The organism is Aeromonas piscicola (assembly GCF_000820005.1).
Lineage (GTDB): Bacteria > Pseudomonadota > Gammaproteobacteria > Enterobacterales > Aeromonadaceae > Aeromonas > Aeromonas piscicola.
In genome coordinates this window covers 1-57,671 of the sequence record NZ_CDBL01000056.1, presented here as the reverse complement: position 1 = coordinate 57,671, position 57,671 = coordinate 1, and the positions used below count along the sequence as shown (strand labels likewise).

The window sequence follows — 57,671 nt, the reverse complement described above, 5'->3', positions numbered from 1 at the left end:
TTGACTGCATAGACGCAGATACCCACAACAAAACAGAGACCCATTATTATGCCAATCAGCTTAGGCCAAGCCTTTGCCAAGAACTTCCTGGGCAATGCGCCCCAGTGGTACAAGGCCGCCATTCTGCTATTTCTGCTGATCAACCCGATCGCCTTCCATCTCGACCCTTTCGCCGCCGGCTGGCTGCTGGTGGTTGAATTCATCTTCACCCTGGCCATGGCGCTCAAGTGCTATCCACTGCAACCCGGTGGTTTGCTGGCCATCGAGGCCGTGCTGATCGGCATGACCTCGGCAGAGCAGGTCAAGCATGAGCTGGTGGCCAACATAGAGGTGCTGCTGCTGCTGGTGTTCATGGTGGCCGGCATCTACTTCATGAAGCAGTTGCTGCTCTACGTGTTTACCAAGCTGCTGATCCGGATCCACTCCAAGACCCTGCTCTCCCTGGCGTTTTGCTTGGTATCGGCTTTCCTGTCGGCCTTCCTCGACGCCCTGACCGTGATCGCCGTGGTGATCAGCGTCGCGACGGGCTTCTACGCCATCTACCACAAAGTCTCCTCCGGCAAGGATTTCGGCAATCCACACGACCACACCAATGACAATTCCGTCAACGAACTCAATCGCCAGCATCTGGACGACTTCCGTGCCTTCTTGCGCAGCCTGATGATGCACGCCGCCATAGGGACGGCCCTCGGTGGCGTCTGTACCCTGGTGGGAGAGCCGCAAAACCTGATCATAGGTGAGCAGGCTGGCTGGCATTTTGGCGAATTCGCCATCCGCATGGCACCGGTCACGGTCCCCGTGTTTCTCTGCGGCCTGCTCACCTGCATCCTGGTCGAGAAGTGCCGCTGGTTTGGCTATGGTGCCCAGTTGCCGGATGCGGTGCGTCGCATCATGGAAGATTACAACCGGTACGAAGAGGCCGAGCGCACCCCACAAGACAAGGCCAAGCTGATAGTACAGGCGCTGATCGCCCTCTGGCTGATCACTGGGCTGGCCATGCATCTGGCGGCCGTCGGGCTGATCGGGCTGTCTGTCATAGTGCTGGCGACCTCACTGACCGGCATCACGGAGGAGCATTCGCTCGGCAAGGCGTTTCAGGAGGCCCTGCCCTTCACCGCCCTGCTCGCCGTCTTCTTCAGCGTGGTAGCCGTCATCATAGATCAGCAGCTGTTCAAACCCGTGATCCAGTGGGTGCTGGCCGCCGAGCCGGACGATCAGCTCGCACTCTTCTATCTGGCCAACGGTCTGCTCTCCATGGTCAGTGACAACGTCTTCGTAGGCACCGTCTACATCAACGAGGTGAAGACGGCACTGCTCAACAACGCCATCAGCCGTGAGCAGTTCGATCTGCTGGCCGTCGCCATCAACACCGGCACCAACCTGCCGTCGGTCGCCACCCCCAACGGCCAGGCCGCCTTCCTGTTCATGCTGACCTCGGCACTGGCCCCCTTGTTGCGCCTCTCCTATGGCCGCATGGTATGGATGGCTCTGCCCTACACCCTGGTGCTGGGGCTGGTGGGTTTCATCTCGGTGGAGATGCTGCTCGGCCCGGTAACCGAGTGGTTCTATCAGGCTGGCTGGCTGGTGCTCGACAAGGTCACACCTACGGTTCTGCCTGCGCTGCATTGATCCCATAAGGGCCCGCCTGGGCCCTTTCTTTTTAGCCCTTGCTCTGCTCTAATTCAGCCACTGTTTTTTCTGTGAGATCAACCAGATGATTGAGTTTCTGCGACGTATCGCCGCCCATAGACTGGCATGGGGCCTGCTTGCCGCCTCCGCCCTGTTCCTCGAGTTGAGCGCCCTCTTCTTCCAGCACGTGCTGGGCCTGCATCCCTGCGTCATGTGCGTCTATGAGCGGATCGCCACGCTGGGGGTCATATCGGCAGGCCTGCTCGGCATGGTGGCACCGCAGAAGTGGTATGTGCGCTGGAGCGCTCTGCTGCTATGGGGCTACAGTGCCTTCCGCGGCCTCCAGCTGGCGCTCAAGCATGTGGATTATCAGATGAACCCCTCCCCGTTCAACGTCTGCAGCCCCTTTGCCGACTTCCCGAGCTGGGCGCCGCTGGATCAGTGGGTCCCCTGGCTGTTCTTCCCGGATGGGGATTGCAGCGAGATCAGCTGGCAGTTTCTGAGCTTCTCCATGCCCCAGTGGCTGGTGGCCATCTTCGCGGCCTACCTGCTGGTCTTCGTGGTGGTAGCCATCGGCAACTTGGTCAAGGGCCGCTGCTGCAGCTAAGCACTTACAGAGCCACATAGAAAGGGGGAGCCAATGGCTCCCCCTTTTTCAATACATTTCCATCACCAGACCCAGCGCTAACCCGCTTCTAGCACATACTCGCCATGCCGCCACCATGGCGCTGGTGGCCCCTACCTACGAGTCTATGTGGTGGTCGCCATCGGCAATCTGGTCAAGGGCCGCAGCTGCAGTTGAAGCTGACTGTGCCACATAAAAAGGGGAGCCAATGGCTCCCCCTTTTCTCATGCTGATCTCTCACCCATACAAGATATGGATCAGGATGCCGCCTTGCTGGCGTTCATCCTGGCCTTCACCATGCCGATCACCATGGGCAGCAGCGAGATGCCGATGATGCCAAAGATGAGCAGCGTAAAGTTCTGACGTACCACAGGCAGATTGCCAAAGAAGTGGCCGGCGTAGACGAACGAGAGCACCCACAACAGGCCACCCACCAGGTTGAACACCAGGAAGCGCGGGTAGGTCATGGCGCCCATGCCTGCCACGAAGGGGGCAAAGGTACGCACAATCGGCAGAAAACGGGTGATGATGATAGTCTTGCCGCCATGACGCGCATAGAAGGCATGAGTCTTGTCCAGATAGTCCCGACGGAAGATCTTGGAGTCCGGATTACGGAACAGCTGCTCGCCGAAGAAGTGGCCTATGGTGTAGTTGACCACGTTGCCGAGCACGGCGGCGATGATCAGCACGGCAGCCAGGGTGTGCACGTCCAGCACACTGCCGACGGTAAGCGCACCGGCGGCAAACAGCAGGGAGTCACCCGGCAGGAAGGGGGTAACCACCAGCCCAGTCTCGCAGAAGATGATCAGAAACAGGATGGCATAAACCCAGATGCCATAGTTTTCAAACAGCTCTTTCAAATGCACGTCGACGTGCAGAATAAAATCAATCGCAAACAGGATCAGATCCATTTTCTCATACCCATAAAGTGAACGGCGTGGAGTCTACGCCAATGCATTCCGAGCCACAATCCTCCCACAATCCTCTTTTTTATCCCGGCTAAAAGCAACCCGCACGACGCTATCTTCGCCGTGACAAGGCCATCAAAGAGGAAAAGGCATCCTACCAAACGTGATTCAGTCACGTTCACCCAATGCCGCTCTGACCGGCTCCGGCAGGCATTTCTCCCAGCCCCATAGCAACACCAGCAGCAGAGTCACATCATCGAGCCAGCCGAGCAGAGGCACCACATCTGGGATGAGATCCACCGGGCTGATGCCATAGAGCAAAATGAGGATCACCAGCCCTTTGGCCCACCAGGGGGTGGCCGGGTGGCGAAAGCCCAGATAGAGGCGACGCACGCGCCGCCAGATGAGCCAGCGTCTGCCCATCAACTTTCGATCAACTCGTGGCGCAGCCGCTGGATCTGGTCTCGCAGCGCGGCCGCCTGTTCGAACTCCAGATCCCGCGCGTGCTGGAACATCTGCTCTTCCATCCGCTTGATCTCTTTGGCGATCTCGCTGGCGGAGCGGGCATGGTACTCCCCTTGCGGCTCGGCAGCCTTGCGACCGCCCCTGCCCGCCTTGCCCGCCTTGCCCGCGCTGCGGCTGCCCCCCATGTCCATCACGTCTCCCACCGACTTGTTGAGCCCCTTGGGGGTGATGCCGTGTTCGAGGTTGTGGGCATGCTGCAGGGCGCGGCGGCGCTCCGTCTCCTCGATGGCCACCCTCATGGAGTTGGTGATGGTATCCCCATAGAGAATGACCTTGCCGTTGAGGTTGCGGGCGGCGCGACCAATGGTCTGGATCAGCGACCGGGTGGAGCGCAGGAAGCCCTCCTTGTCCGCATCCAGGATGGCCACCAGCGACACCTCGGGCATGTCGAGCCCTTCGCGCAACAGGTTGATGCCCACCAGCACGTCGAACTTGCCAAGGCGCAGATCGCGAATGATCTCCACCCGCTCGACGGTATCGATGTCGGAGTGCAGATAGCGCACCCGCACGTCATGATCCGCCAGATACTCGGTCAAGTCCTCCGACATCCGTTTGGTGAGCGTGGTCACCAGCACCCGCTCCTCCACCGCGACCCGCAGCCGGATCTCGGAGAGCAGATCGTCCACCTGGGTGGTGACAGGACGCACCTCGATTTCGGGATCGAGCAAACCGGTGGGACGCACCACCTGCTGCACCACATCGCCACCGGACTTGTCCAGCTCGTAGGGGCCCGGGGTCGCCGAGACAAACACCGTCTGCGGCATCAGGGCCTCGAATTCATCGAACTTCAGCGGCCGGTTGTCGAGCGCCGAAGGCAGCCGGAAGCCGTACTCCACCAGGGTCTCCTTGCGGGACCTGTCCCCTTTGAACATGGCGCCGATCTGCGGCACCGTCACGTGGGACTCGTCGATGATGAGCAAGCCATCCCCCGGCAGGTAGTCAAACAGAGTAGGCGGCGGCTCCCCTGGCGCCCGGCCCGACAGGTAGCGGCTGTAGTTCTCGATGCCGGAGCAGTAACCCAGCTCCTGCATCATCTCCATGTCGAACTGGGTGCGCTGGCTGATGCGCTGCTCCTCCACCAGCTTGTTGAGCGACAACAGCTGCTCCCGGCGGCTCCTGAGCTCCTCCTTTATATGTTCTATGGCGCCCAGTATGGTTTCGCGCGGGGTGGCGTAATGGGTCTTGGGGTAGATGGTGTAGCGCACTACCGTCTGCTCGATGGCGCCGGTCAGCGGATCAAACTGGGAGAGCCGCTCCACCTCCTCGTCAAACAGCTCCACCCGCAGCGCCAGCTTGTCCGATTCGGCGGGATAAATGTCGATCACCTCCCCCCGTACCCGGAAGGTACCGCGCTGAAATGCCATGTCGTTGCGGGTGTATTGCAGTTCGGCGAGGCGACGCAGTATGTCCCGCTGATTGATCACGTCCCCGACTTTGAGGTGCAACATCATGCTGAGATAGGCCTGAGGATCCCCCAGACCATAGATGGCCGACACAGACGCGACTATGATCACGTCCCGCCGCTCCAGCAGTGCCTTGGTGGCCGACAGCCGCATCTGTTCTATGTGATCATTGATGGAGGCATCCTTCTCGATGAAGGTGTCGGTGGTCGGCACATAGGCCTCAGGCTGGTAGTAGTCGTAGTAGGAGACGAAATACTCCACCGAGTTCTCGGGGAAGAACTCCTTCATCTCGCCATAGAGCTGTGCCGCCAGCGTCTTGTTGGGGGCCAGTATCATGGTGGGACGGTTCAGGGTCGCTATCACGTTGGCCATGGTGAAGGTCTTGCCCGAGCCAGTCACCCCGAGCAGGGTCTGGTGGGCGAGGCCGGACTCGATGCCATCAAGCAGGCGGGCGATCGCCTCTGGCTGATCGCCCGCGGGTTCAAACTGGCTGGCCAACTGGAATAACTTGCTCATGACGACTCCCGACAAAAAACGGCAAGGCAGAAGTGTACTCCGAGTTGGGGTGGCCTGGGTATCCACTCTCCTGCCCAAGCGGCTATTGACCTCGAAAAGCGAGCTCTGTATAGTGCCCCTCCTTGCCTGATGTTCCCCCGTAGTTCAGTCGGTAGAACGGCGGACTGTTAATCCGTATGTCACTGGTTCAAGTCCAGTCGGGGGAGCCAATTCCTCACCATCTCGGTGCAAGTTATCCACTTTAGTACTTTCCTCTGCCAATTTTAATGCACAAGCCGCGCCCTGCGGTGACAACCTCTCATTGCTCTCTCTCCCGCCCCGACAGCGTTTTGTTCTGTCACACCTAACTATTTGATTTTTATAGAAACATTTTTTTACCGGTATTTTTTGAACAGCCCTTGCGCCCCAGTGTTGGCGCGGCCTGCAGGCTGATCACCAAGTTTCACACACAGGGTTATCCACAGATTCTGTGGGTAAGTCAGCCAAAGCCAGTCACGGCCTAGCCTCGCAGGCCATCGCCATCAGCGAGGGCCCATTTTCCTTGCCGCCCCCATTTTCTGCTGTTTTTGAGCGCCCCCCCGAATGGGTCGAAAGGCCACCGATCAGATACTTTTTCCAGATATCTTTTCGCCATCCCGTACGCCATGGGTCACCCCCCACCCAGACCCCAAATGCCTATTTCCATTGCGGTCCATCGTCCCCAGTCAGATATGCTGAAAAAACGCGAAACCTGGCCGCCAAACAGCAGGGAATAAATTTTCAAGCGCCTTGTGCTGGCCGGGATCACAGATAGCAGGAATCACTCATTGACAGCGGTGCAGACAGAGGGAAATAGAGGTTATTTTCCTGCCAACCCCGAGGTTTCCCTCGACCATGGCGGCAGCGGGACGCTTTACTGCCGATTAATCCTCCTTTGACGCTTCTTTATTGGTGAAGGATCCGGCACAATATCGGCCCCACTTTTTTCCTCGGTTTTTCCGGGCATGACCATAGATTTCGTGACACTGCTACATCAAAGCGACTCCCTGCTGCTGTTCGTGGTACTGGCCTTCGGCCTGCTGCTGGGCAAAGTCAAACTTGGCAATTTCCAGATTGGCAACACCATAGGCGTGCTGTTTACCGCCCTGCTGTTCGGCCAGATGGGCTTCGAGTTCACCGCCACCACGGAGAACGTCGGCTTCATGCTGTTCATCTTCTGCGTGGGCATAGAGGCGGGACCGCACTTCTTCAGCGTCTTCCTGCGCGATGGCATCCACTACATCACCCTCACCCTGGTGATCCTGCTGACGGCGCTGCTGTTGACGGTGGGGCTGGCCAAGTTCTTCAACCTGGGGCCAGGCATGGCAGCTGGCATATTGGCCGGTTCGCTGACCTCGACCCCGGCCTTGGTGGGGGCACAGGATGCCCTGCGCAGCGGCCTGCTCAATCTGCCCCATGGCACCGACATGCAACCCGTGCTCGACAACATGGGGATCGGCTATGCCCTGACCTATCTGGTTGGTCTGGTGGGGCTGATGCTGGTGGTGCGCTACCTCCCCTCCCTGGCACGACTTGACCTCAACACCGAGGCCCAGAAGATAGCCCGCGAGCGGGGATTATCGGACAGCGAGAGCCGCAAGACCTATCTGCCCATCATCCGCGCCTACCGGGTCGGCCCCGAGCTGGCGGCCTGGATCGGGGGACGTACCCTGCGTGAGACCGGCATCTATCCCCACACTGGTTGCTATGTGGAGCGGATCCGCCGCAACGGTATACTGGCGAGCCCGGATGGTGATGCCGTCATCCAGGAGGGGGACGAGATCGCCCTGGTCGGTTATCCCGAGAGCCACGAGAAGCTCGACGTCAACTATCGCAACGGCAAGGAGGTATTCGACCGCAACCTGCTTGACCTGCAGATAGTCACCGAAGAGATAGTGGTGAAGAACGATGCCGTGGTGGGCCGCCATCTGGTGGAGCTTAACCTCACCGAGAAGGGCTGCTTCCTCAACCGGGTAGTGCGCTCCCAGATAGAGATGCCGTTCGATCGCAACATCATGCTGCAAAAGGGCGACGTGCTGCAGATCAGCGGCGAGAAGCAGCGGGTCAAGCTGCTGGCCAACAAGATAGGCTTTATCAGCATCCACAGCCAGACCACGGATCTGGTGGCCTTCACCACCTTCTTCGTGCTGGGCCTGCTGATAGGCTCCGTCTCCCTGGTGTTCGGCCAGCTCGAATTTGGGCTGGGCAACGCCGTCGGCCTGCTGCTGGCAGGGATCCTGATGGGCTACCTGAGAGCCAACCACCCCACGGTCGGCTATGTGCCGCCGGGCGCCCTGCGTCTGGCCAAGGATCTGGGTCTCGCCGTCTTCATGGTGAGCACAGGCCTCAAAGCGGGCGGCGGTATACTGGATCACCTGAGCCAGGTCGGTGCCGTGGTGCTCTTCTCCGGCATGCTGGTGACCACGCTGCCGGTGCTGGTGGGCTACCTGTTCGGGGTCTGGGTGCTGAAGATGAACCCGGCTCTGCTGCTGGGTGCCATCACGGGTGCCCGCACCTGTGCCCCGGCCATGGACGTGGTGAACGAGGCGGCCAACAGCTCCATCCCGGCGCTCGGCTATGCGGGCACCTATGCGGTGGCCAACGTCATGCTGACCCTGGCAGGCTCCTTCATCATCGGCTTCTGGTTCTAGCGCCGTATCGCACCGCAACAAGAAGGGAGCCATATTGGCTCCCTTCTTCATTTCCCCTCCACCACCCGCACACAGTCTCGACCACTGCCTCCCCCTTCTCACCCGGCCAATCCACAGAGAAGTAGCACAAGATAGGGCCTATTGTGCTATCCGGCTCGTTTTAGCAAACCCAATGAGCTAAGTGGCGCCTTGCACGCCGCTTACACTCAATGAAACGAGTGAGGTACTCATCATGAAACGGTTATGGATCATCCTGAGCTGCTTGCTGTGCACCCCGGCCACGGCGGCGGAGCAGAAAGTGGCAGCCGACGAGGAGCCCGCCTCGCTGGCATTCAGCACCGAAGAGCTGGCCAGACCCATGCTCGGCGACCTCGATGACATGCTGGCGCGGCGCACCCTGCGGGTGCTGACCACCTACAACAAAACCGGCTACTTTATCAACAAGGGGGTACAAAGGGGCGTTACCTACGACGCCTTCATGCAGCTGGAGAAACGGCTCAACGAACAGCTGCGCACGGAAAAAACCCTCAAGCGCCACCTCAAGCTGCACATCGTCTTCATCCCGGTAGCCAGGGAGTCCCTGCTCAAGGCCCTCGTCGAGGGCAAGGGTGACATCGCCGCCGCCAACCTCACCATCACGGATCAGCGCAAGAAGCAGGGGGTGGAATTTACCGCGCCCTTGCTGGAAAACGTGCGGGAGCTGCTGATCTCGGGACCGGCCTCCCCCAAGGTGGAGAGCGCCGCCGATTTGGGGGGCCAGACCCTCTATGTGCGCCCCTCTTCGAGCTACTTCGAGAGCTTGGTCGCCTACAATCAGGCGCGCAAGGCGGCAGGTGACCCCCTCATCGATATCCAGCCAGCCCCGGAGGCGCTGGAAGATGAGGATCTGGTGGAGATGGTCAATGCCGGCCTGCTGCCCTTCATCGTCATGGACGAACACAAGGCACGCTTCTGGCAGAAGATCTTCCCCGCCATCCGCATCCATGAAGACCCTGTGTTCCGGGAGGGAGGCATCATCGCCTGGGCGGTGCGCAAGGAGAGCCCCCAGCTGCTTGCCATGCTCAACGAGCAGATAGCCGCCCTGCGCGGCAAGGCGACGGGAGAGGCCATTCTGGCCCGCTATCTCAAGCAGAACAAATTCGTCAAGAGCGCCGCCGCCGAGGCCGAGCGCAAGAAATTCCTGCAGGTGGTGACGCTGTTTCGCCAGTATGGCGGTCGCTATGATGTGGACTGGCTGCTGATGGCAGCCCAGGGCTATCAGGAGTCGGCACTCAACCAGAAGGCACGCAGCCACGTCGGTGCCATCGGCATCATGCAGATCATGCCCGCTACCGGCAAGGGGTTGAAGGTGGGCGATATCCGCCAGATCGAGCCCAACATTCACGGCGGCGCCAAATACATGCGCTGGATGATAGATCACTACTATGCGGACGAACCCATGACAGCCCTCGACAAGGCACTGTTCTCGTTCGCCTCCTACAACGCCGGCCCAGCCCGGGTGGCGCGGCTGCGGAGCGAGGCGAAAAAGCGGGGGCTGGATCCCAACGTCTGGTTCCACAACGTCGAATACGTGGCGGCGGAGAAGATAGGCCCCGAAACCGTGACCTACGTGGGCAACATCTACAAGTACTACATCGCCTACAAGCTGGTGATGGAACAGCTGCAGCTCAAGCAGCAGGCAACCGAGGCCATCAAGCAGCAGGGAACCCGCGGCGACAAGGTGTCCGCCGCACAAAAATCACAGGGATAAACCAGCCCATCATCCGCGAGGCTCCCCGTCTGACGGGGAGCCTCGCGCCTTTTCAACCGACAGCACAATGTGAACCTGACCGCCCTCAACCCTGCCATAAGCCAGCCCCTCGCCCCATCGTGACCAGAATGAACACAATGACCACAACAGCCTTAATAGCCATTACGGCCAGATTGTTTTACAACCAATCGCGATTAATCAACCTTCCCGCAACAATCACAAGGAGTACATCATGTTGCAAGGAACCCTCAAACGCACGTTGCTCTGCTGCCTGCTGGGCGCCAGCCTAGGCGTGCAGGCCAAGATCGACGAAATTCACTTCCTCATTCCAGGTGGTGCCGGGGGTGGCTGGGACAACACGGCCCGGGGCACGGGCGAGGCGCTGACCAAGTCCGGCCTCATCACCACCGCTTCCTACCAGAACATCTCGGCCGGTGGCGGCGCCAAGGCCATCGCCCACCTGATCGAAACCTCGGCCCAGTCCGACAAGACGCTGATGGTCAACTCCACCCCCATCATCGTCAAATCCCTCTCCAAGGAGCTGCCCCAATCCTTCCGGGATCTCACCCCGGTCGCCGCCATCATCGCCGATTATCAGGCGCTGGCCGTGCCGCTGGACTCCCCCTACCAGAACTGGCCTCAGCTGCTGGCCGCCTATGAGGCCAACCCCGCCAAGGTGAAGATAGCCGGCGGCTCAGCCCGTGGCAGCCTGGATCATCTGGTGGCGGCCATGACCTTCAAGAATGCCGGGGCGGATGCCGGCAAGCTGCGTTACGTGGCCTATGACGCCGGCGGCAGCGCCATGGCGGCGGTGCTGTCAGGGGAAACCCAGGTGCTCTCCACCGGCTTTGGCGAGGCGATGGAGGCGGTCAAGTCCGGCCAGATGCGGATCCTCGGTGTCACGGCCCCCGAGCGCATGCCAGATGCCAGCGAGATCCTCACCTTCAGCGAGCAGGGTAACCCGACTGTCTTTGCCAACTGGCGCGGCTATTTTGCCTCCCCCGCCGTCAGCGCCGAAAAATCCGCCGAATTCGCCGCCCTGCTCAAGCAGATGTATGACAAGCCGGAGTGGGAAACAGTCCGGGCCCGCAACAACTGGACCAATCTCTACCAGTCAGGCCCCGAGTTCACCGCCTTCCTCAACCAGCAGGAGCAGCAGATTGGCGGCCTGATGCGCGAGCTCGGCTTCATCAAGTGATCCCTCAACCTGTGGCGGGCCAGCCCCGCCCAACGGAGTCATCGTCATGCACCTGACCAAGGAGCGACTCGGGGGGCTGCTGTTTTTGCTGCTCTCCCTCGCCTACGGCTATCACGCCACCCTGATCCCCGGCTATCCCGGGGACGAATATGAACCCTTTACCGCCAGCACCCTGCCCTATGCCCTGGCTGGCGTCGGCGCCCTGCTCTCCCTGCTGCTGATCTGCTTTCCGGGCGGGGAGCGGCTGCAGCGCGAAACGGGCAACTGGCGACTGGTCTTTGCCCTGCTGCTGTTGATGCTGGTCTATGGAGTGGCCCTCGGCTGGCTCGGCTTTGTCATCGCCACCACCCTGTTCCTCATCGGCGGGATCCGCTTGATGGGCGAGCAAAGCCTCGCCTTCGCCTGCAAGGTGAGCCTGCCCTTCACCCTCATCTTCTGGGCACTGCTGACCAAGGGGCTCAACGTTTACCTCGAGCCGGGTCGGCTATTCACGCAACTGCTGGGATAAGGAGAATCCATGTTAGACGGCATTCTGCAAGGACTGGGCACCGCCATGATGCCCATCAATATCTTCATGGTGATCGTCGGCTGTTTCGTCGGCACCTTCATCGGCATGCTGCCGGGCCTCGGGCCGGTCACCGCGATCGCCCTGATGATCCCCATCACCTACGGGCTGGACCCGGCCTCCGGCATCATCTTGATGGCCGGGGTCTACTACGGATCCATGTTTGGGGGCTCCACCTCCTCCATCCTGATCAATACGCCGGGCTGCTCGGCCAGCATGATCACCGCCATCGACGGCTATCCGCTGGCCTGCAAGGGCCAGGCGGGCAAGGCGCTGGCCATCGCCGCCTATGCCTCCTTCACCGGCGGTACCCTGTCTGCCATCTTCCTGATGGTGGCTGCACCCCTGCTCGCCAAGGTCTCCCTCTCCTTTCAGTCGGCAGACTACTTCGCCCTCATGGTGCTGGGGCTCTCCGCGGTGGCGGCGTTTGCCGGCAAGGGCCAGGTGCTCAAGGCGCTGATCATGGCACTGTTTGGCATCATGCTCTCCACCGTCGGCATCGACCGCAGCGTCGGGGTGGACAGGTTCACCTTCGGCCTGCCGGACTTGCGCGATGGCTTCTCCTTCCTGCTGCTGGCCATGGCCACCTTCGCCCTGGCGGAGATCCTGATGACGGTGCTGCGCCCGGGCAAGGACACCAGCAAGGAGGAGGCGAGCAAGATCCAGCAGCTCGGCTCCCTCAAGCTGAGCAAGGCCGAGGTAAAAGAGATAGCGCCGCCCATAGTGCGCTCATCGGTGCTGGGCTTTCTCATCGGGGTACTGCCGGGCGCCGGCGCTACCATCGCCTCCTTCATGGCCTATGGTGCCGAGCGCAACTTCGCCAGCAAGCGCAGGCAGGAGGAGTTCGGCAAGGGCAGCCTGACCGGCGTAGCCGCACCAGAAGCGGCCAACAACGCCGCATCCAGCGGTGCCTTCGTGCCCCTGCTGACTCTGGGGATCCCGGGCTCGGGCACCACGGCGCTGATGCTGGGGGCGCTCATCGCCTACGGCATCCAGCCGGGCCCGCGTTTGTTCATGGAGCACCCGGATGTGTTCTGGTCGGTGATCATCTCCATGTATCTGGGCAACGTGGTACTGCTGATCCTCAACCTGCCACTCATTCCCTATCTGGCCAAGATACTACAGGTACCGCGCCCCGTGCTCATTCCCATGGTATTGCTGTTCTCGCTGATCGGGGTCTACCTGGTCTCTTTCAATACCATGGACATCTATGTGATGGCGCTGGTGGCGCTGATCGCCATCGGGCTGCGCCTGCTGGACTTCCCCATGGCTCCCATGCTGCTCGGTTTCATTCTGGGGGGCATGCTGGAGGACAACCTGCGCCGGGCTCTGGTGATCAACGACGGTTCACTGAGCTTCCTGTGGGAGCGACCCATCACCCTCGGCTTCACACTGGTAACCCTGGTGATGCTGCTGTTGCCGGTCTGGCAGTGGTGGCAGGCCCGCCGCACACCGGCAGCCAGCTTGCAGTCCGATCCGACCTGAGTTCATGGGTCTCATGAAGCGAAAGAGCGCCAACAGGCGCTCTTTTTATGGGGCTATGCCCATGCTGCCGGCATATCGATACTGGCAGCTCTGTGTTGGCGCGTCAGTGTTGGCGCTTCAGTATTGACTGATAGCGCCGCTCCGGCCGTCCGACAGTGCCATATTCCAGCTCAGGGCTCGCCAGCTGCTGACCCACCAGAAACTCCAGATAGCGGCGCGCCGTGGTGCGGCTCACCCCCACCCGGTTGCCTATCTCCTCGGCGCTGGCCCCAACGCTGGTCAATGCCGCCAGCACCCGTTGCAGGGTGAGCGCGTCTATCCCTTTGGGCAGGCCAGCGGCCGCCACCTGCTGCAGCGGTGTCCCGAGCAGGGCATCCACCGCCTGCTGATCGATGTCTGCAAGGGCCGCCAGGGCGGCGCGGCTCTCGGCATAGTTGCCCAGGGTATCGCGCAGCCGCTCGAACACCACGGGTTTGAGGATGAAATCCACCACCCCGAGCCGCATCGCCTCCTGCAGGGCGCTCGCCTCCCGCGCGGCAGTGAGCAGTATCACATCCAGGCCGGCTCCGGCCTGGCGCAGTTCACGCAAGAGGGAAAAACCTTCACCATCCGGCAACCACACATCCAGCAACACCAGATCGGGTTTGAGGATGCCGATCTGCTCTCTGGCATCGAACAGGGTGAGCGCCACCCCCAGCACCTCGAACCCCGCCAGCCGCTGCACGAAGCGACGGTGGATCTCGGCGATGGCCGGATCATCTTCGACGATCAGGATCTTGATCACTCACACCTCCTTGGGAATGTAACAGACGACGCAACTTCCCTGCGTCGTGGCTTCGATGGTGATGGTCCCCTGCAGGACATCCAGGGTCTTGCGCACCAGGGAGAGGCCGATGCCGTGATCCGGCTCCGTCTTGCTGCTGACGCCGCGCTCGAACAACCTGTCCGCCAGAGCGGGATCTATGCCACCCGCCCCGTCTTCCACCTCCAGGATGAGATCCTGGCCGAGATCGCTCAACGAGACCCGGATCGGCTGATAAGGCGCGCCGTGACGACGGGTGGCCTCGAAGGCATTGTCGATGAGATTGCCCAGCACAGTCACCAGCTGGGAACCGCTGACGCGAAGGGGAATGTCGTGCAGATGAGCGTCGGCGTCGACCACCAGTACCAGCCCCAGCTCGTGGGCCCTGTGATACTTGCCAAGCAGCAGGCCCGCCACCTTGGGCTTGGCGATGGCCCCCATCAGGAAGCTGAGCAGGGTCTGCTCGGTGGCAGCCTCCCGTCCGATGAAGGCGAGCGCCTCCCGGGTGGCGCCAAGTTCGATCAGGCCGGCTATGGTGCCGAGCTGGTTGTTGTGTTCGTGGGTCTGTACCCGCAGCAGATCACTGTAGGCCTGCACCTGGGAGAGCTGGGCGCTGAGCTCCGCCAGCTCGTCCTTGCGCCGAAAGCTCGATACCGCGCCGATCAGCTTGCCGTCCCGCACCAGCGGCAGCCGGTTGACGATGAGCTGCTGGCCGTTGAGCACTATCTCTTCATCATACTGGGGGCGGGGATCCTGAATGAGGGAGAGCATGCGGCTCTCCGGCAGCAAGCGGGTGACGGGCTGGCCTATGGCCGCCCTCGCCGCCTGCTCGTCGAGACGCAGCAACCGGATGCCGTTGGGATTGAGGGAGGTAAGCCGCCCCTGCTCGTCTATGGTGAGGATCCCCTCGCGTACCGTGCGCAGGGTGCAATCCAGCTCCGCATAGAGGCGCCCTATCTGCTCGGGTTCGAACCCCAGCAGGGCGCGCTTGTAGCGCCGCGCCAGCCAAGCCGCCGCACCGCTGTTGAGCAAGACGATGAGCAGGGTCATGGCGAGGCCAAAACGCAGGAAGCCCTGCAGGTCCGCATCTATGTCGCGCACCAGATAACCGACCGACACCACGCCTATGACCTGTCCCATCTCGTTGCGGATCGGCCCCTTGCCGCGCACCGAGACCCCGAGCGATCCTTCGGCCCGGGAGATGTAGGCTTCTCCTTGCAGGGCACGCCTAGGATCGTCCCCCACCATGGGCTGGCCGATGCGATCCGCATTGGGGTGCACCAGCCGCCGTGCCGCGCTGTCACCGATGACGATGTAACTGGCGCCGACCTCGGCGCGGATCCGCTCCACCAGCAGGTTGAGCCGTGCGGCATCACCGCGCTTCACTCCGGCGATGACACCGGGTTCACGGGCCACCAGCCGCGCCACGTCGAGGGCCTGATCCCCTACCTCCTGATAGCGTTGCTCAGAGACGTAGTAGTAGCTGGCCCCGCTCAGCAACACCAGTTGCAGCAGACTGACCAGACAGAGCATGAGCAGGAAGCGTCCTTGCAACCCGAGTCTCATGCCTCCTTGTCACCTCGCAACAGGTCGAGCAGCAGGCTGCCGTCGCGCAGGGCCTTGTGCACCTGCACCGAGGTGGGCTTGGTGGGATCTTCGTAAAAGTGGGTGGATTCGATTTGCAGCCGCACCAGGTATTCGGCCGGCAACTGGCTGGCAAGGGATTGGTGCAGCATGGGGAACAGCAGCCGATCGGCGCGGGTTATCTCCCCCCCCAGCAGCAGCTTGCCCGGATTGAGCAGGCAGATGAGGTTGGAGAGCACTCGGGAGAGACGACCGGCCGCCTGATGGAGAATGTCCTGGCACAGGCTGTTGCCCGCCAGCGCCAGCTCGCACAACTCGCGGATGGTGACGCTCTCAGGCAGATCATGCTCCTGCATGCGCTCGCGCAGATCCCGGTACTGGGCTTCGAGCGCCTGGTTGGTCACTAGCGTGCAGGCGCAGCCAAAGCCGCCGCAGTAGCAGCGCTGGCCGTAGGGTTCGAGCTGCAGGTGGCTGAGATCGCCGAGCAGGGCCGACTCGCTCTCGATGAGCTGACCGTTGACCACCATGCCGACCCCTATATCGTTGTGCACGAACACCAGCACAGCATCGGCACAATTTTTGGCGGCGCCCCATTCGCGCTCGGCCTGGATCCAGGTGCGCACGTCGCCACTGACCAGCACGGGCACCTCGAACGCCTGCTGCAGGGTGGGGCCAAGGGGCCAGTTGCGCAGATCATAGAAGGGGAAGTGCTTGACCATGCCGGAGTGGCGCTCCACCTGCCCCGGCAGACAGAGGGCGATACAGGCAAGGCGCAACGCCTTCTTGGGCAAAAAACCCTCGATGGCGCGCACCAGACTGGCCAGCAGATCGGCACGTTCCACTTCGCTGAAAGTGTGACGATGACGGGCGAGAGAGCGACCGGCCAAATCGAACAGGGCCATGTCCACATAGCCACGCCCGAGGCGCATGGAGAGAAACTGGAAGCGGCGCTCGTTGATGCGCAGCAGGGTCTGACGGCGACCACGACCCACCGAGCTTTCGCCACAGGTCACCACCAGACCGCCATCGAGCAGTTCACGGGTGATCTTGGTTATGCTGGCCGGAGAGAGGCCGGTCAAACGGGACAGATCGGTACGGGACAGCTCCTTGTGCTCCTCCAGGCTGGCGTAGACCAGGCCATAGTTGAGCTGACGGATCAAATCGATACTGCCTTTCACGATCTCATTCATAGGGTATGGGTTAACGAAAAGAGCGGATGGTGACAATTTTCCCACATTCTCCGCCAATCCCCAAATTTGCCGTCTGGAAATCACGTCCAGACGGCAAAAATGCGATCAGTAGCGGAATTGGGAGACAAGTTTGCGCAATTTGTCGCCCGTGCTGGCCAGATCGCGGGTGGTGCTGTTGGACTCCACAGCCGCATCGGTCAGTTCGCTGACGATCTGCTGTATGGCCACCAGGTTTTTGTTGATCTCCTCGGAGACCGCATGCTGCTCCTCGGCCGCCGTCGCTATCTGGATGTTCATGTCGTTGATGGTGCTGACCGCCATCACCATGCTGTCGAGGGAGGTGGCGATGTGGCTCGCCTCCTGTACCGTCTCCTGGCTGCGCTCCTCGCTGGCCTGCATCACGTCCACCGCCTGTTTGACGCCGCTTTGCAGCCGCTGCAGCATCTCGTTGATCTGCTTGGTGCTTTGCTGGGTACGGCCCGCCAGGGAGCGCACCTCGTCCGCCACCACCGCAAAGCCACGCCCCTGCTCGCCGGCCCGGGCCGCCTCGATGGCAGCGTTGAGCGCCAGCAGGTTGGTCTGTTCGGCGATGCCGCGAATGACCTCCACCACGGATCCTATCTTGGCAGTCTCCTGCGCCAGCTGTTCGATGACGCCGGAGGCGGTGTGTACCTCGCCCACCAACCGGTTGATGCTGTTGATGGCGCTGCCCACCACGCCACGGGCGGCATCGGACTCGCGCGCCGCGTCGCTGGTGGCGGTGGCCGCGTTGGAGGCGCTGGCCGCCACCTCCTGGGCGGTGGAGCTCATCTCGGTCACGGCGGTGACCACCTGATCCGTCTCCCGGCTGTGGCCGTGCATCTGATGGTCATAGTGCTCGCTCAGGTGATGCAGCTTCTCAACCGCACTGAAGAGGTGATTGCTGGTCTCCCCCACCTGACTCACCACCGACTGGATCCGCTCGACGAAACGGTTGAAGGCGGTGGCTAGCTGGCCAATCTCGTCATGACTCTGCACTTTGAGGCGCTGGGTCAGATCCCCCTCCCCGTCGGCTATGTCGTTGAGGGCCGACACCGCATCCGCCAACGGCCGGGTGACCCGATTGCCGATCACCACAGTCACCGCCAGGGTGATCCCCAGGATCACCAGAATGAGCAGCACGCTGCTCTGCAGGGAGTCGTGCATGTTGCTCTCACGCTCGGTGCGCAGCGCCGCCAGCTCGTTGTCGATGTCATCGATGTAAAAGCCCGTGCCTATGATCCACTGATACTTGTCGAGCACCAGGTTGAAGGAGAGCTTGGGCGCATCCCGTCCGATGGAGGGCTTGGCGGTCCAGTACTCGGAAAAACCATCCCCTTGGCGCGCCGCCTTGACGATTTCCTGGATCAGCAGCTTGCCCTTGGCATCTTTGTCCTGCCAGCGGTTCTTGCCCTCCATCTCGGGGCGGGTCGGCAGCAATACCGTATTGCCCTGGAAGTCATAGACGAAGAAGTAGCCGTCGCTGCTGTAGCGCAATGGCCGCAGGATCTCGGTGACCTGCTTGCGCGCTTCCGGACTGTCTGGCTGGTTGTAGGCCGTGTCGACGGCCGTCTTGGCGAGCATCAGGTAGCTGCTGAGCAACGCCTTGCGATCCTTGATCGCATTCTCCCGCGCAGCCACCAGATCGGCCTCCAAATCGCTCTTGGAAATCATGTAGTTGCTGAAGTTGACCACCAGGGCCATCAGGAGCACGGGGATGGCTCCCAGCAACAGAATTTTCTGCTTTAGCGTCATCATTAACATCCTTGCAGCTGTTTTTATTGGTGTTCCGTTCCTACCCAACCAGTATAGGGCGCTGGTCGGCGGGGACCCGCTTTCGCTACAATCCCCGCACCTTTATCTATCGACCCTGATGGGCTGACACATGAACAAATGTCCTTGCGGTTCAACACTTTCTCTCGAACTGTGCTGTGGATCACTGCACCAGGGGGCCGAGGCACAGACCCCGGAGCAGCTGATGCGCTCCCGTTACAGCGCCTTCGTGCTGGGACTGGGCGATTATCTGGTGCATAGCTGGCACCCTGATCACCTGGGGGGATTGACGGCGGATCAGCTCTCCCAAACCGACACTCGCTGGGACGGGCTGGAGATCCTCGCCGCCCAGGGCGGCTCCTCGGACGAGACCGGCGTGGTGGAGTTCAAGGCCTGGTTCAAGGAGAGAGATGAGCGCCACTGCCTGCATGAGCGCTCCCGCTTCGTGCGCCATCAGGGACGCTGGGTCTACACAGATGGCGAGCAGGATCCGGCACCGCAGCAGGCGGGGCGCAACGACCCCTGCCCCTGTGGCAGCGGCAAGAAGTTCAAGAAATGCTGTGGCTGAGTGCCGCGAACCCCATGCAAAGGGGGCCCTGGTGGCCCCCTTTTCTGTTATAGGAGTGTGACCAGAGTCACGATTTGCTCATTACCTCGCGCTCACATGAGCGTTTACGAGCATTAATTTGGCCCATATCAAACATTTTCGGCCAGAGAGGCGCCACACTGGCGTCATCTGGAAGAGATGAGACGGGCAAGAATGAAAAGAATAACCACACAAGTCGTCATCATAGGGGGTGGCGCCACCGGAGCCGGCATCATGCGCGATTGCGCACTGCGCGGCATCGACTGCATCCTGCTGGAGCGGGATGACATCGCCGCCGGCACCACCGGCCGCAACCACGGCCTGCTCCACTCGGGCGCCCGCTATGCGGTGACGGATCCGGAATCCGCCCGCGAGTGCATTCAGGAGAACCGCATCCTCAAGCGGATCGCCAGCCACTGCGTCGAGGACACGGGCGGCCTCTTCGTCACCCTGCCGGAAGATGACATCAATTTTCAAAACACCTTTATGGACGCCTGCGCCCTGGCGGGCATAGATGCACGCCAGCTGGATCCGGCCGATGCGCTGCGCCTCGAGCCTAACGTCAACCCGGCGCTGATCGGCGCCATTCAAGTGCCGGACGGCACTGTCGATCCCTTCCGCCTCGCCGCCGCCAACGTGCTGGATGCGAAAGAACACGGCGCGCGCATCTTTACCCACAGCAAGGTGCTGGGGCTGCTCCGCACCCAGGACAGAGTCCATGGCGTCAAGGCCATCAACACCCGCACCGGCGAAGCGTTCGAGGTGGAGTGTCAGGAGGTGATCAATGCCGCCGGGATCTGGGGCCAGCAGATCTGCGAGTACGCCGATCTCGGCATCCGCATGTTCCCGGCCAAGGGGTCGCTGCTCATCATGGATTACCGCATCAACCAGATGGTGCTCAACCGCGCTCGCAAACCGGCGGATGCGGACATTCTGGTGCCGGGCGATACCATCTCCCTCATAGGCACCACCTCGAGCCGCATCGACTATCACAAGATTGACCAGCTCACCGTGGATCCGGATGAGGTGGAAGTGCTGCTGCGCGAGGGGATCAAGCTCGCCCCCATCATGGCCCGCACCCGTCTGCTGCGCGCTTACGCCGGGGTTCGCCCCCTGGTGGCGGTGGATGGCGACGAGTCCGGCCGCAATATCAGCCGCGGCATAGTGCTGCTCGATCACAGCGATCGTGACGGCCTGCAGGGCTTCAACACCATCACCGGCGGCAAGCTGATGACCTATCGGCTGATGGCCGAGTGGGCCACCGACCTCATCGCCAAGAAGATAGGCAACACCAAGCCATGCCGCACCGCCGAACTGAGCCTGCCAGGCTCGCGGGATCCAGAGAAGGTCTCCGCCCCCGGTCTGTCGGCACCGGCAGAAGGCTCGGCCCAGTATCGCCACGGCGAGCGGGTCATCGCCTTCTTTCGCGACAACCCCAAGGCCAACGCCCTCATCTGCGAATGCGAGATGGTGACGGCCGGCGAAATCGAGTACGCCCTGCGCGAGCTGGACGTGGACAACCTGGTGGATCTGCGCCGTCGCACGCGTTTGGGAATGGGCCCCTGTCAGGGTGAGCTCTGTGCCTACCGGGCCGCCGGTCTGATGCAGGAGTATGGCAAGGCCGATGGCCGCCAGGCCTGCGTCATGTTGCGCCAGTTCCTGGAGGAGCGCTACAAGGGCACCCGTCCCGTGCTGTGGGGCGATGCCCTGCGCGAGGCGGAGTTTACCTACTGGATCTACGAAGGGCTGTTTGGTCTGGGAGAGTGGACGGCGCCCCACCTGGTGGCCGAGCCCCCCTTTCCCCTCGACCCCGTCACCAGGACAGAAGACCACAGCCAGGCCCCATTGACTCAAGGAGTGCAGTCATGAAATTTGACAGTATCGTGATAGGTGGCGGCATGGCGGGCCTCTCGGCGGCGCTGCGCCTCGCCGAAGCGGGTCAGAAGACGCTGCTGATGGCCTCTGGCCAGAGTGCCCTGCACTTCTCCTCCGGCTCCATCGATCTGCTGGAGAGCGACGGCGATCCCCGCGCCGCCCTGCCCGCCTTCATGACCGAGCACCCGGATCACCCCTACAGCAAGGTGGGCCTGACCAACATAGAGGCGAGCCTCGCCGATCTGCAGCGCCACTGCCACGAGCAGGGGCTGCCCCTGTTTCGCCAAGAGACCAACCACCAGCGGCTGACCCCTATAGGCACCCTGAAATCCACCTGGCTGTCGCCCCATACCTGCGCCTGCCAGACAGATGCGCCCGCCCCCGATGCCATCCTGCTGGCTACCCTGGAAGGGTTTCGCGACTTTCACCCGGCGCTCGCGGCTGCCAACCTGGCGACCCATCCGCGCTTCGCCCACTGCCGCATCATGACGGGTGAAATTCGCCTGCCCCAGCTCGCCGAATTCAGCCGCAATCCCCACGAGTTTCGCTCCGCCGATATCGCCCGCCTGTTTGACAAGCAAAAGGGCGATCAGCCCGATCTGCTGGCCGATCTGGCCCGCGAGATCTGCCGCATGGTGCACGAGAGCAGCGATCCCGGTTGCCGCCATGTGGTGTTGCCCGCCTGCCTGTCGCTGGGGCTGGTCGGCCCCCGTCTGGCGGAGCTGGAAAAACGCACCGGCTGCACCATCAAGGAGGTGGCTACCATGCCGCCCTCACTCATCGGCATGCGGATGCAGGAGGCGCTCAAGCGCCGCTTCCTGGCCCTTGGTGGCACCTTCCTCACCAGCGAACGGGTGCTGGGCGCCCGCTATGAGGGGGACAGAGTGATAGGCGTGCACAGCCAGAACGGCGACGATCAGCTGTTCGAGGCGGACCACTTCGTGCTCGCCTCCGGCAGCTTCTTCAGCCGCGGCCTCGAATCCCGGCTGCGCGGCATTCGCGAACCCATCTTCAACGCCGACGTGCTGAGCCTGGAGGAGCGCGATGCCTGGGCCGGTCGCCGCCTGTTCGACCACCACCCCTTCATGGGCTTCGGGGTCAAGACGGACGACAAGCTGCGGGTGATGCGCGGTGGCAAGCCGCTCGCCAACCTCTATGGGGCGGGCAGTGTGCTGGCCCATTACGACCCCATCAAAGAGGGCTCAGGCTCCGGGGTGGCGGTTGCCACCGGCTGGCAAGCCGCCGGCCATATTCTGGCAGGGGTGTGAGATGCCCGCCCTGCATTTCCTGACTGCGGGCAGCCCGCTGCCCGCTCGACAATCCCATTGCCGCGTCCCTTGCGCTTTCAATCCGGCCCGGGAGGAGTAAATCATGCTACTGGATCACGCCAACCAAACCTTCGATCAGTGCATCAAATGCACCGTCTGCACCGCCTACTGCCCGGTGGCCAAGGCCAATCCCGCCTACCCAGGCCCGAAACAGGCCGGTCCCGATGGCGAGCGGCTGCGCATCAAGAGCCCCGAGCTGTTCGACAGCGCCCTCAAGTACTGCACCAACTGCAAGCGCTGCGAAGTGGCCTGCCCGAGCGGGGTGCGCATCGGCGACATCATCGCCAAGGCCAAGCACAAATACAGCGACTTCAAGCCCGGGATCCGCGAATTCGTGCTCTCCCATACAGACCTCATGGGCGGCATGTCCACCCTGATGGCGCCCGTGGTCAACTTCACCACGGGGCTCAAGCCAATGAAAATGGTGCTGGACAAGGCGCTGGGGGTCTCCTCCCACCGCGATCTGCCCAAATACTCTCAGGGCACCTTCCGCGGCTGGTACAAGAAGCAGAAAGCCAGCCAGGCCCAGTATGAGCGCCAGATAGCCTATTTCCACGGCTGCTACGTCAACTACAACCACCCGCAGCTCGGCAAGGAGCTGATGCAGGTGCTCAACGCCATGAATATAGGCATGCAACTGCTGGAGCGGGAGAAGTGCTGCGGCGTGCCGCTGATTGCCAACGGCTTCATGGACAAGGCCAAGCAGCAGGCGGCCTTCAACATCCAGCAGATGGAGAACTCCCTGCTCGGCAACGAGATGCCGCTCTTGGCCACTTCCTCCACCTGCGGCTTTACCCTGCGGGACGAATACCCCCACCTGCTGGAGCAGGACAATCACAAGGTGCGGGATCGCATCTCGCTGGTGACCCGCTTCCTGTGGAACGAGTTTTACAAGGGCAACAAACCGGCCATGAAGCCGCTCAATCTGCACATCGCCTACCATACCCCCTGCCACATGGAGAAGATGGGGGGCGTCATCTATACCCTCGAATTGCTGCGCGCCATTCCCGGGGTCAAGGTGACGGTACTGGAGTCCCAGTGCTGTGGCATCGCCGGCACCTACGGTTTCAAGTCCGAGAACTACGAGACCAGCCAGGCCATCGGCGAAGGGTTGTTTGATCAGATAAACCGCCTCAAGCCTGATCTGGTCATCACGGACTGCGAGACCTGCAAGTGGCAGATCGAGATGAGCACGGCGTTTCGCTGTGAACACCCCATCCACCTGCTGGCCCAGGCGCTGGCCTGATGACACAATCTCCCACGAATGGATAAACAAAGAGCCGGCAATTGCCGGCTCTGTTTGTTCCACTCCTCTAATAAAGGTGCTCCGATCACCCTGCATGGAAACGGGTGATGACAAGGGCGCTCAACATGATTGAATCCGCTGGTTCAGCCCTTGTTTTGCCTCTCTTTGGCGCCATCAATATTGAGTATTTATGCAAATTTACTTTTATATCCCGAAATGGATAGACCACCCCCTACCCCGCAGCACATTTCATGTAGGACAAGGCTTGCCGCCCCCACTTACCGGCAAATGACAATAGTGTCGGTTAACTGTGGTCCAATAAGTTGAGTTTCCTCATAATTTAACCGGGATCTCATTTCCGGCACTTGCCTCCCCCGGCAATTGATCTAGCGCAAGCCCCGCCTCGATAAATCATCATTCATTTTACCCATTTGATAATATCCAGCCCGAGCAATCGCATAATTACATGGGTTTTATTCACTAATAACAATTAATCGGCCTGCCTGCTCCTGCCTAGTGCGGGGGCTGATGCCCACATCCAGGATGGAACGGTCAGGTCTGGCAATGAGATCGATTTGGGAGTGATGATCGTGAGTTCACACAACAGACAGACCAGACTGGGCCTCGCCGCCCTGCTGCTTACCACCTGCCTTGGCGCCAGCGGCTTGGCACAGGCGGCCGACGAGGCACAGCCCAAGGGCAAGATAGAGGCGCGCAGCGAGCTGTTCGCCAAGGATCACGCCGATCAGTTCAGCAGCTGGAAAGGCACCAGCGAGAGCAAGGAGCGCACCGACGCCCTGGCGGACGATCCCCAGATGGTGGTGCTCTGGGCCGGCTACCCCTTCTCCAAGGATTACAACAAGCCGCGCGGCCACTTCTATGCGCTGACCGACGTGCGGGAAACCCTGCGCACCGGCGCCCCCAAGACCGCCGAGGATGGCCCCCTGCCCATGGCCTGCTGGAGCTGCAAGGGCCCGGACGTGGCCCGCGTCATCAATGAAAAAGGCGAGGATGGCTACTTCAAGGGGATGTGGGCAAAAGGCGGACCCGAGATAGTCAACACCATAGGCTGCGCCGACTGCCACGACACCGCCTCGAAAGAGTTCAAGGAAGGGAAACCTGCCCTGCACCTCTCCCGTCCCTATGCCGACCGCGCCATGACCGCCATCGGCAAGCCGTTCAAGGAGCAGGGGCGTTTCGATCAGCAATCCCAGGTGTGCGGCCAGTGCCACGTGGAGTACTACTTCAGCGGCCCCACCAAGGCGGTGAAATTCCCCTGGGACAAGGGCACGACTGTTGAGCAGATGGAAGACTACTACGACGAGATCGGTTTCGCCGACTGGACGCACGCCCTCTCCAAGACCCCCATGCTCAAAGCCCAGCATCCGGAATACGAGACCTGGCGCGCCGGCATCCACGGCCAGAACAACGTCGCCTGCGTCGACTGCCACATGCCCAAAGTGCAGAACGAGCAGAACGAGCAGGGCAAGGTCTACACGGATCACAAGGTGGGCAACCCCTTCGATCGCTTCGATCAGACCTGCCGCAACTGCCACACCCAGAGCAAGGAGATGCTGCAAGGCATAGTCCAGCAGCGCAAGGATGCGGTGACCGAGATCAAGCTCAAAGTCGAGAAGCAGCTGGTGCACGCCCACTTCGAGGCCAAGGCGGCCTGGGATGCCGGCGCCACCGAAGCCGAGATGAAGGACATTCAGCAGGACATCCGTCACGCCCAATGGCGCTGGGACTTCTCCATCGCCTCCCACGGGGTGCAGATGCACGCACCGGAAGTGGCGCTGCGCATGCTGGGAACTGCCCTGGACAAGGCCGCCGACGCCCGCACCAAGCTGGCTCGCCTGCTGGCGGCCAAGGGGATCAGCCACGAGATCGCCATTCCTGACATCTCCAGCAAGGAGAAGGCCCAGGCCGCCCTTGGCATGGACATGAAACAGATGAACAGCGACAAGGCCCAGTTCCTCAAGACCACAGTCCCCGCCTGGGATGCCGAGGCCAAAGCGGCCGGACGGCTCGCACAATGACGAGATTTGCGGGCCCGCCGAGTCGGGCCTGCAATCGAATGGAGGCTTCCTATGGGTGATTTAACAATGGATTTCTTACGACTGATGCTGATGGCAGCCATGCTGCTCACCAGCCTGCAAGGCCAGGCCGCCGATGCGGCGAGCGCGCCTGCAGCAACCCCCGCCACCCACCAGGTGGAGTTTTTGCGCAATCCCGATGCGGCCTGTACCGACTGCCACAAGGAGCAGGCGTATGGCATGCACGGCAAGCATGGCCAGGCGACCAACCCCAACAACCTGGCGCCGGTCACCTGCACCAACTGCCATGGCCAGCCCTCTCCCCAACACAGGGAAGGGGTCAAGGACGTGATGCGCTTCAGCGACAGCTTCAATGACAAACAAAGTACCGAGAGCTACCCCATCGCCGAGCAGAACGGGGTCTGCATGAGCTGTCACGAGCCCAAACCCCTGCGCGAGGCGCTCTGGGCCCACGACGTGCACGCCACCAAGCTCACCTGTACCAGCTGCCACCAGCTGCATCCGGCCAGGGAACCCATGGTGGAGATCCCGGAAAAGTCCCGCATCAAGCTCTGCGTCGACTGCCACAGCAAGCAGCATGAGGCCATCAAGGCGGCCAAGGCGAACGCCACCCCGGACAAGGAGGCACAATGAGCTGCTCTCGCCGTCACTTCATGGCGGGGATGAGCGCGGGGGCCCTCATCATGATGACGGGGCCTGTTCGCGCGACTGCCCTCGCCCACAGCCAGACCATAGACGGGGTCCGCTATGGCATGATCCACGACGAGACGGCCTGCATCGGCTGTACCGCCTGCATGGATGCCTGCCGGGAGGTGAATCAGGTGCCGGAAGGGGTCTCGCGGCTCGAGATCATCCGCTCAGGCCCCATAGGCACCTTCCCCGATGCCGAGTACCACTTCTTTCGCAAGTCCTGCCAGCACTGCGACAACGCCCCCTGCGTTCACGTCTGCTCGACCGGCGCCTCCCATATCCGCAAGGAAGATGGCATCGTCGACGTGGACCCGGACTTGTGCGTCGGCTGCATGTACTGTCTGGCCGCCTGCCCTTATCAGGTGCGCTTCATCAACCCGGTCACCCGGGTGGCGGACAAGTGTGATTTTTGTCGCAAGACCAACCTGGCCCAGGGCAAGGAGCCGGCCTGCGTGGTCTCCTGCCCCACCAGGGCGCTGGTGTTCGGCAATCTGGATGATCCCGATAGCCCCATCGCCAAACGGCTGGTGAAGGAGACCACCTATCGCTACAAGCAGGCACTCGGCACCTCGCCCAAGATGTACCGCGTGCCCAAAGGGGAGATAACCTCATGACCATGCAAGCGGCATTTCACTTTCCCTCGCTGGTGTGGGGATTTGCCCCATCACCATCTATCCCGGCCATAACAGATGGAGGGAATGACCATGTGGCATGACGCATTTCATTTTCCTTCCCTCGTTTGGGACTGGCCCATCGCTATCTACCTGTTCCTGCTCGGCATCTCGGCCGGGGCCACCAGCCTCTCGGTGCTATTGCGCCGCAAAGGGGCAGGCAGCGAGAGCGGCATCATCAAGGCGACCGCCATTCTGGCGCCGGTGAGCGTCGTGTTGGGGCTGCTCATCCTCATCTTCCACCTAGCCCGCCCCTGGACCTTCTGGAAGCTGATGTTCCACTACCAGTTCGACTCAGTGATGTCGATGGGGGTCATGCTGTTTCAGGTCTATATGGCGGTGCTGTTCGCCTGGCTGGCGGTGGTATTTCGCACCGAGATCGAGACCCTTCGCAGCCGGTTGCTGAAGGAGAAGTTCGCCTTTGTTGATAGCGCGATAGCCCTGCTGGCCAGATTCGAACGTCTGCTGGCGCCGCTGCTGTTGCTGCTGGCCGTGCTGCTCGGCGCCTACACCGGCTTCCTGCTCTCGGCGCTCAAAACCTATCCGCTGCTCAACAACCCTGTGCTGCCAGTGCTGTTCCTGGTCTCCGGCATCAGCTCAGGCATCGCCTCCACCATCTTGCTGGCGGTGACCCTGTTCAAGGAGAACCACCACAGCCAGGGGGTGAGCTTCGTGCATCGCTTCGAGCGGCCGGTGCTGGCGGTGGAGGTGCTGCTGCTGGTCTGCTTCTTTACCGGTCTCTATTTTGGTGGCGGCCAGAAGGAAGTAGCCATGTGGGCTGCCATCGGCGGCGGCTTCTGGGCCCAGGTGTTCTGGCTCGGGGTAGTGGGCATCGGCATGCTGCTGCCCCAGTTGCTCTCCCTGCTGGCTCCGGCCACGCTGCGGGAGAAAAACGGCCATCTGGTGCTGGTGTGCAGCCTGACGCTGGTGGGGATACTGCTGCTGCGCTACTTCGTGCTCTATGCCGGTCAGATGACGGTGGTATAAGAAACAGGTCACAAGCGCCGGCCGCCCTTGGGCGACTGGCGCTGGATGTTTGAATGTTCTGGTCATGCCCCAGCGTCCGCCTGCTGCGGACGCTGGGGCATAACATGAACCCATGATGGAACCGGAGGTTGTGTGCTGGCTGAGCTCGGCTATCTCTCACTGTTGCTGGCGACCGGGCTCGCCCTGCTGCAAGGCACCCTGCCCTGGCTGGGCCTGAGGCTGGCATCGCCCACGCTACTCGGCTGCGCCAAACCGCTGGCGCTGATCAATGCCGCCCTACTCGGGGCTGCGCTGGGGCTGCTCGCCAGCTGTTTTGGCCTCGATGACTTCACCCTGGTCTATGTGGCCCAGCACGCCAACAGCGCCCTACCGATAGGTTTCAAGCTGGCGGCCGTGTGGGGGGGCCACGAGGGCTCCATGCTGTTCTTCGTGTTTGCGCTGGGGTTGTGGGGTGCCCTGGTGGCGCTCTGTTCGACACGGGTCGAACCATTGATCACCACCCGAGTGCTGGCCATCATGGGACTGATCGTCGGGCTGTTCGGCCTCTATACCCTGATCTTCTCCAGCCCGTTCGATCGCGTCTTTCCGGGGCCGCTGGAAGGGCGTGATCTCAACCCCATGCTGCAGGATATCGGCCTCATCATTCACCCGCCTCTGCTCTATCTCGGCTACGTCGGCTTTGCGGTCAACTTCGCCTTCGCCATGGCGGCGCTGCACTCGGGCCGATTGGACGGCGCCGTGGCCCACTGGAGTCGCCCCTGGGCGCTGGGCTCCTGGGTGTTTCTCACCGCCGGTATCATACTCGGCTCCTGGTGGGCCTATTACGAGCTCGGCTGGGGCGGCTGGTGGTTCTGGGATCCGGTAGAAAATGCCTCCCTGCTGCCCTGGCTGCTCGGCACAGCCCTGCTCCATGCCCTCGTGGTCTGCGAGAAACGCGGGGCCTACGGCCACGGCGTACTGTTGCTCTCCATCTTCACCTTCTCGCTCAGTCTGCTCGGCACCTTTGTGGTGCGCTCCGGGGTGCTCACCTCGGTGCACGCCTTCGCGGTGGATCCCAATCGCGGTCTCACCCTCTTGCTGCTGCTCGGTCTGCTATTGACCACGGCACTCACCCTGTTTGCGCTGCGGGCAGATACCCGCGCCCCCTACGCCCGCTTCGGCTTTTGGTCAAAAGAGGGGCTGCTGGGCGCCGCCATACTGCTGCTCAGCGTGGCCTGCGCCTGCGTGCTGCTCGGCACCTTCTACCCCATGGTGTTCCAGTCGCTGCACCTGGGCTCGCTCTCGGTCGGCGCTCCCTATTTCAACGCTGTTTTCGTGCCGCTGGCGCTGGTGCTGATGGTGCTCATGACCCAGATCCCGCGCCTGCGCTGGCAGGGGCTGATGGTATCCTCCCGCCTCAGGATCCTGCTGCCGCCCCTGCTCGGCCTGCTGGGGGGCGGCCTGCTCAGCCTCGGTTATCGCGAGCAGGGAACCATGGGCTGGAGCGGCATCCTCGCCAATATGATAAGCCTCTGGCTAATCGCTAGCCTGCTGCTCAATTTCTCATTCAAGACTCGCGACCTGAGTGCCAGCCGGCTGGGGAGCCTGCTGGCCCACCTCGGGGTGGCGGTGTGCGCACTCGGCATCGCGCAGGTGAGCCACCATAGCCAGGAGGGGGGCACAGTGCTCAACCCGGATACGCCCTACCGGCTCGGCGCCCATGAATTTCGTTACGAGGGGAGCGAGCCCCTGCTCGGCCCCAACTATACGGCTGAGCGCATCACTGTCAGCGTGCACAAGGATGGCCGGGAGGTGGCCAAGCTCACCCCGGAGCGGCGCCACTACAGCGTGCGCACCATGAACATGAACGAACCCGGCATCAAGGGGGGACTGTTTGGCGATCTCTACGTGGTGCTCGGCGAGAAGATGGGGCCTGACGCGTATGCCATGCGCCTGCACTACAAGCCGCTGGTGCGCTGGATCTGGCTCGGCGGCCTGCTGATGATGGCGGGCGGCGCCCTGCGTTTGCTGGGGCGCAAGCCGTTGCTGGCAGCCCAACCGCAGCCCGCTGCACATAAAGTCGCGGGCTTGCCCCCCAAGGAGGCGCCATGAGAGCCCGCCTGCGCCTCTTTATACCGCTGCTGCTGACCCTGTGCCTCGGCGCCCTGCTCTGGCTCGGCCTTGGCAACAACCCCTACAGTCAGGATGAGGCGACCCTGGGCCACAGTTTGCCGGCCTGGCAAAGCGAGAGTTTGTTTGGCGGCGACCCCATCCATACCGAGGCGCTCAAGGGGGAGCCCTTCGTGCTCAACGTCTGGGCCAGCTGGTGCCCCAACTGCCGCGCCGAGCACCCGCTGCTCGCCGAGCTGGCCAAGACAGTGCCCCTCTACGGCCTCAACTACAGAGACAAGGGCGATGCTGCCCGCGCCTGGCTTGAGGAGGCAGGCAACCCCTATCGCGCCGTGCTGGCAGATCCGAACGGCAAGTTGGCGCTGGAGCTCGGCGTCTACGGCACGCCCGAAACCTATCTGTTTGCCGCCGATGGCACCCTGCTCACCCGCCACACGGGTCTCTTGACCACGGATATCTGGCAGCGCCAGTTTGTGCCAAAGCTCAAGGCCGCCCGCCAGGAGGGCAAACCATGAAGGCCTTCATCATCCTCTGCGCCCTGCTGGTAGTCGGCGTGCCCCTGAGTCAGGACGCCCTAGCCAGCGGGGTCGATACCTATCAGTTCCAGCACCCGGAGCGACAGCGCCGCGCCCAGGATCTCGCCCGCGCCCTGCGCTGCCCCCAGTGCCAGAACCAGAACCTGGTGGAGTCCAACTCCCCCATAGCCCGGGATCTGCGGCTCGAAGTCTACCGCTGGGTGGATGAGGGGCAGAGCGACGAACAGGTGATCGCCCGCATGACCAGCCGTTTTGGCGACTTCGTGCGCTACGATCCCCCCTTCAAGGCCAGCACAGCGCTGCTGTGGGGGGGGCCAGCCCTGCTCTTGTTGCTGGCGCTTGCTCGCCTGCGCGCCAGCCTGCAGCGCAAACAGCAGGTGCGCATGCCGCTGACTGGAGATAAGGAGCAAGGGAACCTGGCCCAGGATCCCAGGGCCGAGCTGAACCGGCTCATCATGGCCGAGCAGCAGGCCGGACTCGCCCCCCACAGTCGCCTCTATCGGGAGCTGGCACTGGCCCGGCTCGCCAATGCCACCCCGGCCACCGAGCAGACCTTGCACGCCCGGGTAGCCAGCTCACACGCTGCAACCCGCCCCCTGCCCTGGCTGCTGCTCGGCGCCCTGCTGCTGACACTGATCGCTGGCGTCTATGCCGGCACGGGCCGCTATCAGGCATGGCAGGCGTATCAAGATAGACCCGATCCCCTGGCGGGATTGAGCCCCCGGGATCTGCAGGACAAGGAGCTGGGCGCCCTGCACCAGCGGCTGCAGGTCAACCCGGCCGATCTCGATGGCTGGGCTGAGCTTGGCCAGTTGTATCTGTATCGGGACGAATACGAGGACGCCTGGCTCGCCTATCAGCGCCTGGCCCTGCTGGAAGGGGGCGCCAGCGCCGCCACCCTGGCCGCCCAAGCTACGGTGCGCTACTACCAGGCAGGCCAGCAACTCACCCCGGAGGCAACACGCCTGCTGGAGAGCGCCCTCAAGCAGGATGCAGGGGAAGTGAGCGCCCTGATGCTGCTCGCCGCCGATCACTTCCTGCACGGTCGCTACTCTCAGGCCATCGCCCTCTGGCAACGGCTGCTGGACGAGGAGCGCCCCCGCATCAACCGCGCAGCCCTGATCCAAGCCATTCAGACCGCCCGCATCATGGGGGGATGACGAGCCGTGGCTGATGGCCCGGCGGCCCCTCGCCGGACGGATCGCCATCTTCATATCCAGAGGCCGCCCATACCGGCGGCAGATCCACGCTGCCCGATGACAGGCGATAACGGATATCATCGTGTCTTGTCAGCGCTATGCTTGCCCGTTATTACTGCTTGCAACAGCGCCATGGCTCAGCCCCATAATGCAAACGCTTACCCAGCAACGACAAGGTGCACACATGATCCCCATTCGCTGCCACGCCGTCTCCGGTGTTGCGTTATCGGAAATCGACGGCCAGATAAAAATGCTGCTGATGAAGCGGGTCAAGGGCGGCTTCTGGTGCCATGTTGCGGGCACGGTCGAGGCGGGTGAAACCGGCTGGCAGACCATAATGCGCGAGTTTGGCGAGGAGACTGGCATCATCGTCACCGAGCTCTATAACGGCCAATATCTGGAACAGTTTTACGAGGCGGCCACCAATACCGTGATGGTGGTGCCGGTCTTTGTGGTCTATTGCCCACCCAACCAGCCGGTGGTACTCAATGACGAGCACACCGAATATCGCTGGTGTTCGCTCACCGAAGCCAAGGCGCGGGTGAGCTTTCCCGGGCAGCAGGCGCTCTATGACCATGTTTGGCACTATTTTGTCGAGCGCACTCCCTCGGTGCTGATGCGAGTGGCGACAGAGGCCTGAAAATGCAGGATCTCTCAACGCAGACGGCGCCACCTGCGCCACGGCAAGGGGGATTAACGGACCGTTAAGCCTCTAGAGGCACAATAATACGCAAAAAGAGTGGTCACCCATGGCCATAACAGGCATATAGTGCGCCACCATGACGGGTGAAGCTGACGACCATCAGACTCGCTCATGGCTGGGTATTTCCCGGATCGGGTCGCCATTTGGCCGTCAACATGGGCATTTCAAGGCGCAAGATCCCATAAAATTGAAATATCGGGCCATTAGACGTTGTGAAGCGTCAATTACCGTCATATAACTTAGCCAAATGTCCCTGTCAGTCGTACGGTAGCGTCAAATCATGATTATTCGCCCTTTTCTTACCCTGTTGCTCGGTGCCTTCCTCGTTCCCGTCAGCATGGAGAGCGCCCAGGCCAATCCGTTTGCGGCCCAGTCCCACTCCCCCAACAGCTTTCTGGAACAACGCAACGATCTGGCCCTGAGTTCGGCCGCCTTCGTGGTGGCCAATCCGCGCACCGGCGAGGTATTGTCCGAGCGCAACGCCAATCGGGTGATGCCGATTGCCTCCATCACCAAACTGATGACGGCGCTGGTGGTGCTCGATGCCAATCAACGCCTCTCCGAGACGCTGACCGTCACCATGGCCGATGTGGATCGCCTCAAGGGCACGGGCTCGCGGCTGGCGGTTGGATCGCGTCTGAGCCGGGCCGACATGCTGCACATAGCCCTGATGTCGTCGGAAAACCGCGCTGCCTCCGCCCTGGCCAGAAATTACCCGGGTGGCCAGCGCGCCTTTGTCGAGGCGATGAATGCCAAGGCCCGCATGCTTGGCATGTGGAGCACCCAGTTCGCGGACAGCACTGGCCTCACCCCGCGCAACGTCTCCAGCGCCCATGATCTGGCCAAGCTGGTGGCGGCGGCTTCCGCCTACCCACTCATTCGCCAGTACTCTTCCACCGAGGAGCGCATGGTGCGCAACGGCAAGCGCCAGTTGCACTACCTCAACTCCAACCGTCTGGTGCGTGAAGGCAGCTGGCCTGTCACCCTCTCCAAGACGGGCTACATTCGCGAGGCGGGTCGCTGCCTGGTGATGGCAACCCAGATCAACCGCGAGCCGGTGATCCTGGTGTTGCTCAATGCCGATACTCCCAACTCCCGGGTGGCGGATGCCAAGCGGATCAAGTCCTGGCTGGAGACCTCGGGCCGCATGAGCCTGACCGCCCAGTCCAGCCCCCAGACCAAGCTGTTCAGCAGCCAATAATCCGCTTCTGACGCTCACGCTAAAAAGCCCCCGCACCACTGGTGCGGGGGCTTTTTTATGGGTGAGGTGCCAATAGCGCCGGTTAATACTGTCGTAGCGTCAGACCGGCTTGAGCCGCGCAGTGAAGTGGCGCAGCAGCGGCGGCTCGTAGTCGAAGGTGAGACCGCGGATCTCGCTGGCCCGTGCTTTCACCGCAATGAGGCAATCAGCCACATAGTCCATGTGATCCCGGGTGTAGACCCGGCGCGGAATGGTGAGGCGCAATAGCTCGAAGTCCGCCGCCTCCTGTCTGCCGGTGGCCGGATCGCGCCCCAGCAGTAGGGAGCCTATCTCCACCCCACGCACGCCCCCTTCCAGATAGAGCGCGCAGGCCAGGGCATGGGCCGGGAACTGCTCCCCCGGAATGTGGGGCAGCAGCTTCTTGGCATCCACAAAGACCGCATGACCACCGGTCGGCGTCTGGATGGGGATACCCGCCTCGGCCAGCCGCTCGCCCAGATAGGCCACCTGACCGATGCGATAGGTCAGATACTCCTCGTCCATCCCCTCGCGCAGGCCTATGGCCAGCGCCGCCATGTCACGACCGGCGAGACCGCCGTAGGTAACGAACCCCTCCATCGCCACGCAGCGCACTTGCACCGAGCGGAACAGGTCGAGATCCTCCTTGAAGCAGCAAAGACCGCCGATATTGACCAGCCCGTCCTTTTTGGCCGACATGGTGAACATGTCCCCCAGGTCAAACATCTGGTGCACTATCTCCTTGATGCTGCTCTTGGCGTAATCCGGGTCGCGCTCCTTGATAAACCAGGCGTTTTCGGCAAAGCGGGCGGCATCGATCACCACAGGAATATGGTGACGACGTGCAAGCTCGGAAACAGCCTGCATATTGCCCATAGAGACCGGCTGGCCACCTGCGCTGTTGCAGGTGACCGTGATGATGACAGCGGCCACGTTGTCGGCCCCCACTGTCTCTATGGTGTCGGTCAGACGACCGAGATCGAAATCCCCCTTCCAGGCATAAGGAGCAGTGGTGTCGAGGGCCTTTGGTGTGAGCAGGTTGATGGCCCGCGCGCCCGCCAACTCCACATGGGCCTTGGTGGTGTCGAAGTGGTAGTTGGAGATGAACACAGGCGCCTTGCCCTGACAGCGCTTGACCAGCTCGGGGAAGAGGATCTGCTCGGCCCCTCGCCCCTGGTGGGTGGGCATCACATGCTGGTAGCCAAAGATGTCGCGCACTGCGCGCTCCAGCTCGACGAAGTTGCGGCTGCCCGCATAGGCCTCATCCCCCATCATGATGCCGGCCCACTGGCGATCGGACATGGCGCCCGTGCCGCTGTCGGTCAAAAGATCAATGTAGACATCTTCGGCCAGCAGCAGGAAGGGGTTCCAGCCTGCGGCCTCGAGGGCGGTGCGGCGCTCGGCACCTGTGGTCTGCTTGATGGGCTCGACCATCTTGATACGAAAGGGTTCGGGTATACGACGCATATAAGACTCCTCACCGGCGTGGGGCCAGTGTGCTTGAAAAACGGATTGGCAAAGAGGCCGTGACGATCAGGGTCGTCCGGCTAAGTTTCTCGAGGGGCGATGGCCGCCTTTCAGCAGTGAGGAAAGTCGAAGGTAAGAATGGGATCCCGGGTATACCAGTGGGCGAGCAGGCAAGCTGCCCGGGGCGTAGCTGTCATGATTGGCATCACTCCCCTCCATATATTTTGGTTGCCAAAAGATGATGACGCTGCCAGTGGCAGCCTTGCCACGTTAACGGCTGGTTAACGCACAGACAAGGGGCGCACTGACGAGCTGTGCGCCGGCTCACAAAGCGCGCGTGCCCCCAGTCGGCAGAGGGCGCGGGTGATCCACCCAGCCCCCTTGTTCGTTAAGCTTCCATCTCGTTAAGTTCCCAACACGACCCTGTTCGCCTCTGTCGCTGCCAACCACCGGAAGTTCCATGCATCGCAAAAACCATCTGCCTGAGAAAATTTGCCCCATCTGCCTGCGCCCTTTCGCCTGGCGGCGCAAGTGGGCCCGCAACTGGCAAGAGGTGCGCTATTGCAGCGAGCGTTGCCGCTACCAGAAAGGAGCCCGGACCTGATGGAGCTGCGTCTTATCCTCGGCGATCAGCTGAACGCCGGTCACAGCTGGTTTCGCAACACGGATCCAGCGGTCTGCTACCTGTTGGCGGAGCTGCGTCAGGAGACCGACTACTGTCGCCACCATCGTCAGAAGGTGCTGGCCTTTTTCGCCGCCATGCGCGCCTTTGCCGCCGCACTTACCAAGGCGGGCCATAACGTCTGTTATCTGACCCTCGATGAGAGCGCCCGCTGGCCCGACTTGCCCGCCCTGCTGGAGGCCCAGATCGCGCACCATCAGGCCAGCCGTTTTGCCTGGCAGAGCCCGGATGAGTGGCGTCTCGCCAGCCAGCTGGCACAGTGGGCGGCGGGCCTGACCATGCCTACCGCTGAGGTGGAGAGCGAACATTTTCTCACCCCCCGCGATGGCTGGCAGCGCTACCCCCACAGCCGGATGGAATTTTTCTACCGCGCCCTGCGCAAACAATACAAGGTGCTGCTCGATCAAGGTGGCCAGCCCCTTGGCGGGCGCTGGAACTTTGACAGCGAAAACCGGGCCAAACTGCCCGAGCGTCAGCCCATCCCGGCCCCGCTCTTTTTTGCCCATGATGTGCAGGACATCGATGCCATGCTGACCCGCCACGGGGTCAAGACCCTGGGGCGCGCCGATGCCGGCGCCCTGCCCTGGCCCCTCACCCGACGCCAGAGCCGCGAACTGCTCGATCACTTTCTGGTCCACTGCCTGCCCCACTTTGGCCGCTATCAGGATGCCCTGAGCGAGCGGGGCTGGAGCCTGTTTCACAGCCGCTTGTCGTTTTCTCTCAACAGCAAGATGCTCCACCCCCTCGAGGTGATCCGCGCAGCTGAAGCCCACTGGCAGGCCAATCAGACGACGATCACGCTGGCGCAGGTGGAGGGTTTCATTCGCCAGATCCTCGGCTGGCGCGAGTTTGTCCGCGCCCTCTACTGGGAAAAGATGCCGGAATATCAGAGCACCAATTTTCTGGGGGCCGACCGCTCCCTGCCCGGCTTTTTCTGGAACGGCGAAACCAAGATGGCCTGCGTGCGCCACGCCATCCGCCAATCCCTCGAGCACGCCTATGCCCACCACATCCAGCGGCTGATGGTGACGGGCAACTTTGCCCTGCTGGCGGGTATAGACCCGGACGAGGTCGATGAGTGGTATCTGGGGATCTACGTGGATGCCATCGAGTGGGTGGAGCTGCCCAACACCCGCGGTATGAGCCAGTTTGCCGATGGCGGCCTGATGGGCAGCAAGCCCTACGCCAGCAGCGGCGCTTATCTCGACCGGATGGGCCACTACTGCAAGGGGTGCCACTATCAGGTGAAGGCCCGCAGCGGCCCACAGAGCTGCCCGTTCAACAGCCTCTACTGGCACTTTTTATGGCGCCATCGGGACAAGCTTGGTGCCAATCCCCGCCTCGCCCTGCCCTATGCCAACTGGGATGGCCAGCCAGAGGCACAACGGCAAGCCGTCCTGGCGACGGCGGAGCAGTACCTGATCCAGTTGGAGCAGCTCTGACTGCCACATCAAATACCAGAATGTCCACAATTTTCGACATTGAAAACCAGTTAAATAAATGTAACTAGATATATATCCCAATTATATCTACACCAGTTGAATATCCTGTTGCGGCTGATTATGGTGTGGGCCCCAGTCAAGGAGAGACAAGATGGACATAGTGGTACTCGGTGGTGGCGTGATTGGCGTGACCAGCGCGTGGTATCTGGCCAAGGCGGGTCATCACGTGACCCTGCTGGAGCGACGGGATGGGGTGGCGCTGGAAACCAGCCATGCCAACGCCGGTCAGATCTCCCCCGGTTATGCCTCCCCCTGGGCGGCGCCCGGCATTCCCCTCAAGGCCGCCAAGTGGCTGCTGCAAAAACACGCCCCCTTCACGGTGCGCCCGACCTCGGATCCGTTCCAGCTGCGCTGGATGCTGAAGATGTTCGCCAACTGCACCCCGGCAGCCTATGCCATCAACAAGGGGCGCATGGTGCGCCTTGCCGAATACAGCCGCGACTGCATGAAGGGACTGCGCGACGAGCTGGCGCTGGATTACGAGGGACGCCAGCTCGGCACCCTGCAGCTGTTTCGAAGCCAGACCCAGCTCGATGCCAGCAAACGGGATATCGAGGTACTGGAAGAGTACGGCGTGCCCTACCAGTCGCTGGATGCCAGCGGTTGCGAGGGGGTGGAGCCGGCGCTGGCACGGGTACGTGGTAAGATAGTCGGTGGTCTGCGCCTGCCGGGTGATGAAACCGGCGACTGCTTTCGCTTCACCAAGGCGCTGGCCGCCGAGGCACAAAAACTCGGGGTGGAATTTGTCTTCAACTGTGCCATCAATGAGATTGAGCTGGCTCAAGGGCGCGCCGTCGCGGTGCGGGCCGGTGAGCAGCGTTTCAAGGCCGATGCCATCGTCTGTGCGCTGGGCAGCTATGCCACCGGCTTGCTGCGCCCGCTTGGGCTCGATCTGCCTGTCTACCCGGTCAAGGGCTACTCCCTCACCCTGCCGATGACTAACCGTGATGCAGCGCCCCGCAGTACTGTACTGGATGAAACCTACAAGGTGGCCATCACCCGCTTCGATGAACGGATCCGGGTCGGCGGCATGGCGGAGCTGTCGGGTTTCAACCTGGCGCTCAACCCGAAACGCTACGACACCCTGGCCATGGTAGTGGGGGATCTCTTCCCCGAGGGGGGCGATATACAGCAGGCCGAGTTCTGGACCGGGCTGCGGCCCATGACGCCGGACGGTACCCCACTGGTGGGCCCAAGCCCTGTGCCTGGGCTCTGGCTCAACACAGGCCACGGCACTCTGGGCTGGACCATGGCGGCAGGCTCGGGCCAGCTGCTGGCGGATCTCATCAGCGGCAACACGCCTACCATCAGCGATGAGGGGCTGACCCTGGCCCGCTACGGCTGAGGCTGCCACGAGGTCGCAAATGAAAAAGGGAGTGCCAGGCACTCCCTCTTCACATCCATTTCTCGCACCTCTCAGCCCGCGGTATCCGTCAGCAGCCTGGGCACCGCCTGCCACACCCGCTCGGGGTCGGGCTCGGCGATGGCCGCCGCCAGCAGTTGCGCCAGCCACAGCTGATGCAACTGCCACATCCGCTGGCCTGCTGGCCCTTGCTCCTTGGCACTCTGTTTGACCAGATCCGCCGTCCGGTAGAAATAGCGCACCAGCGCCGTCAACGCGGGTTCGGGCCAACGGCAACCGAAATGACGCAGTCGCTCCGACCAGAAGGCAATCTGGCCTCGTTCATGCTCCCGCTCCACCTCGTGCAGTGCCGGAATGAGATCCATCGCCTGCCACAAGGCACCATAGCCGACGAAACGGGCGTCCAGCGCGTCCAGCGCCTGATCCAGCAGTAACAGCGTCTCCTGCAAGCCGCACTCCTGGGTGCGGATCGCCTCCTGCGCCGCGCACACCGCCGCCAGCCAGTCCATGGCCAGTCGGCAGATGATGGCTTCCTTGTTGGGAAACAGGTGATAGAGCGACTTGATGCCAACCCCGGCCCGGGTGGCGATGGCGTTGGTGTTGAGCGCCGGAAAGCCCTGCTCCTGCAACAGGGCCAGGGTGGCCTGCTCGATCCGGGTGACCGTCTCCTGGCTGCGCTGCTGTCTGGGTTGGCGCCGCATGCAGAGATCGGCGGGCAACGGCTGTTCTGACATGGGTTCTCCTTCACCTTGGTCGCGGCATAGTTTTATAACTACATGATGAAACAAGGAAAATATAAGTCAAAAAGAATATTTTCAGTAATTGCTGGCTTTTATCCCAACAGCTGCAATAAACAAGAGTGCTCACATTTGCAGTAAAGACTGCATTATAACCAGGGAGAGCAATGGCATATGGATGGCAAGCAATCAGGTTTTACGTTGACAACAAGTGCCGCACTGCTGCTGGTGGCCGGAGTGCTGACTGGCTGCAATCAGCAGAGCACGGGGCCAGAGGCGCAGCGGACCCTCTACCTCAACGGCACAATTCACACTCAGGATGGGCAACGCAGGGTTGCCGATGCCATGGTGGTCGCCGATGGCAAGTTCCTCTACGTGGGCTCACGCCAGGGGGCAGAGACCTATCAGGGCAAGGATGGCAAGGTCGTGGATCTGAAGGGCCGCATGGTGCTGCCCGGCCTGCATGACAACCACATTCACCTGCTCGGCACTGTGGCGCTGGATATGTGCGATCTGGACGGTCAGAGCGTCACGCTGGATCAGCTGGCCGACAAGATCCGCACCTGTCTGCCTCGCTACGCCCCCACCAAGGGGGAGTGGCTGGCGGTCAATCAGTGGTCCCCCTACGATGGCAATACGCCGACGGCAACCTATGCCACCCTGCTGGCCGCGCTGGATACCGCGGCGCCGGACAACCCGGTGGTACTGCTCGGGGCCGATGGACACGCCAGCGCCTACAACTCGCAAGCGCTGGCCAGCGCGCAGGATCAGGATGGCAATACCGTGGGTTTCAACAGTGTGACCCTGACACCTGGCGGGGTATTCGAGGCCTTTATTCCCTACGTGGATCTGGCCAGCGGGGTGATCCGGGAAGGTGCCCGCAGCGCCATTCCGGTACCCGACACCGGGGTGCTCAGCGCCAGCGACGAGCAGGCCGCCAGCCAGTACGACAAGATCCTGCCCGCCATCTCCACCCTGATGGCCTCCCGTGGCATCACGGGCGTGCAGGATGCCTGCGCCACCGACTTCATCCGTCAGCGGCTGCTCAAGATGCAGTCGCTTGGGTTGCTGCACATGCGCATCACGGCGGCCACCTGCTTTCATCAGGATGACTACAGCGGAAAACTGGACATAGCCGGCCACCTGGCCAAGGCCAGCCAGGTCAGGAGCGCCTTTGCCGACAATCCCCTGATCAAGGCCGATGCGGTCAAGATCTTCCTCGACGGCGTACTGGAAGGGGATCCCTTTACCACCCCGCCCTTCCTGCCCAATGCGGGCATGCTGGAAAACTACCAGAACCCGCACCTGGCCATGGATCTCGCCACCGAGCAGGTGACCATCACGGCCGATAGCGAGGATGCGGGCAGCAACGGCATAGTCAACTACCGGGACGCCGACCTGAAAAACTATGTCACCGCCCTCGATCAGGCCGGTTTCAGCATTCATATGCACAGCATCGGCGATCGCAGCACCCGGATGGCGCTGGATGCGCTGCAAGCTGCCCGCGCCAGCAACGGTGACAAGGGGATCCCCCATACCCTGGCTCACCTGCAGGTGGTGCACCCAGACGATCAGAAAAGGCTGGGAGAGCTTGGCCTCTATCTCACCTTTACCTACGCCTGGACCACGCCCCAGCTCGCCTACGACATGCTGGTGACCCCCTTCATCCAGCCCACCCGCGCGGGACAATCCTTGCGTGAGGCGCTGTATGATCCCCTGGGCTATCTGCACGATGCGCTCTATCCGGTGGAAAGTGCGCGCAAGGCGGGCGCCATTCTGGTGGCGGGCAGCGATGCTCCCGTGGACAGCCGGGATCCCCGCCCCTTCGTCAACATGGCGGCCGGCATCGCCAAAGCGGCGGGAAGCGGTGAGGATTTTCGCGCCAACCAGCGTACCTCGCTTGCCGAAATAGTGGCCGCCTACACCATCAATGGTGCCAGGGCGGTGCGTCAGGGGGAGATCACCGGCTCCATCGAGGCGGGCAAGTCGGCAGACTTCATCGTGCTCGACCGGGATCTGTTCGCCCTGGTCGAGGCCGGCACCCCGGAGCAGATCGCCGATACCCGAATCGAGCAGACGGTGTTTCAGGGCGAGACCGTCTATCTGGCTCCCTGAGCCCACGCATCTGCCCCCATCGACAGGCCCCGCGAGGGGCCTTCTTCGTTAGCCGCCGGACCCCTGGTCAGCCTCGGCCAGCACGGGCTGCAGGGCCAGGGTGAACAGGGCCGCCACCATGTCCGACTGGGTCAGCATGCGACCAGTTGCTCCCTATCCACCACCGGCATGTGGTGCAAGCCGCCATCGGAGAAGGCGGCCACCAGATCGTAGAGGGGCTGGTAGCGGCGGGCAGTCGACACGTCGCGGGTCATCAGATCCGCGACCCGCAGTGCTGCCAGAGCCCCGGCTCCCCGCGGTTGTTGCAACACCCGGTCGATCATCAGGTCGTGCAGCGTGATGATACCGGCGAGGCGCCCCGGCTGATCCGGCCCGATCAGGATCAGATCTCGTGACATCACATCCTGCACTCGCACCGTGCTGCTCCAGGGCAAACGCCTGCTCGCGGCCCTGGCCGCCCTCCTGGTTTTAAAAAGCCGTTATCCGGCGCCATGGCGCAACCGCCTCACCGATAACGCGCCTCGATGCGGGCCAGCTCGCCGCTCTGGCGCAGCCTGACCAGGACGCGGGAAAACTCGGCGACCCGGCGCTGAAAAGGAGAGGTATGGGCGATGCAGAGGGTCAGCGGGGTCAATCCCAGCTGGAGCGGCACCTCTATGATGCGCCCCGTCAGCCCCAGCTGGCGGAGCTTGAAGTTGGCCACGATGGGATCCGTGATCATCAAGTCGCCCCGGCCGGCCGAGAGCATCTTGAAGACGTTGTCCACATTCATGGTCAGATGGACCTTGAATCCCACCAGATTCTCCTTTCCCCAGCCATTGCCTATGTAGTCGAGGATGGTGAACGCCTTGAGATCCGCCAGGGCGCGAGCCTGATTGAGCCGCGCCAGCTGGGGGTGGCCCGCCTGGGTGAACAGGGTCAGGGTGGAGAAGGCGACCGGCTCCTCCACCACCTGGGTATAGTCCCGCCGCTCCAGGGTCGGCACTGTGACAAAGCCATCGGCCTGGCCGGATCGCACCCGTTTCTGGGCCCGCAGCCAGGGATACCCCTGATGAGTGACGTGGATGCCGAGCTCGGCCGCAACCCTGTCCATCACATCCACCATGATGCCCCGCATCTTGCCCTGCTCGTCACGCCAGGAGTAGGGGGCAAAATCATTGAAATAGACCATGTTGAGCGAGGGGGCGGGAGCCGCCAGGGGGCAAGTGGCCAGCAACAGTGCCCATAGACTCCCGATCCAGACACCTGCTTTCATTTTTCCTGCCCCGCCCACACCATCCTGTCCTGAGCCTAGCGCACGCCGGGTTGGTGCGGGTCTGCCCGCACAAAAACAGAGGGAAGGCGTGCGCCTTCCCTCTTTCGTTATGCCCGAACTCTGTTGTTATTTGCTGATTTTTGACCGGCCAGCCTGGCTACCTAACTAGGCCAGCTCTGCCCGCAGTGCCCGGGTCGCCTCCACCATCACGGTGAGGGCGGCGGTGGTCTCTTCCCAGCCACGGGTCTTGAGGCCGCAGTCCGGGTTGACCCAGAGCCGTTCCGCCGGGATCTGCTTGGCCGCCTTGCGCAGCAAGCCCTCAATCCAGCTCTGGCTCGGCACGTTCGGCGAGTGGATGTCATACACGCCAGGCCCGATTTCGTTGGGGTAGTTGAAGCGTTCGAACGCTTCGAGCAGCTGCATCTGGCTGCGGCTGGTCTCTATGGTGATCACGTCCGCGTCCAGCGCCGCCACCGCCTCTATGATGAGGTTGAAGTCGCTGTAACACATGTGGGTGTGGATCTGGGTGCTGTCCACCACTGGGCTTGCGCTCAGGCGGAAGGCGCGTACCGCCCAGTCGAGATACGTCTGGTGATCCTGTTTGCGCAGGGGCAAGCCTTCGCGGATCGCCGGTTCGTCGATCTGGATGATCTTGATGCCGGCGGCTTCGAGATCCGCCACCTCGTCGCGAATGGCCAGGCCAATTTGCAGGGCGGACTGCTCGCGGCTCACGTCTTCGCGGGGGAAGGACCAGCAGAGTATGGTCACGGGCCCGGTCAGCATGCCCTTGACTGGTTTGTAGGTCAGGCTCTGGGCAAACTTGGCCCATTCGAGGGTCATGGGAGTCGGACGGTCGATGTCACGGGTGATCACCGGCGGCTTGACGCAGCGGGAGCCATAGCTCTGTACCCAGCCGAAGCGGGTGATGGCAAAGCCGTCCAGCAGCTCGCCGAAATACTCCACCATGTCGTTGCGCTCGGCCTCGCCGTGCACCAGCACGTCCAGCCCGATGGCCTCCTGGCGTTCGATGGCATCCTTGATCTGGGCCTGGATGCCCGCCTCGTAAGCACTGTCGTCGATGCGACCGGCCCGCCACTCCTGACGCAGCACCCGAATTTCCGAGGTCTGCGGGAATGAGCCAATGGTGGTGGTGGGCAAGAGCGGCAGCTTGAGATCATTGCGCTGCGCCTGCGCCCTTACCGGATAGGCACTCTGGCGGTCGAAATCGCTGTTGGTCAGGCTGGCCAGACGGGACTGCACCGCTTTCTTGTGGACCCGGCTATTGGACTCCCGATCCACGATGGGTTGGCTGTAGGCGGTGATTTTGTCGATGTCACCACCGTCCAGGTAGTCGGAGAGCAGTCCCAGCTCGTAGCACTTTTGCAGGGCGAAGGCGAACCAGCTGCGGGTCTGAGGATCCAGCTCGTGCTCCAGGGTGAGATCCACCGGGCTGTGCAGCAGGGAGCAGGAAGATGCCACCCAGAGCCGCTCGCCCAACTTATCCTTCAGCGCTTTCAGGGTCGGTGCCAGCTTGGCCAGGTTGGCACGCCAGACGTTACGACCGTTGATCACCCCGGCGGAGATGACCCACTGGGCCGGCAGATGAGGAATGAGGGTCTCCAGCTGCTCGGGCGCCGCCACCAGATCCAGGTGCAGGCCATCCACCTTCAGGCTGGTGATGATGTCGCGCTGATGGGCAACAGAACCGAAATAGGTGGTGAGCAACAGCTTGCAGGGGCCGCTCAAGCGCTCATAGGCGTTGAGGTAGGCAAGACGCCACTCGTCCGGCAAGTCCAGCGCCAGGGCCGGCTCGTCGATCTGTACCCACTCCACCCCTTGGGCCGAGAGCCTCCCCAGGATCTCCTGATAGACGATCAGCAGGCGATCGAGCAATTCGAGGCGCGAGAAGCCGCTCTCTTTCTCCTTGCCAAGCCAGAGATAGGAGACGGGCCCCAGCAGCACGGCCTTGACCGGCAGCCCCAGCGCCTTGGCCTCTTCCACCTCGTCAAACAGTTGGCTCCAGCCCAGCTTGAAGCGCTGATTGCGGCTGAACTCGGGCACCAGATAGTGGTAGTTGGTATTGAACCACTTGGTCATCTCGGCGGCGGCAGCAGCCGGGCCGGTCGGCGCACGGCCACGGGCCACCCGGAACAGGGTATCGAGATCGGTATCGCCGTGGCGATGACGCTCGGGGATGGCATCCACCAGCAGGCTGGTGCCGAGCACTTGGTCGTACCAGGCAAAGTCGCCCACCGGCAGCAGGTTGACCCCGGCGGTGCGCTGGGCCTGCCAGTGACGCTCACGCAGGCTCTTGCCGGTGGCGATGAGTTCTGCCTGAGTTGTCTCGCCACGCCAGTAAGATTCGAGGGCAAATTTCAGCTCGCGCTTGGCGCCGATACGGGGGAAGCCCAGGGTGTGTGCTCGTGTCATAGGTCCAATTCCTTATGCTCATTCATCTGATGGGAAACTGGATGATTTGGCCATCCAGATGTTTACACATCCAAAATGACAAGATAAGGTGGCGTTGGCTATTGAATCCTTTTCAACAGCCTCTCAAGAAATCCGCGATTGATGCAACAAGGAGCCATGTTATGGCAGTGCCAAGCAATTCAGGCCTGGAAATCAAGCACTTGAGAACCCTGACCGCGCTGGCCGAGCAGGGTTCGCTGGCCGGCGCCGCGCTGACCCTCAACCTTACCCAGTCGGCCCTCTCCCATCAGCTCAAAGAGCTGGAGACCCGCCTCAACCTGGAGCTCTACCTGCGCAAGAGCCGCCCACTGGTGCTGACGGCGGCGGGCCAGCAGTTGCTGAGCCTGGCCCGCCAGGTGCTCCCCGCCCTGGCCCAGACCGAGAAACAGCTGCAGGCCCTGCACAGCGGCGACGCGGGCCGGCTGCATCTGGCGCTGGATTGCCACAGCTGCATCCAGTGGTTGCTGCCGCTCTTGCCCGATTTTCGCCGCCAGTGGCCCGGTGTGGATCTGGAGGTGGAGTCGGTGCCCGGCTTCGATGCCATCAATGCCCTGCTCGGCGGCCAGCTCGACCTGCTGCTCACCTCGGACGTACAGGCGCGCGGCGATCTGCACTTCGAGCCGCTGTTCGCCTTCGATCTCACTCTGGTGATGGCGCCGGATCACCCTCTATGCCACCAGGGCCGGATCACCCCGGAGGATCTCAAGCAGGAGGTGCTGCTGGTCTACCCGGTGGAGCGGGCCCGCATGGATGTGTTCAGCCGCTTTTTGCAACCCGCCGGGGTCGAGCCCGCCCGCTGCAAGCTGGTGGACAATACCTCTGTCATGCTGCAGATGGCCGCCGCCGGGCTCGGGGTCGCCGCCCTGCCGCGCTGGGCCAGCGAGGAGTTTGTACGTCAGGGCTTGCTCGAAGCCAGGCCGCTGGGACAGGGCATCCGCCGCCATATGTATGGAGCAGTACGCGCCGCCGACAAGGACCAGCCCTGCCTGCAGAGCCTGTTCGAACGTATTCGCAGCAAGATGGGTGAGCAGAAAGAGGCGTAAAAAAGCCGCCCCTGGGGGCCGCGCTCACGCCTCTCGACACACCGGCGCTCAAGCGCCTCAAGATCCCTCGCCGCAACTTGCAGCCCCCTGCCGCCTCGGGCAGTTGGCGCAAAGCTCCCCATCGCGGCGCTTGTAGTGCAGGCAGCAACGCTGGCGCACATAACCGGGGGACTGCGTATCGGCCGGTATCGATGCCGGACGCCACCCCGCCAGATGCTCGGCCGGCAGACCGCAGGCGGCGAGCCAGCGCGGCGCGTGCTCGCTCACCTGTTCACGGCTCACATGGGTGAAGAAGTCGGGTACCCGCACCAGGGCCGCCAGCAGATCGTCCGCCAAGAGCGGGCGCACGAAACCGGGTCTGAGCCGCTGCACGCCACCCAGCAGTGCGAACAGCGCCTGCCAGTGGGCCTGCAGCCGCTCGCCCGCGGCCTTGATCAAGGCATCCAGATCCCCCTTGATCATGGGCTCGGCCGGCAGGATGAAGCCCGATACCAGCCCATCCTGATAACCCTGCCCCAGCTTGTCCAGCGCAGGCACGGCCCCCAGTCGATAGACGGCCACCATGGCGAGATAAAGGGACTGCCAGCAGAGCATGCCCCAGCTGCGGGTCAGCCAGTAGGCGGGCCCCGCCTCCGGGTGCGCCAGCCGCCAGTGGTCATGCAGCGCCGCCGCTACCTCGGCCGGGGTTGAATGAGGGGAAGCTGCCAGCAAAAGGGGCGAGTCCCCCGCCTCCGCCAACCGCCCCTTGAGCGAAGGAATAAGCCCGCTGGCTGCCGCAAACAGGGCGCCATGATCCGTCAGCGCACGTATCTCCGTGTGCACAGCCAGCGCGCCGAGCCCGCGGGGCAAGGCGCGCGGACGATCATCTGCGGCGGCTAGAAGATGAGCATGCCCCGGACGCGGCCCGGGGCGCAGGGTCAGAATACGTATTTGAGTCGCGCCTCCACGCTGCGCTCGGCCCCGAACCAGCAGTTGTTCTGGTCGTAGCAGGAGTAGTAGGTCTTGTTGAACAGGTTGCTGGCGCTCAAAGATGCCTCCACCCCTTGCAGGCGCTGGCTGAGTTGGGCCAGATCGTAGGAGGCGGACATGTCCATCAGCAGGTAATCCGGCACAGTATCGGTGTTGGCGGCATCGAGCTGGGCCTCCCCCACGTAACGCAGGCCGGCGCCAACCCGCATCCCCTCCAGCTGGCCACCCGGCAGGTAGTTGCTCCACAGGGAGGCCATCTGCTTGGGCACCCAGACCGGGGTCTTGCCCTGCAGGCTGGTGGTATCTCGGGTGATCTCCATATCCTGGCGGGTATAGCTCAGCGCCAGATCCAGCCGGCTGGTGAGATCGACTCGCCCCTCCAGCTCGACGCCCCTGGAGACCATCTCGCCGGTCTGCAGCTTGGGCCCGTAGACGTTGTCCGGATCCGTCACCAGGGCATTTTGCTTGGTGATGTGGAAGACCGAAGCGGTAAAGGTCTTGCTCATGTCCTCGGCGAGAAACTTGAGTCCCCCCTCCCACTGATGGCCGGTGGCCGGTTTGAACGCCTTGCCGCTCTTGTCCGCCCCCGCCACCGGCTCGAAGCTCTCGGCATAGCTCACGTAGGGGGAGAAGCCGCCATCCAGCTCATAGAGAGCGCCGAGACGGAAGGAGAGGTTGTCCTGATCAATCTGGGCCAGGGTGTTGCTCGCCGCCCCCTGATAGAGGGTCTGGCTGTCGGTGTCCATCCGGTAGCTGTCATAGCGGGCACCGCCTATGGCCACCAGCCGATCCAGACGCACCTGATCCTGCAGATAGACGCCGGTCTGGGACTGGCGGATGGTCTTGCTGTCCTGATAGTTGAAGGTGAGGGCCGCCGGCACTATCTGGCTGTGGTTCGGGTTGAAGATGTCGATGCCGGGCGCCGAATAGTCCAGCGTATCCCGGTAGAGCACCCGCGCATCTAGATACTGGTAATCCACCCCCAGCAGCAGGTTGTGCCGGGCGCAGCCGATCTGCACCTTGCCCGCCAGCTGGTTGTCGATGACAAAGCCGCGAGAGTCTTCATCGGTCAGATAGGCGTTGCGGGCCAAAGTGCGGTGGTCCCCTGCCAGCGCCGCATTGTAGGTGTTCTGCTGGTTGGCCGAGGCGTCCATGTAGCGGGCGTTTTGCAGTAGTTGCCAATCGGCGTTGAAGTCGTGACTCAGCTTGTAGCCGAGCAGGGTCACCTCCCGGCTGTAGTGGTTCCAGTTCTCGTCACCGAGGAAGCTGTCACTGCCAAGCTGGCCCAGGGGATTGAACTTGACCGAACCGCTGGCCGGCACTGTGGTATAGATGCCCGCTTGCGGGTCTTTCTGGTAGTAGAGATTCAGGTTGAGCAGGGTGCGATCACTCAACTGCCAGTCGAGGGACGGCGCGAACACATAGCGCTCCTCCTCTGAGGTCACCGCCTGGCCCTCCTTCTGACGGGCCAGTCCCACCAGTCGATAGGCAAACTGATCGTTGATGGCGCCCGTGCTGTCGAGGGTCAGCTCCTTGAGGGTGCCTGTGCCCGTCGCCACGCCGACGCTGTGCCTGGCTTCCCGCTGCGGCCGCTTGGCGATCAGGTTGACCATGCCCCCCGGCGGCATGCTGCCGTAGAGCACCGAGGTCGGCCCCTTGAACACCTCCAGCTGTTCGATGGCCACCGGATCTATCTGGGGTTGCAGGTTCCAGTCGTTGTACTGCAACAAGAGGCCGTCGTAGAAGTTCTGGTAGTTGTCAAAGCCACGGATATTGAACAGATCCAGCCGGTTGACCGCCCCGCCGCGCAGCTCGGTATTGACCCCGGGCACGTAGCGCAGCGCCTCGCTCACCGAGCTGACGCCGCGCTGCTCCAGGGTCTCGCCGTCCACCACAGAGATGGCCTGGGGCGTCTCCATGGGGTCGAGCCGGGTCTTGGTCGCCGTGTTGCGATAGGTCTGACCCAGTACCGTCAGGGTTTCATCGGCCACCGCGCCTTGCGCATTGGACGTGGGTGCGGCCGGCACTGGGCTTGCCAACAGGGCGGAGAGGGTCGCGGCGACCAGGGTCAAAGGGGGGTGAGTGGCGTACATCTGATCCTCGAATGCAATGATTGAATAGTAACAAATCTCATTTGCATTTTATTGGGTCAATTTGCCCTTAAATTAACAATTTGGGGCATGTTGGCAGGAAAAACGGCAAAAGAGGGATAAGACAAGCCCCATTCGACGACCTGTCATGTCGATGGAAAAAAGCATTGAATTCAAATGGCTATCTTTTCTGAGGGAAGGCTGCGATGAAATGGCGGTCAATGGCGGGACGTCCCCCTGCGTGATGCAGGCCAAGGGATAGGCACCCTGCCGCTAAACGGCTCACGGGGTTCAGCCCTGGTGGGGCGCGATGGGCAACCAGTACTCCATGCGGGCATAAGGCTGTTGGCCATCGAAGTCGGGGGTGTAACGCTCCAGCTCGAAACCATCCAGCCCCCGATAACCCGAGGTTGGCAGCCAGTGCAGGATGAACCAGTTGAGGGTCTGCCCCAGCTGGCTGATGGGACCGATGTGGGTAAGCACGGCGTACTCCTGAGGCGGAATGGCCAGACGAGCCAGCCCGCTCGGTGGCTCGCTCCCCTCCTCTGCCGCCACGCCCGCCCAGTAGGCCAGCTGCTCCCCCGCCCCTGACACATCCACCACGCCGATCAGATCGCGGGCCCTGTCCAGGCCGCCGGCACTGCGCAAGGCACGCCAGATGGCGGGCACCGTCTGCTGAAAATCGGGCGAGCTGGCAAAGAGCCCGCGGATCAGTCCCTTGACCCCCTGCAGCATGAAACCCGGCTGGCTCTCGACCCTTACCTGGACCAGTCGGGGAGTATTGGCAAGCGGCATAGGCGCTCGCACCAGCGGGGTGCGCAATCCCAGCCGCATACCCCGCCTGCGATAGGCCAGCGGCGAGCAGCCGAACTGCTGCTTGAAGGCACGGCTGAAACTCACCTCGGAACCAAATCCGTAGTTCAGCGCCAGATCCAGCACCCGCTGGCGGCTCGTGAGCAGCGCCTCCGCCGCCAGGCTCAGCTTGAGCTCGCGCACATAGTGGGCCACCGTCAGTCCTGTCTCGTGCAAGAAGACCCGCTGCAACTGCCAGCGCGACCAGCAGCTCTGCTCGGCCAGCTGCTCCAGCGACAATGGCTGATCCAGATGCCCGTGGATGTAGTCGAGCACCCGCTCGATGCGGGTGAAATGGGCGCTAGCCTGTGGCGCAGGGCCAGGAGATGCGAGGGGAAATGTCGGTGTCATTGGGTGGTCGGGATCGCTGCCAGCAGAGGGCACACTCGCCCGAGTGGCCACATTAAACATGGCCGCTGCCCCGGCGGCAAGTGGTCTGCGGCCACCGGCGAACAGCGCACGCCCCGTTTGTGGCTCAACCCCGCACTCTCATCTATGCCTTCAACAAGACCGTCAAGCCAGGTTGTCAGACTGTCACAAAAGTGACGCGTTTCCCTGTCAGATTGTTTGAAAACAAATATATCAATTAGATTTGAAAGCCCATAAAGTCCTCGTTCGAATCTTTTTCAGGGAGAGCCAAGATGAAAAAAATTGCCTTGATCACCGGAGCCCGTGGCGGCATCGGATCCGCCATCACCACTGCCTTGCTGGCTCAGGGGTATCGCATCATAGCCACCCACTCCAGCGGCAACAGTGCGGCGGCCCACGACTGGTACGGGGAGCAGGGCTATCGGCCGGATCAGGTGCGGCTGCTGCCGCTGGACGTGGCCGACACCGCCATGTGCCGCGAGACCCTGGGTCGCCTGTTGCAAGACGAGGGCCGGGTGGACGTACTGGTCAACAACGCCGGCATCACCCGGGATGGCGCCTTCAAGCGCATGGCGCCGGAGCAGTGGTTCGAGGTGATCCACACCAATCTGTGCAGCCTCTACAACGTGACCCAGCCGCTGTTCGACGCCATGTGCGAACAGCGCGATGCCCGCATCATCAACATCTCCTCGGTCAACGGCCAGAAGGGACAGTTCGGTCAGGTCAACTACTCGGCGGCCAAGGCGGGCATGCTGGGCTTCACCAAGGCGCTGGCGGCGGAGGGAGCCCGCTTCGGGGTCACGGTCAACGCCATCGCCCCCGGTTACACAGCCACCCCCATGGTGGAGGCGATCCGCAGCGATATCCTCGACAGCATCAAGGCCGACATTCCCATGCGCCGCCTCGCCAAGCCGGAGGAGATCGCCGCCGCCGTGGCCTTCCTCGCGAGCGAAGCAGGCGCCTATATCACGGGGGAAACCCTGGCCATCAACGGCGGCCTCTACATGAAATAGCGCCGGGATCAAGGCAAACGACAGAGGGCAGCCAACCGGCTGCCCTCTGTGTTTGCAAGTCGGGACGAGACAGTTGCCACCCGGCTCAGGGGCGCGCCGGCACGGCCCCCGAGGGCTCGGCGAAGTGGCTGCGCAGGGCCGTGATCACCCGCCGCACCTTCTCCGGGATCTCCCGCTGCGGGGTAATGGCATGGATCTCCATGGGCGGCACCCGAAATCCCGGCAGCAACTCCAGCAGCCGACCCTGGGCGAGATCTTCGGCGATTTCCCCCTCGGGTTGCAGCGAGACCCCCTGCCCCGCCAGGGTGAACTGGCGCAGCGGCAGCACGTTGTTGCACACCACTCTGGGTTTGGGTTTGACCTTGTGACCCTGCCCCTTGTCGTCGAAGAAGGTCAGGCCCCCGCTCAGCATGTCCGCCGCCAGCCAGTCGTGTTCCAGCAGATCTGCCGGACTGCGTGGGGTGCCCTTGCGCGCCAGATAGGCGGGCGAGGCACATAGCAGCATCCGGGTCTGACCCAGCTTGCGCGCCACCAGGCTGGAGTCGGACAGGGTACCGACCCGCAGCGCCACGTCGATGCGCTCGGCGATGAGATCCCGCTTCTCGTCGTCGGCGATGATCTGGATGCACAGGCCGGGATGGGCCTGCAACAGGGGCGACAAGGCCCGCGCCAGCGGCTGGCCCGCCATCCCCACGGGCGCCGTGATCCGCACCTCGCCGAGCAGGCTGTCGCGCACCTCGGAAAGGCGCAGCTCGGTCTGGTTCAGCGTCTGTTGCAGCGACTGGCACCCCTGCCACACCACTTCCCCCGCCTCGGTCAGGTTGAGGCGACGGGTGGAACGGTGCAGCAGGGTGAGGCCCAGCAGGCTCTCCAGCTGGCTGATATGCTGACTGACGGCGGAGGGAGTCATGCCAAGGGCCTTGGCGGCGCCCGTCATGCTGCCCGCTTCCACCACGGCGGCGAAGATGGCGTAACGTCTGAGCTGTTCCATTATTAAATCTAGCTTACAAGTGAATCAATTTTACAGTCGATTATTAAATCACATTTGGCGGAGTAGGATAGCCCCATTCCAACAGTGAAGGAGAATCACCCATGAAAATTGCCCTGATCGGTGCCAGCGGTTTTGTCGGTACAGCCATCCTCAATGAAGCCGTCAGCCGCGGCCATCACGTCACCGCCATCGTCCGCGATGTCAGCAAAGTCGCTGCCCACCCGCAGGTCACCGCCGTGGCGGTAGATGCCCAGAACCCACAGGCACTGGCCGAGGTGCTCAAGGGGCACGACCGGGTGATCAGCGCCTACAACCCGGGCTGGACCGCACCGGACATCTACGACCAGTACCTCAAAGGGGCCAAGGCCATCGTCGCGGCGGCCGTGACCGCCCACAGCTGGTTGCTGGTGGTCGGTGGTGCCGGCAGTCTGGAAGTCGCCCCCGGCGTACAGCTGGTGGATACCCCGGACTTCCCGGCCGAGTGGAAGCAGGGCGCACTGGCGGCCCGCGACGGTCTCACCGCCCTGCGCCGTGAAACCACCCTCGACTGGCGTTTCGTCTCCCCGCCCGTGTTCCTCGAGCCCGGCGACAAGCGCGGTGGCTATCACCTCGGTGGCGATCAGGTGCTCTTTAGCGGTGGCAAGCCTGCCGGGATCACGGTCGGCGATCTGGCCGATGGCGTGCTGAACGAGGTGGAAAAACCGGCCCACCTGCGCCAGCGCTTTACTCTGGGCTACTGAGTGGGCAACTGAGCACGCTCACCAATCAGGCCCTTGCCTGATCCCCGCTCAAAGCACACAACAAGAAGGGAGGCATCTGCCTCCCTTCTTGTTTCGCGTCTCCGATAGCCCGGCCCACTCCCGCCAGTGAACGCTATGCCAGCCAGCCGCGTGTTCTCGCAATAGCCGGGGGCCCGCTGCGCTGATGGGACTGTCGGTACACGGCCCTGTGTCCCGCTCAATAAACACCCACCCGAATGGGTATCGAATTCTATTTCGATTTTTGTATATAACTAAGAATAATTTGTTGTTTCCGTCTTATAACGCCGAACAGTAGCATCACCCTCAATCCAAATGGCGCCATCTTTACCGGTCGGCCCGGTGTATCACCACCGACCTGCGCTGTCATGTTTGCACTGAGTCGTCGGGAAAGCCCCGATACTCAGAAAATGAGGAGGTGCACATGGAACATTCACCACTGCCGATCATCGATCTCGCCGCCCTTGGTGGCGCCCCTGCGACTCGTCGCCACATGCTGGCCAAGCTTGGCCGGGCGGCCCGCGACATCGGCTTTTTCTATCTGACAGGCCATGGCCTGAGCGAGGCGCAGCAGCAAGAGACCCTGGCGCTGGCGGCCCGCTTCTTCGCCCTGCCGGAACAGGAAAAACGGGCAGTGCAGATGGTACACTCCCCCCATTTTCGCGGTTACAACCAGGTGGGCGCCGAACTCACCCGCCAGCGGCCGGACCGGCGCGAGCAGTTCGACATCATGAATGAGACGCCTGCGCTGGCAAAAGACGAGATCCATGCCCCCTGGCAGCGGCTGATAGGCCCCAACCAGTGGCCTGCCGCCCTGCCCGAGATGAAAGCGCAGCTGCTGGCCTGGCAGGATCGCCTCAGCGACATCACCCTCACCCTGCTCGACGCCTTCGCCGAGGTGCTGGCGCAGCCGCAGGGAGTGTTCGATGCCAGCATCCAGGGCGCCCCCTATCAGCACATGAAGCTCATCCACTATCCGGGGCGCGAAGCGGGCAGCAGCAGCCAGGGAGTGGGCGCCCACAAGGATCCCGGCTACCTGACCCTGGTGATGCAGGACGATCACTCCGGGCTTGAGGTAGAGACAGCCGACGGCTGGACCCCGGCGCCGCCCCTGCCGGGGGCTCTGGTGGTCAATATCGGCGAGCTGCTCGAGCTGGCTTCCAACGGCTATCTCAAGGCCACCCTGCACCGGGTGGTGAGCCCGCCGCCGGGGGTATCGCGCCTCTCCTGCGCCTTCTTTATGGCGGCGCGGCTCGATGCCACAGTGCCGCTGCTGACCCTGTCGCCGAGTCTGGCGGCGCAGGCGCAAGGCCCCGAGAGCGACCCCGCCAACCCGCTCTTCTATCAGGTGGGGGAAAACGTGCTGAAAGGACGGTTGCGCTCCCACCCGGATGTGGCGGCGCGCCACTATACCGCCGACCCGGCTTCCGCCAACGAACAGATGGCAAGCGGGCAGACGACAAACAGCGAGCGGCGCGAACCGCAGCCAGCCTGACTCTGCCATACCTATTAAACGGGGGACGCCGTGGCGTCCCGCAACCCGGATGACACAAGCAGTTAAGCCACAGCCTGGCAATGACGGAGTAATAGAATGAAATTCAAGACAATGAGCGTGCACAGCGGCCAACGGATCGATCCCCAGACCGGCGCCCTCACCACACCGCTTTACCAGAGCAGCACCTTCAGCTACTTCAATGCCCAGGCGGGCAAGGAGCGTTTCGCAGGTCAGGCCCCCGGTTTCATCTACAGCCGCTTTGGCAACCCCACCACCGCCGAGCTGGAGCAAAAACTGGCTGCGCTGGAGGGCGCCGACGAGGCGTTGGTGGTGGCAAGCGGCATGGCGGCGGTGAGCGCCATCATGTATGCCCTGGCCGACAGCGGCGATGAGGTGGCCTACATAGGTCCGCTCTACGGCGGTACAGATGCCTTCCTGAAACAGACCTTCAGCCGCGCCGGCATCAAGGTCACCGCCTATGAGAGCGATCAGGATCTGCTGGCCAACATTCGTCCCGCCACCAAAGTGGTACTGTTCGAAACCCTGACCAACCCCACCCTCAAGGTGGTGGATCCTCGGGTGGTAGTGGAAGCGGCCCGCAAGGTGGGCGCCATCAGCGTGTGTGACAACACCTTCCTCACCCCCTATCTGCTGCGCCCGCTGGAGCTTGGCATCGACATAGTGATGCACAGCGGTACCAAATATCTGGGCGGCCACGGCGACATCATCGCCGGGGTGGTCGCGGGCTCTCACGCGCTGATGAAATCCATCCGCACCGTGGCGCTCAAGCATATCGGCTCCCCCATAGGCCCGCAGGAGGCCTACCTGTTGCAGCGCGGGGTCAAGACCCTGCCACTGCGCATGGATGCCCACCTGCACAACGCGCAGAAAGTGGCCGAATTCCTGGCCGCCCATCCGGCGGTGAAGAAGGTAATCTACCCGGGACTGGCCAGCCATCCCGGCCACGACGCCCTCGGCGCCTTCGCCAGCGGCTTTGGCGGCATGATCAGTATCGAGCTGGAAGGGGGCTTTGCGCGCTGCGCCACCCTGCTCGACAACCTGCAGCTGTTCGTGCAGGCGGTGAGCCTCGGCGATCTCGAGAGCCTGGCCTGCCATCCGGCCAGCACCACCCACGCCGCCATGGACGAGGCGAGCCGTCTCGCCGCCGGAGTGAATGACGATCTCATCCGCTTCAGCATCGGCGTGGAAGATGCCGACGATCTGATCGCCGATCTGGCGGCGGCGCTGGCCGTCGCCTGATGCCCTAGCCCCTTTCACGGCTTAAAAAACAGCCCGCCCCATTTGCATGGAGCGGGCTGTTTGCATCAAGGAGTGGAGAGCAGCTGGTCAGGGGGCGAAAGAGAGCCGCTGTACCGGCCAGCCCAGGGTGGCGAGCTCGGGAGCCAGCACCTTGGCATCCCCCACCACCAGGATCACCATGTCGTCGGGGTCGAGCCAGCGGCGGGCCAAGTCTCGCAAGGTGAATGTCGACAACTGGCTGACCGTCCGTACCCGCTGCTCCACATAATCCTGTGGCCACTGAGCCAGCAAGATGGGCAGCATGTACTCCACCTCCTGCGGCAGCGTCTCATAGTCCAGCGCCTGGCGGTTGAGCACACCTTCACGCAGGGTACGCACCTCCAGTCGGGTCGGGCCCTGCCGCTGGTATTTGTCGAGCTCCTGCAGGATCTGCTGCAGGGCGGCCCGGGTCACCTCGGTGCGCACGCTGCTTTGCAGCAGAAAATAGCCCGCCTGACTGTTGCCGTTGAAGGCGGTATCGATGAAGTAGGTGTATCCCAGCTCCTCACGCAGGCGGATATGCAGCCGATCCGCGAGGGAGGCATTCATCAACCCGGCCAGGAACTGCTCACCAAACCCGTCGCGCGCCATGGCGCGGCGCCCCATGCGAACAAGGCTCTGGCTGGCGCCGGGATTATCCAGCAGATAGATGGCCCGTTTGGCCTGCTGGCCGGCAACACCGAGGGACCGCAGGCTGGGCGACCGCCCCTCTGGCTCAACCAGAAAAGAGAGTGCACTCACCACCCTCTCCTGCGCCAGATCCCCACTCACCACCACCCGAGCCTCCCCGCTGCGATAGACAGCCTGATAGAAGGCGCGCACATCGTCCAGGGTCAGGGATTGCCACTGTGCCTGCGGATCCGGCACCCTGGCCAGGCCGTCGATCAGCGCATGAAACTGCTGATCGGCCTGCCACTGGGGCTCTCGCACTTGCTGCTTCAACCATTGCTGGGTCTGGAGCTTGAGGCGCTGGAAATCCGCCGGTCGCAAGGCCGGCTGCAGCAACAGCTCCCGTACCAGCGCCAGCGTCTCATCGAAGTGGGAGGTCACCCCCTGTACCGTGATCTGGCTGTAGCCTTCCTCATAGCCAAAACTCAGGCTGGCGCCCAGCTGACGCGCCCGCTCCTCAATGGCGGCAGCCTGCCACTGCTCACTGCCCAGGGACAGCATGCTGGCGGTCAGTTCAGCCAGTCCGGCCTTGCCCTCTGGCTCGGCCCGGTACCCACCGGGCCAGTTGATGCGCATGACAAAGGCCGGGACTTCGTCGCTGTAGTGGCCGAGCAGAGAGACCCTATCCCCCAGGCTGGCTTGCCACAGGGTAGGCAGTGGCACGGGTAGCGCCCCGCCACTGGCGGG

Annotated in this window: 45 protein-coding genes, 1 tRNA gene and 1 pseudogene; 30 read left to right on the top strand and 17 right to left on the bottom strand. The window is 62.5% G+C overall.

From position 1 onward, the window contains the following. Positions 1-48: 48 nt before the first annotated feature. Positions 49-1,629, top strand: a complete 1,581-nt coding sequence (gene nhaB / locus BN1128_RS14550; protein ID WP_042869991.1) for a sodium/proton antiporter NhaB — start codon at positions 49-51, stop codon at positions 1,627-1,629. An 85-nt stretch (positions 1,630-1,714) separates the two neighbouring features. Further along, complete coding sequence (gene dsbB / locus BN1128_RS14545; RefSeq protein ID WP_042869989.1) at positions 1,715-2,236, top strand: disulfide bond formation protein DsbB; 522 nt, start codon at positions 1,715-1,717, stop codon at positions 2,234-2,236. Positions 2,237-2,511: 275 nt separating this feature from the next. Here dsbB and BN1128_RS14540 read toward each other — a convergent pair whose 3' ends face one another. The 3 genes from BN1128_RS14540 to uvrB all read right to left on the bottom strand — a co-directional run bounded on the left by BN1128_RS14540 (position 2,512) and on the right by uvrB (position 5,606). Then, a complete protein-coding gene (locus tag BN1128_RS14540; protein WP_042869987.1) occupies positions 2,512-3,165 on the bottom strand; it encodes a DedA family protein in 654 nt (217 codons plus the stop codon). Positions 3,166-3,330: 165 nt separating this feature from the next. Next, positions 3,331-3,588 carry a YkvA family protein gene (locus BN1128_RS14535; protein WP_167335812.1) on the bottom strand — a complete coding sequence of 86 codons (258 nt, stop codon included), beginning with the start codon at positions 3,586-3,588 and terminating at the stop codon, positions 3,331-3,333. Continuing rightward, positions 3,585-5,606 carry an excinuclease ABC subunit UvrB gene (uvrB, locus tag BN1128_RS14530; RefSeq protein WP_042869983.1) on the bottom strand — a complete coding sequence of 674 codons (2,022 nt, stop codon included), beginning with the start codon at positions 5,604-5,606 and terminating at the stop codon, positions 3,585-3,587. Before uvrB ends, BN1128_RS14535 begins: the two co-directional genes overlap by 4 nt. A 133-nt stretch (positions 5,607-5,739) precedes the next feature. On the opposite strand from uvrB, the gene BN1128_RS14525 reads away from it, so the two are divergent. The 6 genes from BN1128_RS14525 to BN1128_RS14500 all read left to right on the top strand — a co-directional run bounded on the left by BN1128_RS14525 (position 5,740) and on the right by BN1128_RS14500 (position 13,273). Beyond that, positions 5,740-5,815, top strand: a tRNA-Asn gene (locus BN1128_RS14525). A gap of 774 nt (positions 5,816-6,589) precedes the next feature. After that, a complete protein-coding gene (locus tag BN1128_RS14520; protein WP_042869981.1) occupies positions 6,590-8,275 on the top strand; it encodes an aspartate:alanine antiporter in 1,686 nt (561 codons plus the stop codon). Positions 8,276-8,507: 232 nt separating this feature from the next. Next, the gene (locus BN1128_RS14515; RefSeq protein WP_042869979.1) at positions 8,508-10,025 is read left to right on the top strand and encodes an MltF family protein; all 1,518 of its coding nucleotides are present in this window, start codon (positions 8,508-8,510) and stop codon (positions 10,023-10,025) included. A 232-nt stretch (positions 10,026-10,257) separates the two neighbouring features. Further along, positions 10,258-11,223, top strand: coding sequence for a tripartite tricarboxylate transporter substrate binding protein (locus BN1128_RS14510; protein ID WP_042869977.1), 966 nt, complete (start codon positions 10,258-10,260; stop codon positions 11,221-11,223). 46 nt (positions 11,224-11,269) lie between these two features. Then, positions 11,270-11,731 (top strand): tripartite tricarboxylate transporter TctB family protein, encoded by a 462-nt coding sequence (locus tag BN1128_RS14505; RefSeq protein WP_042869974.1) that lies wholly within the window; start codon positions 11,270-11,272, stop codon positions 11,729-11,731. 9 nt (positions 11,732-11,740) lie between these two features. Then, positions 11,741-13,273 carry a tripartite tricarboxylate transporter permease gene (locus tag BN1128_RS14500; RefSeq protein ID WP_042869972.1) on the top strand — a complete coding sequence of 511 codons (1,533 nt, stop codon included), beginning with the start codon at positions 11,741-11,743 and terminating at the stop codon, positions 13,271-13,273. Between the two features lie 103 nt (positions 13,274-13,376). Here BN1128_RS14500 and BN1128_RS14495 read toward each other — a convergent pair whose 3' ends face one another. The 4 genes from BN1128_RS14495 to BN1128_RS14480 all read right to left on the bottom strand — a co-directional run bounded on the left by BN1128_RS14495 (position 13,377) and on the right by BN1128_RS14480 (position 18,622). Next, positions 13,377-14,057 carry a response regulator gene (locus BN1128_RS14495; RefSeq protein ID WP_042869971.1) on the bottom strand — a complete coding sequence of 227 codons (681 nt, stop codon included), beginning with the start codon at positions 14,055-14,057 and terminating at the stop codon, positions 13,377-13,379. Next, the gene (locus BN1128_RS14490; RefSeq protein ID WP_042869969.1) at positions 14,058-15,641 is read right to left on the bottom strand and encodes an ATP-binding protein; all 1,584 of its coding nucleotides are present in this window, start codon (positions 15,639-15,641) and stop codon (positions 14,058-14,060) included. Then, entirely contained in the window at positions 15,638-16,849 is a 1,212-nt protein-coding gene (locus BN1128_RS14485; protein ID WP_042869967.1) for an ROK family transcriptional regulator, read from the bottom strand. The genes BN1128_RS14490 and BN1128_RS14485 overlap by 4 nt, the downstream gene beginning before the upstream one ends. 105 nt (positions 16,850-16,954) lie before the next feature. Continuing rightward, positions 16,955-18,622 carry a methyl-accepting chemotaxis protein gene (locus BN1128_RS14480; protein WP_042869965.1) on the bottom strand — a complete coding sequence of 556 codons (1,668 nt, stop codon included), beginning with the start codon at positions 18,620-18,622 and terminating at the stop codon, positions 16,955-16,957. A gap of 130 nt (positions 18,623-18,752) precedes the next feature. Here BN1128_RS14480 and BN1128_RS14475 point away from each other — a divergent pair, with 130 nt between their 5' ends. The 13 genes from BN1128_RS14475 (at position 18,753) to pbpG (ending at position 33,828) form a co-directional block, all read left to right on the top strand. Beyond that, positions 18,753-19,208, top strand: a complete 456-nt coding sequence (locus BN1128_RS14475) for a YchJ family protein (RefSeq protein ID WP_082030427.1) — start codon at positions 18,753-18,755, stop codon at positions 19,206-19,208. 192 nt (positions 19,209-19,400) lie between these two features. Further along, positions 19,401-21,095, top strand: a complete 1,695-nt coding sequence (gene glpA / locus BN1128_RS14470; protein ID WP_042869962.1) for an anaerobic glycerol-3-phosphate dehydrogenase subunit A — start codon at positions 19,401-19,403, stop codon at positions 21,093-21,095. Beyond that, entirely contained in the window at positions 21,092-22,369 is a 1,278-nt protein-coding gene (gene glpB, locus BN1128_RS14465) for a glycerol-3-phosphate dehydrogenase subunit GlpB (protein ID WP_042869960.1), read from the top strand. Before glpA ends, glpB begins: the two co-directional genes overlap by 4 nt. A 103-nt stretch (positions 22,370-22,472) precedes the next feature. Continuing rightward, a complete protein-coding gene (gene glpC, locus BN1128_RS14460) occupies positions 22,473-23,675 on the top strand; it encodes an anaerobic glycerol-3-phosphate dehydrogenase subunit GlpC (RefSeq protein ID WP_042869958.1) in 1,203 nt (400 codons plus the stop codon). 584 nt (positions 23,676-24,259) lie between these two features. Then, positions 24,260-25,714 carry an ammonia-forming nitrite reductase cytochrome c552 subunit gene (nrfA, locus tag BN1128_RS14455; RefSeq protein ID WP_042869956.1) on the top strand — a complete coding sequence of 485 codons (1,455 nt, stop codon included), beginning with the start codon at positions 24,260-24,262 and terminating at the stop codon, positions 25,712-25,714. A 51-nt stretch (positions 25,715-25,765) separates the two neighbouring features. After that, positions 25,766-26,365, top strand: coding sequence for a cytochrome c nitrite reductase pentaheme subunit (gene nrfB / locus BN1128_RS14450; protein WP_042869954.1), 600 nt, complete (start codon positions 25,766-25,768; stop codon positions 26,363-26,365). Then, entirely contained in the window at positions 26,362-27,036 is a 675-nt protein-coding gene (locus BN1128_RS14445; protein ID WP_042869951.1) for a 4Fe-4S dicluster domain-containing protein, read from the top strand. Before nrfB ends, BN1128_RS14445 begins: the two co-directional genes overlap by 4 nt. 90 nt (positions 27,037-27,126) lie before the next feature. After that, positions 27,127-28,080 carry a cytochrome c nitrite reductase subunit NrfD gene (gene nrfD, locus BN1128_RS14440; RefSeq protein ID WP_042870137.1) on the top strand — a complete coding sequence of 318 codons (954 nt, stop codon included), beginning with the start codon at positions 27,127-27,129 and terminating at the stop codon, positions 28,078-28,080. A 132-nt stretch (positions 28,081-28,212) separates the two neighbouring features. Next, complete coding sequence (nrfE, locus tag BN1128_RS14435; protein ID WP_042869949.1) at positions 28,213-30,171, top strand: heme lyase NrfEFG subunit NrfE; 1,959 nt, start codon at positions 28,213-28,215, stop codon at positions 30,169-30,171. Then, positions 30,168-30,704 carry a DsbE family thiol:disulfide interchange protein gene (locus tag BN1128_RS14430; RefSeq protein ID WP_042869946.1) on the top strand — a complete coding sequence of 179 codons (537 nt, stop codon included), beginning with the start codon at positions 30,168-30,170 and terminating at the stop codon, positions 30,702-30,704. Before nrfE ends, BN1128_RS14430 begins: the two co-directional genes overlap by 4 nt. Next, complete coding sequence (nrfF, locus tag BN1128_RS14425) at positions 30,701-31,885, top strand: heme lyase NrfEFG subunit NrfF (protein WP_042869944.1); 1,185 nt, start codon at positions 30,701-30,703, stop codon at positions 31,883-31,885. Before BN1128_RS14430 ends, nrfF begins: the two co-directional genes overlap by 4 nt. A 223-nt stretch (positions 31,886-32,108) precedes the next feature. Further along, positions 32,109-32,564, top strand: coding sequence for an NUDIX hydrolase (locus BN1128_RS14420; protein WP_042869942.1), 456 nt, complete (start codon positions 32,109-32,111; stop codon positions 32,562-32,564). A gap of 343 nt (positions 32,565-32,907) precedes the next feature. Then, complete coding sequence (gene pbpG / locus BN1128_RS14415; protein WP_042869940.1) at positions 32,908-33,828, top strand: D-alanyl-D-alanine endopeptidase; 921 nt, start codon at positions 32,908-32,910, stop codon at positions 33,826-33,828. 99 nt (positions 33,829-33,927) lie between these two features. On the opposite strand, the gene BN1128_RS14410 is transcribed toward pbpG, so the two are convergent. Next, positions 33,928-35,313, bottom strand: a complete 1,386-nt coding sequence (locus BN1128_RS14410; protein ID WP_042869938.1) for a tryptophanase — start codon at positions 35,311-35,313, stop codon at positions 33,928-33,930. A 460-nt stretch (positions 35,314-35,773) separates the two neighbouring features. On the opposite strand from BN1128_RS14410, the gene BN1128_RS24745 reads away from it, so the two are divergent. The 3 genes from BN1128_RS24745 (at position 35,774) to BN1128_RS14400 (ending at position 38,842) form a co-directional block, all read left to right on the top strand. Next, entirely contained in the window at positions 35,774-35,917 is a 144-nt protein-coding gene (locus tag BN1128_RS24745) for a DUF2256 domain-containing protein (protein WP_082030426.1), read from the top strand. Further along, entirely contained in the window at positions 35,917-37,437 is a 1,521-nt protein-coding gene (locus BN1128_RS14405; RefSeq protein ID WP_042869936.1) for a cryptochrome/photolyase family protein, read from the top strand. Before BN1128_RS24745 ends, BN1128_RS14405 begins: the two co-directional genes overlap by 1 nt. A gap of 151 nt (positions 37,438-37,588) precedes the next feature. Then, positions 37,589-38,842 (top strand): D-amino acid dehydrogenase, encoded by a 1,254-nt coding sequence (locus BN1128_RS14400; protein WP_042869933.1) that lies wholly within the window; start codon positions 37,589-37,591, stop codon positions 38,840-38,842. Between the two features lie 71 nt (positions 38,843-38,913). On the opposite strand, the gene BN1128_RS14395 is transcribed toward BN1128_RS14400, so the two are convergent. Continuing rightward, positions 38,914-39,594: a TetR/AcrR family transcriptional regulator gene (locus tag BN1128_RS14395; protein WP_042869932.1), complete on the bottom strand. Its 681-nt coding sequence runs from the start codon at positions 39,592-39,594 to the stop codon at positions 38,914-38,916. Between the two features lie 177 nt (positions 39,595-39,771). Between BN1128_RS14395 and BN1128_RS14390 the strand changes: the two genes are divergently transcribed. Then, positions 39,772-41,712 (top strand): amidohydrolase, encoded by a 1,941-nt coding sequence (locus BN1128_RS14390; protein ID WP_042869929.1) that lies wholly within the window; start codon positions 39,772-39,774, stop codon positions 41,710-41,712. A gap of 48 nt (positions 41,713-41,760) precedes the next feature. Here the strand turns inward: BN1128_RS14390 and BN1128_RS14385 are convergent. The 3 genes and pseudogenes from BN1128_RS14385 to metE all read right to left on the bottom strand — a co-directional run. Next, positions 41,761-42,131: pseudogene (locus BN1128_RS14385) on the bottom strand (CBS domain-containing protein); the annotation flags it as partial. Between the two features lie 86 nt (positions 42,132-42,217). Next, the gene (locus BN1128_RS14380; RefSeq protein WP_042869927.1) at positions 42,218-42,967 is read right to left on the bottom strand and encodes a substrate-binding periplasmic protein; all 750 of its coding nucleotides are present in this window, start codon (positions 42,965-42,967) and stop codon (positions 42,218-42,220) included. A gap of 165 nt (positions 42,968-43,132) precedes the next feature. After that, the gene (metE, locus tag BN1128_RS14375) at positions 43,133-45,397 is read right to left on the bottom strand and encodes a 5-methyltetrahydropteroyltriglutamate--homocysteine S-methyltransferase (protein ID WP_042869926.1); all 2,265 of its coding nucleotides are present in this window, start codon (positions 45,395-45,397) and stop codon (positions 43,133-43,135) included. Between the two features lie 161 nt (positions 45,398-45,558). Here metE and BN1128_RS14370 point away from each other — a divergent pair, with 161 nt between their 5' ends. Further along, on the top strand, positions 45,559-46,479 hold the full coding sequence (locus BN1128_RS14370; protein ID WP_042869923.1) for a LysR substrate-binding domain-containing protein: 921 nt from the start codon (positions 45,559-45,561) through the stop codon (positions 46,477-46,479). A gap of 57 nt (positions 46,480-46,536) precedes the next feature. Here BN1128_RS14370 and BN1128_RS14365 read toward each other — a convergent pair whose 3' ends face one another. From BN1128_RS14365 to BN1128_RS14355, 3 genes are all read right to left on the bottom strand, one after another. Continuing rightward, a complete protein-coding gene (locus BN1128_RS14365) occupies positions 46,537-47,301 on the bottom strand; it encodes a siderophore ferric iron reductase (RefSeq protein ID WP_042870135.1) in 765 nt (254 codons plus the stop codon). A gap of 95 nt (positions 47,302-47,396) precedes the next feature. Further along, the gene (locus tag BN1128_RS14360) at positions 47,397-49,541 is read right to left on the bottom strand and encodes a TonB-dependent siderophore receptor (protein WP_042869921.1); all 2,145 of its coding nucleotides are present in this window, start codon (positions 49,539-49,541) and stop codon (positions 47,397-47,399) included. A 288-nt stretch (positions 49,542-49,829) separates the two neighbouring features. Beyond that, on the bottom strand, positions 49,830-50,741 hold the full coding sequence (locus BN1128_RS14355; RefSeq protein ID WP_042869920.1) for an AraC family transcriptional regulator: 912 nt from the start codon (positions 50,739-50,741) through the stop codon (positions 49,830-49,832). Between the two features lie 290 nt (positions 50,742-51,031). Here BN1128_RS14355 and BN1128_RS14350 point away from each other — a divergent pair, with 290 nt between their 5' ends. Next, a complete protein-coding gene (locus BN1128_RS14350) occupies positions 51,032-51,772 on the top strand; it encodes an SDR family oxidoreductase (RefSeq protein WP_042869918.1) in 741 nt (246 codons plus the stop codon). 85 nt (positions 51,773-51,857) lie between these two features. On the opposite strand, the gene BN1128_RS14345 is transcribed toward BN1128_RS14350, so the two are convergent. Then, positions 51,858-52,763, bottom strand: a complete 906-nt coding sequence (locus BN1128_RS14345) for a LysR family transcriptional regulator (RefSeq protein ID WP_021138227.1) — start codon at positions 52,761-52,763, stop codon at positions 51,858-51,860. A 101-nt stretch (positions 52,764-52,864) separates the two neighbouring features. Between BN1128_RS14345 and BN1128_RS14340 the strand changes: the two genes are divergently transcribed. The 3 genes from BN1128_RS14340 to BN1128_RS14330 all read left to right on the top strand — a co-directional run bounded on the left by BN1128_RS14340 (position 52,865) and on the right by BN1128_RS14330 (position 56,276). Continuing rightward, entirely contained in the window at positions 52,865-53,503 is a 639-nt protein-coding gene (locus BN1128_RS14340; protein WP_042869916.1) for an NAD(P)-dependent oxidoreductase, read from the top strand. A 442-nt stretch (positions 53,504-53,945) separates the two neighbouring features. After that, positions 53,946-55,016 (top strand): isopenicillin N synthase family dioxygenase, encoded by a 1,071-nt coding sequence (locus BN1128_RS14335; protein WP_042869914.1) that lies wholly within the window; start codon positions 53,946-53,948, stop codon positions 55,014-55,016. A gap of 96 nt (positions 55,017-55,112) precedes the next feature. Further along, positions 55,113-56,276 carry a trans-sulfuration enzyme family protein gene (locus tag BN1128_RS14330; RefSeq protein WP_042869912.1) on the top strand — a complete coding sequence of 388 codons (1,164 nt, stop codon included), beginning with the start codon at positions 55,113-55,115 and terminating at the stop codon, positions 56,274-56,276. Positions 56,277-56,363: 87 nt separating this feature from the next. Here the strand turns inward: BN1128_RS14330 and BN1128_RS14325 are convergent. Beyond that, a partial coding sequence (locus BN1128_RS14325) for a M16 family metallopeptidase (protein ID WP_042869910.1) occupies positions 56,364-57,671 on the bottom strand: 1,308 nt, incomplete at its 5' end.

Excerpts from the sequence above, each read along its gene's own strand:
- nhaB (WP_042869991.1), top strand. The coding sequence starts at position 49 with ATGCCAATCAGCTTAGGCCAAGCCTTTGCCAAGAACTTCCTGGGCAAT.
- dsbB (WP_042869989.1), top strand. The coding sequence starts at position 1,715 with ATGATTGAGTTTCTGCGACGTATCGCCGCCCATAGACTGGCATGGGGC.
- BN1128_RS14540 (WP_042869987.1), bottom strand. The coding sequence starts at position 3,165 with ATGGATCTGATCCTGTTTGCGATTGATTTTATTCTGCACGTCGACGTG.
- uvrB (WP_042869983.1), bottom strand. The coding sequence starts at position 5,606 with ATGAGCAAGTTATTCCAGTTGGCCAGCCAGTTTGAACCCGCGGGCGAT.
- BN1128_RS14520 (WP_042869981.1), top strand. The coding sequence starts at position 6,590 with ATGACCATAGATTTCGTGACACTGCTACATCAAAGCGACTCCCTGCTG.
- BN1128_RS14515 (WP_042869979.1), top strand. The coding sequence starts at position 8,508 with ATGAAACGGTTATGGATCATCCTGAGCTGCTTGCTGTGCACCCCGGCC.
- BN1128_RS14510 (WP_042869977.1), top strand. The coding sequence starts at position 10,258 with ATGTTGCAAGGAACCCTCAAACGCACGTTGCTCTGCTGCCTGCTGGGC.
- BN1128_RS14505 (WP_042869974.1), top strand. The coding sequence starts at position 11,270 with ATGCACCTGACCAAGGAGCGACTCGGGGGGCTGCTGTTTTTGCTGCTC.
- BN1128_RS14500 (WP_042869972.1), top strand. The coding sequence starts at position 11,741 with ATGTTAGACGGCATTCTGCAAGGACTGGGCACCGCCATGATGCCCATC.
- BN1128_RS14490 (WP_042869969.1), bottom strand. The coding sequence starts at position 15,641 with ATGAGACTCGGGTTGCAAGGACGCTTCCTGCTCATGCTCTGTCTGGTC.
- BN1128_RS14485 (WP_042869967.1), bottom strand. The coding sequence starts at position 16,849 with ATGAATGAGATCGTGAAAGGCAGTATCGATTTGATCCGTCAGCTCAAC.
- BN1128_RS14480 (WP_042869965.1), bottom strand. The coding sequence starts at position 18,622 with ATGACGCTAAAGCAGAAAATTCTGTTGCTGGGAGCCATCCCCGTGCTC.
- BN1128_RS14475 (WP_082030427.1), top strand. The coding sequence starts at position 18,753 with ATGAACAAATGTCCTTGCGGTTCAACACTTTCTCTCGAACTGTGCTGT.
- glpA (WP_042869962.1), top strand. The coding sequence starts at position 19,401 with ATGAAAAGAATAACCACACAAGTCGTCATCATAGGGGGTGGCGCCACC.
- glpB (WP_042869960.1), top strand. The coding sequence starts at position 21,092 with ATGAAATTTGACAGTATCGTGATAGGTGGCGGCATGGCGGGCCTCTCG.
- glpC (WP_042869958.1), top strand. The coding sequence starts at position 22,473 with ATGCTACTGGATCACGCCAACCAAACCTTCGATCAGTGCATCAAATGC.
- nrfA (WP_042869956.1), top strand. The coding sequence starts at position 24,260 with ATGATCGTGAGTTCACACAACAGACAGACCAGACTGGGCCTCGCCGCC.
- nrfB (WP_042869954.1), top strand. The coding sequence starts at position 25,766 with ATGGGTGATTTAACAATGGATTTCTTACGACTGATGCTGATGGCAGCC.
- BN1128_RS14445 (WP_042869951.1), top strand. The coding sequence starts at position 26,362 with ATGAGCTGCTCTCGCCGTCACTTCATGGCGGGGATGAGCGCGGGGGCC.
- nrfD (WP_042870137.1), top strand. The coding sequence starts at position 27,127 with ATGTGGCATGACGCATTTCATTTTCCTTCCCTCGTTTGGGACTGGCCC.
- BN1128_RS14430 (WP_042869946.1), top strand. The coding sequence starts at position 30,168 with ATGAGAGCCCGCCTGCGCCTCTTTATACCGCTGCTGCTGACCCTGTGC.
- nrfF (WP_042869944.1), top strand. The coding sequence starts at position 30,701 with ATGAAGGCCTTCATCATCCTCTGCGCCCTGCTGGTAGTCGGCGTGCCC.
- BN1128_RS14420 (WP_042869942.1), top strand. The coding sequence starts at position 32,109 with ATGATCCCCATTCGCTGCCACGCCGTCTCCGGTGTTGCGTTATCGGAA.
- pbpG (WP_042869940.1), top strand. The coding sequence starts at position 32,908 with ATGATTATTCGCCCTTTTCTTACCCTGTTGCTCGGTGCCTTCCTCGTT.
- BN1128_RS14410 (WP_042869938.1), bottom strand. The coding sequence starts at position 35,313 with ATGCGTCGTATACCCGAACCCTTTCGTATCAAGATGGTCGAGCCCATC.
- BN1128_RS24745 (WP_082030426.1), top strand. The coding sequence starts at position 35,774 with ATGCATCGCAAAAACCATCTGCCTGAGAAAATTTGCCCCATCTGCCTG.
- BN1128_RS14405 (WP_042869936.1), top strand. The coding sequence starts at position 35,917 with ATGGAGCTGCGTCTTATCCTCGGCGATCAGCTGAACGCCGGTCACAGC.
- BN1128_RS14400 (WP_042869933.1), top strand. The coding sequence starts at position 37,589 with ATGGACATAGTGGTACTCGGTGGTGGCGTGATTGGCGTGACCAGCGCG.
- BN1128_RS14395 (WP_042869932.1), bottom strand. The coding sequence starts at position 39,594 with ATGTCAGAACAGCCGTTGCCCGCCGATCTCTGCATGCGGCGCCAACCC.
- BN1128_RS14390 (WP_042869929.1), top strand. The coding sequence starts at position 39,772 with ATGGATGGCAAGCAATCAGGTTTTACGTTGACAACAAGTGCCGCACTG.
- BN1128_RS14380 (WP_042869927.1), bottom strand. The coding sequence starts at position 42,967 with ATGAAAGCAGGTGTCTGGATCGGGAGTCTATGGGCACTGTTGCTGGCC.
- metE (WP_042869926.1), bottom strand. The coding sequence starts at position 45,397 with ATGACACGAGCACACACCCTGGGCTTCCCCCGTATCGGCGCCAAGCGC.
- BN1128_RS14370 (WP_042869923.1), top strand. The coding sequence starts at position 45,559 with ATGGCAGTGCCAAGCAATTCAGGCCTGGAAATCAAGCACTTGAGAACC.
- BN1128_RS14360 (WP_042869921.1), bottom strand. The coding sequence starts at position 49,541 with ATGTACGCCACTCACCCCCCTTTGACCCTGGTCGCCGCGACCCTCTCC.
- BN1128_RS14355 (WP_042869920.1), bottom strand. The coding sequence starts at position 50,741 with ATGACACCGACATTTCCCCTCGCATCTCCTGGCCCTGCGCCACAGGCT.
- BN1128_RS14350 (WP_042869918.1), top strand. The coding sequence starts at position 51,032 with ATGAAAAAAATTGCCTTGATCACCGGAGCCCGTGGCGGCATCGGATCC.
- BN1128_RS14345 (WP_021138227.1), bottom strand. The coding sequence starts at position 52,763 with ATGGAACAGCTCAGACGTTACGCCATCTTCGCCGCCGTGGTGGAAGCG.
- BN1128_RS14340 (WP_042869916.1), top strand. The coding sequence starts at position 52,865 with ATGAAAATTGCCCTGATCGGTGCCAGCGGTTTTGTCGGTACAGCCATC.
- BN1128_RS14335 (WP_042869914.1), top strand. The coding sequence starts at position 53,946 with ATGGAACATTCACCACTGCCGATCATCGATCTCGCCGCCCTTGGTGGC.
- BN1128_RS14330 (WP_042869912.1), top strand. The coding sequence starts at position 55,113 with ATGAAATTCAAGACAATGAGCGTGCACAGCGGCCAACGGATCGATCCC.